The following is a 55056-nucleotide window of genomic DNA, read 5'->3' as shown; positions in this document are numbered from 1 at the left end:
AACGTGTTTGAACGACGTAAGGGCCAGTTTCAACGTCAGGTCTAGGCCCTGCTGATTGAACCGGACAGTCCAGGGTTCCTGGATGGGCTTAAGCCGGAGCCAGTCGCCCCGTTCCGGTGATTGTTTGTCGCGGCGAAAGGTGGCATGGGCCAAACGTTCCCATTCCGCCTCCGACAGCGAGCAATCCCAGATAGCCTGTGGTTCAGGACGGGCCAGCACGTAGGTGCCAAACCGCTCTAACTTCATAAAATCACCCGAATCGATCAATTCATAATCGGGCCAGGCGGGGGGAGTAAGAAGGGTCATAGAAGGGGGTTTGTGGTTTGTGGTCCTTAGTTTGTGGTTGCGCTGCTACCAAGTAAGCCCCCTTCAGGGGTTTAGAGTAGCAGCGCAACCACAAACTAAGGACCACAAACCACAAACTATTTTTTTATCAACAGCACCACATTCTCAACGTGATGCGTATGCGGGAACATGTCGACGGGCTGGATGGCTTCGACGCGGTAGGCTTCGTCGAGCCAGGCAATATCACGGGCTTGCGTGGCGGTGTTACAACTTACGTAGACGATCTTTTCGGGCGCTGCTTTTAGCAATTGACGAACAACGGGCTCATCCATACCAGCGCGGGGTGGGTCGGTGATCACCACATCGGGGCGGCCATGCTGGGCGAAAAATTCATCGGTCAACAGCAACTTCATATCCCCGGCGTGGAAAGAGGCGTTGGTAATCCCGTTTACCTCGGCATTGACATGCGCGTCGGCCACGGCTGCTTCGACATATTCGATGCCGACAACGTACCTGGCTTGCCGGGCCACAAAAAGAGCGATAGTGCCTGTACCGGTGTATAAATCGTAGACCAGTTCGTTGCCTGTCAGACCGGCCATGTCGCGGGCAATACTATACAACGTTTGGGCCTGAATGGCGTTGGTCTGGTAAAACGACTTGGCGTTGATCCGGAAAGTCAATGGCGGCTGATCGGCCGACGATATCATTTGCTCTTCGATGTAGGGCTTCCCGGCGTAGTTGATCACTTCCTGATCGCCGTAGTTATCGTTTTTCTTCCGATTGATAATGTAATTCAGCGACGTGATCTGCGGGAAACGCTCGCGTAGATGATCGAGCAACCCGGCCAGCGTATCGGGATGATCTTCCGCCACCTGCATCGTCACCATCACCTGGCCCGGCTTGCTTTCGCCAGGTACGTTGCCGGCGTGAGGTTCTGCCGTGCGAATGATGAGCGTCCGCAGGTAACCCACATGCGTTTTCAGGTTGTACGCCGCCAGATTATGGGCGAACATGTAATCGGCCACGGCCAGGCGAATGTCGTTGGACGGATCGGGCTGGAGGTAGCAATGATTGATGGGCAGCACTTTATCGAACCGGCCAGGTACGTGAAATCCCAAAGCGCGGAAGTCCATGCGTTCACCCGCGTCGACCTCGGCCTGCGTCAGCCAGCGACCGGCGGCTACGGTAAATTCGAGTTTGTTGCGGTAATACTGAGTGGGATGGGCAGCAACAATTGGTTGAATAGTGGGCAACGGAACTTTGGCAATGCGCGTAAGGTGATCGACGACCTGTTGCTGCTTGAAGCGTAGCTGCTCGGTGTACTGGATGTGCTGCCACTTGCACCCGCCACAAACCCCGAAATGCTCGCAGAACGGCTGGGTACGTACCTGAGAGGGCGTGACGATGCGTTCGACAACGGCCTCGCGGTATTGCTTTTTCTGGTTGACAACTTTTACATCAACGATATCACCGGGCGCGGGCATTGGGTAACCGGGGCGACCTTCGACAAAGATGACACCTTCGTCGGTTTTGATGATGCATTTTCCCTCGGCAGCTACGTCGGCTACCAACAGGTTGGCGATAAGCTGGGGTTGTTTGTGTTTATGACGGCGCATTTAAACGTGGTCCAACGTGTAAAGTTCAAGGTTCAACGTTTGTCAGGCTATTGATAGTCAATTAACTAGCAAAAAACGTTGAACTTTAGGTAGTAAACGTTGACCCCTTTTTTCTGTAAAAACTGCTAAATTAAGCATCCGTAATCGGACCATGTGTACCCTGTCCTAATTTGTATGACTCAACAGTACCGTACAGCGTATCATTTCCTGCTTTTCGTTGGCCTCTTTTGGTTGTTGCCGGGGCTGGCAAAGGCAACCCATATCGTGGGGGGCGAGATCGAATTGCAATACCTCGGCGCGGGCAAAGCCTTCACGCACCGAATTAACTTAAACCTGTACTTCGACCAGTTGACGGGCAATCCGGGGGCTGAAGATGTGACGGTTGTGCTTGGCGTTTTTCGCAAACGCGACAATGCATTTTTATCGGGTATTGAATTGCCGCAAACGGGCTCATCGCTTATCGCATCAACGCTTCCCAATTGCACACAAGCCACCCAGAGTACCCGCCTGATTCGCTACGGCCTCGACGTAACGCTAAATCCTCAGGCGTTCAATGATCCGGGGGGCTACTACATTTCCTGGGAACGTTGTTGTCGCAACGCAGGCATCGTCAATATCAATGTCCCTGGTGATGCCGCCGATGCCTTCTACCTGGAATTTCCAGCCATATCCGCTACCACACCGGCACTCTACAATTCGTCGCCCGTGTTTACGGTCCCCAAAGGCGATTATATCTGCCTGAACCGGCCGTTTACGTTCGATTTCTCCGCTAAAGACCCCGACGGCGACAGCCTCGTTTACTCATTGGTAACACCCTACAACGGGTACAGCGACCGGAACAATCCTAACCCCGGCGTGGGCTCGCAATTAACGGCACCTAAGTTCTTTGCCGGACCGTACCCAACAGTTACCTGGAGTGCAGGCTACTCCGCTACCAATGCTATTCCGGGTACTGTACCGTTGCAGGTAAATGCCCGAACGGGTATTTTGACCGTGACGGCCAGCCGGGCAGGATTATATGTTTTTTCGGTTGAGGTGGTCGAATATAGAAAGGGAATAGCTATCGGGCGGGTCCGGCGCGATTACCAGTTGAAGGCCATCGACTGCCCCATCAACGACCCGCCCGTGTTGCTGATGAAGACGCAGGGTGCCACTGGTTTTTATAAAGAAGGTACGTTGCTTACCCTGAACGATACCGACAACGCCTGTCTGACGCTGTTTGTGACAGACCCCAACGCCAATCAGACAATCTCGATTGCCAACGGAAGCGGCTCGCTTGCGGGGCTGGCTATTACGCCGGGCGTGCTGGTGTCGAAAACGGGCCGCGACACAACGACGGCTCAATTTTGTTTCGATGCGTGTGCGCTATATAACAACGGCAAAGCTGTGACATTACAGATTAAAGCGACCGACGACGGCTGCCCGCAGGGCCTGAGCACGACGCTGAATATTCAGGTCCTGGTAAACGCTACACCCGCCACCAAACCTGCCGCCAGCACCGACCTGCGTAATGCACAGACGACGGTGACGGTAGGTACGTCATTGACCTTCAACGGGATAGGAAAGGACTCGCAGAATGGTGCGGTAACGATTCAGGCCGTTGGGCGTGGCTTTGAACTGGCCAGTGCGGGCATGACGTTCACCCCAAAATCGGGCACGGCCACCGTCTCCAGCCCGTTTGTCTGGAAACCGACCTGCGCGCAAGCTACCCGGACAGATTACCTCGTCGACTTTATTGCCATCAATAAACGGTGCTCGATCGAACGCCGCGACACCACTACCGTCAGGCTAACGGCGCAGGGGGTAGCCAGTCAGCCGCCGAGCATACGTACCTCTTTACCCAGCCGCGTCATCGAACTGGTGGTAACTCCCTCCGACACGGCTTCGGGCAACGTGCGGTTCACCGTCTTCGGCAATGACCCCGACAAAACCGACACGCTGAAGCTAACCGGCTTTGGACGGGGATTCAATCTGGCCAGCGCGGGCATGACGTTCAGCAACAAAACCGGTCGACCGGAACTACAGTCGGGGTTCGCGTGGCAGGCGACCTGTGCGGCGCTACAGGGGAAAAGTGATGCCACGTTCACGCTCGATTTTGCCAATACCGATGGCAGTTGTCAGCCCAAAAACACGGACACAACCAGTGTGGTTCTCAAACTACGTACGCCCGTCATCAATTATGACGACATGAAGATTCCGAACACGATTACGCCCAACGACGACGGCAAGAACGATTATTTTGCCCTGCTGAACGTACCTGCCGAGACCTGTACAGACCGGTTCGAGCGGGTGACGGTCTACAATCGCTGGGGCAAATCGGTGTTCGATTCAACCGATAAAGCCTTTCGCTGGTATGCGCCCGATTATCCGGCGGGCGTTTACTACTACACGGTCGTCTACGGTAGACAGACCTACAAAGGCATGCTCACCGTAATGCGCTAACTTATTTTTCATGACACCTTTCGACAAGCTGACCTATAAGCTTCACCGCATTTTTGGCCTGATCGGTGGCCTGTTCATTCTCATGCTGACCATCACCGGCAGCATTCTCCTGTTCGACAATGCCATTGACGGCTGGCTCAATCCATCCATAGTCAGCGTAACGCCCGGAACAACCCGTCAGCCGTATGATGGCCTGCTGAAAACGCTACAGGCCAGATACCCAACGGGGAGTATCAGGAATTTGGTTTTATACACAGATACAAAAGACCGGGCGGTGAGGGCTGACGTGCGGGATGGTAAAAAACGGATCTGGGCGTATGTGAATCCGTACACCGGTGCGTTTCTGGGTGATCGTGATTCGGAGGCGGCTTTCGTTAGAAAGGCCCGGCAGCTACATGAGCACCTGCTGGCACCACCCGTTGGCGACTGGATTCTCTTTCTGGTGGGTATCAGCCTGATCGGTTCCGTGGTGACAGGTACGTGGTATTATCGGAAATCGCTGCTGAGTGTATTCGCGGTGGGCATTCGCTGGAATAAACCGAAGCGGTTGCTGTACGGTGATCTGCACAAATACCTGGGCGTGGTGGCGTTGCTTTTCCTGCTGGTCATCAGCGTGTCAGGTACGTTCTTCCACTGGGAGCAGATTGAACGCGCCCTGGGCGAAGGGCCACGCGAGCCCCGCCGCCAGGAAACGACCGTGGCACCCATAAAAACGGTTGATGCCTTACTGGCCGAAAGCCAGAAACAAGTGGCCGGTTTTGTGCCCGAGGTCATCAGTTTCCCCGACGAGCCGGGTAAGCCGCTGGTGATTCGGGGTAATGCCACCGACGCCAATCCGTTACTGGGGAAGTTCACCTCCGCCACCGAATTTGACGGGGAAAGTGGTAAACTGACCAGGATTTTCAGAGCCAGCGACACCGACGCGGAGTACAAAATGGAGCACATCCTGGAAGAATTGCACTTTGGACGCTTCGGTGGCCTGGCCACACGACTCCTTTATTTTGTGCTAGCAATGGCAATGGCCGTGGTGACCCTGACGGGCTTGTTGATCTGGTGGATTAAACGGTGATAACTATTCCGCTAAAGAGTAGATAGTTTTTGGGATTAGTTGCCTTTACTTTCTAAAGCACGACTCCATTTTCATGTATACAACCTCACGTTACCAGCGCCTGACCAGCACGCGCCGCATTGGGCGTCGAATCGGGCAAACGCTCGCCCTGCTGGGCGGCTTGCTGGCCGCCCAATTGCCTGCCAGTTCGGCGCAGGCTCAGTCACTTTCCGATAAACGGGTCCTTGTCTTTTCCCGGACAAAGGGCTATCGTCACCAGTCTATTCCAACGGGGCAACGTACCCTGATGGAACTCGGTAAACAAAACGGATTTGCCGTTGACACAACGGAAGATGCCGGTAAATTCACCGAAGCGAACCTGAAGCGGTATAGCGCCGTGGTTTTTTTAAGCACCACCGGTGATGTGCTTGATGATGCACAGCAGATCAATTTTGAGCGCTACATCCAGGCAGGTGGTGGGTACGTTGGTATCCACGCTGCTACCGACACGGAGTATGACTGGCCGTGGTACAATAAACTGGCCGGGGCGCAGTTTGCGTCGCACCCCGGTAACCCGAACGTTCAGGAGGGCGAAACCTATGCCGTGAATAAAAACCACGCGTCGATGATGGGTTTCCCCGATCGCTGGAAGGTCAAAGATGAATTCTACGACTTTAAGAATGTCAACAAGGATATAAACGTACTCGTCAAAATCGACGAGAAGTCGTATAAAGATGGCAAGATGGGCGATAACCACCCGATGGCGTGGTACCACAACTTCAGCGGCGGCAAGGCGTTTTATACCAACTTTGGCCACCAGAACGAAACGTTTGCCGACCCCGTTTTTCTGAAACACCTGCTGGGTGGGCTTCAATCGGTGATGGCTCCCCAACTGGATTATGCAAAGGCGAGATCACAGACCGCTCCCGAAGAAAACCGGTTCGAGCGCGAAGTGCTGGTCAGCAGCCTCGACGAGCCAACCGAACTGGTGGTGTTGCCCGGTGGAAAAATCCTGTTTGGCGAGCGTAAAGGCATGCTGAAGATGTATAACCCGGCTACGAAAAAAACGAAGGTCGTAGCGCGGATGCCGGTGTACACCAAGTTCGAGTATGGGTTGATGGGGGTGAATGCTGACCCGAACTATGCGGCCAACAAACGCCTGTTCCTGTATTATTCGCCCGATGCCGCCCTGTTTGGTGCCGACACCGCCCAACACCTGTCGCAGTTTACCTACGACGATGTGCGGGATACGCTGGTGATGAACACGGAGAAAGTACTACTTCGGGTGCCCGTGAAGCGAACAGGCTGCTGCCATACCGGCGGCTCTATTGCCTGGGACCGGACGGGTAACCTGTACCTGTCGACTGGCGATGATACCAATCCATTCAACTCAGACGGCTTTTCGCCTTCCGACAACCGGGAAGACCGTCAGGGCTGGGATGCGCTGAGCACGTCATCGAACACCAACGACCTGCGCGGCAAAATCCTACGCATTAAGCCAGATGGTAATGGTGGCTATACGATCCCTGAAGGGAACCTGTTTGGTATGGGCACCGCAAAGGCCCGCCCTGAGATTTACGTAATGGGCAACCGGAACCCGTACCGGATTGCGGTCGATCAGCGCACCGGCTTTTTGTATTGGGGTGAAGTGGGCCCTGATGCGGGTGAGGACAAGGCCAAGCGTGGCCCGCGTGGCCATGATGAAATGAATCAGGCGCGTAAAGCCGGGTTCTTCGGCTGGCCCATGTTTGTGGGTGATAACAAGGCCTACGAGGTCTTCGATTTCAAAGACAACAAATCAATGGGCATGGCATACGATGCCGCCAAACCCATCAACAACTCGCCGCACAACACAGGACTAAACGAATTGCCGCCTGCTCAGAAAGCGTTTATCTATTACCCCTACGCCGATTCGCCGGAGTTTGGCGCGATTGTGGGCAAGGGCGGCCGGAATGCGATGGGTGGTCCTGTTTATTACTACGACGATTACGCCGCCGATTCGAAGGTGAAGTTTCCCCGCGCTTACGATGGTAAGTTCTTTGCTTACGACTGGATGCGCGACTGGATCAACCCCGTTACGATGACGCCCGAAGGTGATTTCGTGAAGATGGAGCGGTTTGCGCCCAGCATGAAATTCTCGCACGTGATCGACATGCAGTTTGCTCAGGATGGCAGCCTCTACACGCTCGAATACGGCCAGAACTGGTTTGCCGCCAACGACGACGCCCGTCTGTCGCGTATTACCTACAATCCCGGCAACCGCAGACCTGTTGCCGTAGTAGCGGCAAACAAGATGGTTGGTGCGGCGCCTCTCGCCGTCACGTTCTCTACCAAAGGGACTATGGATTATGACGGTGACGCCCTGACCTATGCCTGGGACTTCGGTAAAGGCCTGGCCCGCAGCACACAGCCTAACCCAACCGTGACGTTTAGCAAGCCCGGTATCTACACACCAACGCTGACCGTGACTGATGCCGCTGGTAATAAAACCACGCAGACGATCACCCTTAAAGTGGGTAACGATATGCCAAAGGTTGATTTGGCCCTTAAGGGAAACAAAACGTTCTTCTTCCCAAAACAGCCCATTGCTTACCAGGCAGTAGTAGCTGACAAAGAAGACGGCACGCTGGCAAAGGGCATCAACCCAGAGGATGTTACGATGACGATCAATTATATAGAAGGCTTTGACAAAACGCTATTGGCGCAGGGGCACCAGGCCAACCTTGGTTTCAGCGCTGGCAAACGCCTGATCGAGCTGAGCGATTGTAAGTCGTGCCATGCGATCGACAAAAAATCAATTGGACCGGCTTATATCGACATAGCGAAAAAATACAGAAGTGCCACGCGGGTACGGGCACTGGCCCAAAAGATCATCAGCGGTGGCGGTGGCGAATGGGGCGAACAGGCCATGAGCGCCCACCCTCAGCTAAAAGTTGAAGAAGCGGAAGATATGGTTCGCTACATTCAATCGCTGGCCGACACGAAGGTGGCTGAAAAGCACCCGCTTCAGGGTAACTACATGACCCAGGATCACACCAAGGATGGATCGTATATCCTGACGGCCACCTATACCGACCGGGGTAACGGTCAGATCGGCCCCCTGACGCAGGTTAAATCGGTTGCCCTGCGTAGTCCGAAGTTCAAGGCGGTAAATTTTGACGAGAAGAAAGACATCTCGACGGTGAAAATGCCGACCGGCAATGAGGTTGCCATTGCCACGAAAAACGGTAGCTACCTGGCCTATAATGACATTGACCTGACGGGTATCTCGGGCCTGAGCGCTTCGGTGACGGCGCGGGCTGAGCGGTCGGCCGGTGGCAAAGTTGAGGTACGTGCCGATTCGCCAACAGGGCCTTTACTCGGTGACGCCGACGTGGCCGTAGGTACGTCGGGACCAGTGAGTATTCCGTTCAAGAAACCGACGTCGGGTATGCACAAGCTCTACCTGGTGTTTGTGAATCCTGAAAGCGCGAATAAATCGCTGATGTCCGTTGATGACCTCACGGTTCAGCAAAGCGGTATGTAAACGCACCCCAACCCGGACGCGGGACTGCCCTCCCCGTTAGGGAGGGGCTTTTACTCCACCTAATTGGTTGAGGCTTAGCCCCTCCCTAACGGGGAGGGCGGTCCCGCGTCCGGGTTGGGGTGGGGGCTACCCAATAGACAGCACCAGTACACCAAGCGGTGGCACAGAAACCGGGACGATTTGCCCGGCTGTGATCACCGTTTTTGTTAGAAAAATGTCGCGATAGGTATACGTTTTCTTCGGGGTTATTTTCATGGCTTTCCAGGTCTCGGCCGGAATCTGAAGCTGGGTACGTACGGTATCCGTTTTGTTGAAGTTGCAGACGATCAGCAACTTCTGTTTGGCCGAATACCGCAGGTAACTGAACAACTGCTCGGGCCGTCCGTACTGTTGAAGGTCATAAAACGAGCCCGTCCGAATGGCATCACTACTGTTAATGAGTTGGCCCAACTGAACGTAAAACTGCCGTAATTTTTTCTGACTGGCCGTCAACTTGCCACCATCAAACGCCCCGCCGTTGGTCCAGGCCTGAAACTCGGGTACGCCCCAGTAGTCGAAAATAGTCGTTCGGCCGTCGTCGCCCTGAAAGCCCTCGGCCTGGGTCGGATTCACGCCTACTTCCTGCCCGAAATACACCATAGCCGGTCCCGTATGCAGGGTGGCCGACAGGGTCATGGCGGGCACAGCCGTCCAGGGGTCGTTGGCAAACGCTTTAGACGCAATTCGTTGCTCATCGTGATTTTCCAGGAAGCGAAGCATGTGCCTGCCCAACGTACCTGATTCGCCCTGACAAACCCGCGAAATGGCAATCGGGCTGCCTTTCCCTTCCATCAACGCCCGAACCGAATCGTATAGACCGACCTTGTCGTAGAGATAGTCGAATTTGCCCGTGTCGATGTAGTTGGCGTACTGCTGCGGGTTGTAAATCTCGGCAATGAAGATAATCGGCGTGGTAGCTGGCGCGGCAACGACTGGTGTCACAGAAGCTTTCGTTTTTGTAGCCGACGAAGCTACGGGCGTTTTTGCCACAGACGGCGTGGTGACAGTGCTGGGCCGGCTCGCTTTTATCTGTGGAATCACCCAGCCCCAAAATTCTACCGGCACCATTTCGGCCATGTCGCAGCGGAAGCCATCAATGCCTTTTCCGGCCCAGAACAGCAGAATATCGCGCATCTTGAGCCATGTACTCGGCAGTGGTTCGAAGTACGTCTTCCGGTCGTTCTGGTAATCGACGCCGTAATTTAGTTTGATCGTTTCGTACCAGTCGTCGATCCCTGGTTGCGCCTTAAATACATCATTTCCCGTAGCCTTGGCCGGCTTCTCTTCGTAGTCGGGCGCTAGTGTTCCCTCGGGTACCAACGTACCTGCGGGCGGTTGAAAGGCTTCACCCGGTAGGTAGTAGAAATTATTTTGCGAGTCGAACGCCTTCGTTGTGTCGTCGGTTTGTCCCAGATCCTGAACGCCTTCCGGCTTTGCATCCGAGCTGTATTGCCGGGCCAGATGGTTAGGCACAAAGTCGATGATGACCTTCAGACCATTGGCGTGCGATCGCTTGATGAGGGCGTCAAATTCGCTCATTCGCTTGCGGGCATCAACCGCCAGGTCGGGGTCTACATCATAATAATCCTTGATCGCGTAGGGTGACCCCGCCCGGCCTTTTACCACCAGGGGGTTATCAGTAGGAATGCCCAGCGACGAGTAACCCGTCATGGTGGCATGCTCGATCACGCCCGTGTACCAGACATGCGAAACGCCCATCTTTCTGATCTCCTGAAGGGCTTTGTCGGTGATGTCGTTGAACTTGCCGACGCCATTTTCGGCCAGACTACCCCACGGTTTATTGGTTGTTTGCTGGTTGCCGAAGAGGCGGGTAAATACCTGGTAGACAAGCAATTTGTCAGACGAGGCTGGCGGTGGAACTGGCCCACTAACGAGGTGACTAAACTGCTGGGCAGCGGTACTGAGCGGGCTGTAAAGAAAACCGGCGGCGGCTAAGCCAGCCGTAAAACCTCGCCGTGTAAGTTTTGATGAGTTGGACGAAGACTGTGACATAGGAAATGAAACTAGAGATAGGGTGGGCAGTTGTTGACAAGCTCGTTGCGAGCAGGCAATATACTGAACCGATCCAGGATTGCGCTGATTTCTGTGACCCTGCCGCTGAACCGGGCTACGTTTTATAGGTGTTTCGGTTCATTGAAATTGTATAAATATATCTTCATTAACGACTATTTTTAATACATCGTAAGTAGTTAAATTAATCCTTGTTTAGCGTATAGTTTTTCGATAACCGGTTAATAACAAGGGATTTATAATTGTAACCGTTTGCTCAATATGTGAACTAGTTCGCTCTGTCGATCTCCTACATTTATCGTCGCTGTTTGCAACTAAGGGCCCGGTTGACACAGCTTTTCCTAATCGTATAACCACTAGTTCAATAAAGCAATGGCAGAGACACTAGCAAAGACTGTTCCCATGAAAAATGGGCGTTCAGGACGGGTAAGTACAGAGGTAGAGCCTGAAGGCGGCTCGATAGGGAGTGAGGTGTTTGGCCGCAATGAGACGGAGCAGGAATTGGTAGAAACCTACATCAAACCGGCTGAGTTCAGCGCCATCACATCCAACGGTCGGCAGGAAGCGGCAGAAGAAACGCTCCTGGAAGAGCCGGGGAGCGAAACGGGGCAGGAAGAGAGGCTGCGTGAGGCCTTTTTCGCCAGCTATGATGTCGATGAAACCGCAACAGAGGTAATCATTGGCACCGACGACCGTGTACGTATTGCAAACACTACGATCTATCCATACCGGGCTATCTGCGCCCTGCGCATCACGGCCGCCGACGGTACGCGCTGGATCGGCACAGGCTGGCTGGTTGGGCCGCGTACTGTGATTACGGCAGGGCACTGTGTCTTTCTGCATGGTAATGGCGGCTGGGCCCGGTCGATCGAGGTGATTCCGGGCCTCAACGATGCAGCCCGTCCCTACGGGCCAGCCATGGGTACGGCGCTTCGGAGCGTGAAAGGCTGGACCGAAGGAAAGAAAAGGGAGTATGATTACGGGGCAATTATCTTACCTCCCAATAGTCGGTTGGGCGATATAGTTGGCTACTTCGGGTATGCCGTTCGGGATAACAACTTCCTGATGGGTTCGGTGCTGAATCTGTCGGGCTATCCGGGTGATAAAGGCGGGGCTCAGCAGTGGTTTATGGCGCGTACGCCCAAGAGTTTATCAGATCGGGTAATCACGTATGATATCGACACGATGGGCGGACAGAGCGGTGCGCCGGTTTGGGTCAAAGTTGGCGAGCAACGCTATTGTGTGGGTATTCACACTAACGGCCATATCAGCGGCAACTCTGCTACCCGTATTGTTCAGGACGTTTTCAACAACATCAAAAACTGGAAAGCCGAAGGGGCCTGATGCCCCGACAGCCCCTAAACCCCCTACTTCGATGAGCATCACGGTCACAAACCAGCAGGGACAACCACTTGAAGGCGTCGTAATCATGGTCGTTGATGGCCCGGTGAGCGTGCCTGACATTGCGTCTATGACCGATGCACGCGGAAAAGGATCGCTGGGGCATCTGACAATGCCAGGCCAGTACACCCTGCTGCTGAATTACAACCAGAAGCAGGTACGCGAAACGGTTCAGATTCGCCCCGGGCAGTCTGAATCCGTTACGGTAAAAGTTTGGTAGTTTACTGTCAACAGAAAGCCCGGTCGAGCAATCGACCGGGCTTTCTTTGTTGGTTAAAATGGTGTTTCCTGACCCGGATCGGCGTTCCCGAAATTAGACAGGTCATTGGCGCGGCTGCGCAACGTACCTGGCGTAGGTGGGAGCGGGGGCATGGTGCCCGGAGGCGGAATAGCCCCCGACGAACCCGAGCCATTGCCCGAGCCATCGAAACTGCTCATACCGGTAACCCCTTCTGGGAATCCACCGGGTACGGGGTTAAAGTACCCATCCAGATCACAGAATTTGGTGAACCGGTTGATGAACCGAAGTTGAATCGTATCCAACGACCCAGAGCGGTTTTTGGCGACAATCACCTCGCCGACACCCAGTGTCGAGTTACCAGCTTCGTCCTGCGTAATGTTGTAATATTCAGGACGATACAGGAACATAACCATATCGGCATCCTGCTCGATCGACCCCGATTCCCGCAGATCGGACAGTTGTGGTTTTTTATCGCCACCCCGCGTTTCAACGGCCCGGCTCAACTGCGAGAGGGCAATTACAGGTACGTTCAGTTCTTTGGCCAGATTTTTCAACGCCCGCGAAATCGAGGCAATCTCCTGTTCGCGGTTAGCGCCTTTGCTGTTGTCGCCGGTCATCAATTGCAGGTAGTCGATCACCACGATCTGAATATCGTGCTGCGCTTTCAACCGGCGGCATTTTGCCCGAAGCTCCAGAATAGAGAGGGCGGGCGTATCGTCGATGTAGATTGGTGCTTCGGTCAGGCGCTGAATTTTGTGGTGAAGCTGCTGCCACTCGTGCGGTGCCAACTGTCCTTTCCGAATCTTCTCCGAATCGATCTCTGCTTCGGCCGAAATCAGACGATTGACCAACTGCACCGACGACATTTCGAGCGAGAAAATAGCCACCGGTTTGCCATGATCCACCGCCGCATTTCGCAACGCCGACACGATAAATGCCGTATTGTGCGTCACGGTCATATCCTCGAGCAAAAACAGGTGATTGCCGTCGATCGTGAATCCGTAATAGTCGTCTACGATATCTTTCTCAACCGTAATACCGGTCACACGCCAGTCGGCTCGTGCCTGTAACGTGCGGGCTTTCTTCCGTTCTATACGTACCGGAATTGAATCCAGGTTGCCAAACAGCCTCAACCGATATACGGTCGAGGTGTAACCCTGCGACGTAATAACCGCCTGTTTTTCGTTCAACGAGCACCGGAAACCAAGCGAATCGCAGAGGAATTTTAGCTGCTTGGCCAGTTCCTTGTTCTTCTGTGTTATCTCGTAGCAATTAAACTCACGCTGGTAATGGCCGTCACTATCAATCAGGCCTGCCAATAATTTTAGCCGGTTCTCGGTCGAATTGATCAGGTACGTTCTCGGAATGTGTTTGTTTTCAATAACAGTGAGTTTACACGACTCGCCCTGAACACTGAATGCTGTTGGTTGTGCGCCTGAGTGCGTTCCGCCCCGTTGTCCGGCAGTAATAGCATAGTTCGGGGCCTTCCCTGCCTGCTCATACGTCACTAAAGACAGATTTAGCGAGTCGGCATAACCCTGCATATACTCAACCACTTCTGAATCGGTGTTTGTGATTCGAGAACTGTAACTGTGACCCGGTCTGTCGTCACGGTCGCCAAGCCATAAACCTACGAAATACGGATCGAGGAGAACGGCCTGCTCAGGAAATTCAACGGCTACTTTGTATCCCTTATAATTCGATTTGAATTTGTTTGACTTAGTCAGATAATCGCGAACGGAGATAGTCAAAATCTCTCCTTTCGTGTGTTCACCTTCGTTCCGCGACCGTTTCAGCGAAAGAATATGACTTTCGTTAACTCGATAGTCGATGCCTTTATTTTGACGAATCCAGTACATCTGTTCCCTGCCTCGTGCAATAGACAGCACTCGGCGGGGAGTCGAGTCATCGCCCATCAACAAATCACCTTCCCGAACGTCTTCTACTTTCCGCAGTGAACCGTCGAACATGACCACGTTGGTGCCTTTGCCCAGACACTTGCCCATCGCTGGCCTGGCAGCGATAATGACCAGTTCGGTGGGTTGCCAGCCCGAGGTTAGCCGGTCGAGTGCCGTGAAGCCGGAAGGGACACCGGTGAGGCCCTCCTGGTTCTTTTTGGTCTCCATCTCCTTCAGGGCTTCACCCACGATGGAGCGCATGTCGGAAACGGTTTTACGGATGTTCGACTCGGTCAGTTGAAACAGGTCGCGCTCCGTTCGGTCGAGGAGGGTAAAGACATCGGTGGTGTCTTCATAGGCATCGCGCTGAATCTCCGACGACATCGTGATTAGGCCACGTTTGAGGGCCTGCTCAGTGATGATCCGGGCGTGGTATTCAATGTTGGCTGCTGAGTTTACCCGCAGCGTCAGCTCTGAAATGTAGCCACCGCCGCCCACCAGTTCAATCTCGCCGGTTTTACGCAATTGCTGCGTAACCGTCAGCAGGTCAATAGGTTCTGAGTTAGAGAAGAGGGTCAGGATAGCCTTGTAAACCCGCTGGTGTGCTTCTTTATAAAACGTCTCGGGTTTGAGCAGATCAACCACGGCCGACAGCGCATCCTTCTCGATCATGAGTGCGCCTAAGACCGCTTCTTCCAGATCCACTGCCTGCGGGGGCAACTTACCGAGGCCCGTGTCGAGGAAACGGTTGATGCCTGCCTGCTGCCGGTTGCCCGGTGCATTGGCGGTGTTCTTTCGAAAGTTGTTGTTTGGGCGGGGTGCTCCGCTGTTGGTGTCCATAGTCAAGCAAAAATAGGCGGAAAGCACCACTAAAGGCAAGAAATATTAAATGCCTGAAAGGTAGAATAGGGTACTTCAGGCGGTTAACTGACTGATCACAAACCCGATGATCACGGACCAAAAAAATCCATTGTCACCAAATTAGGCGTTAGCTTTAGTCTGGGTTTTTTTACCGGGAAGCCGACGATACTGGCGTTAGTTGGGCACCTTACTGAGAGTGAGCAAGATAGAGACAGCCATGCGATTATTCGGCCTTTTTCTTGTACGCTTATTATACGGTAGTGGGTAGCATTAATGAGCCAATTTTTCAGGAAACTTGTTGTGTGGGTAAGGTGATTCGGTATATTCAGCCGATCAACGTATATTCAGCTAACCATTTAATCCTCCTTACCAGTTTGGTCGAAAAAATCATCACTCTCGACGGCGACGTTTCCCTCATTGATTTTCTGGGCGTCGAAAATACCAATATCAAGGAAGTGGCTGCGGCCTTTCCGATGAGTAAAATCATTTCGCGGGGCAACGAAATCCGCATCAAAGGCACTACGCCCGAAATCTCCCGTATCACTGATATTCTGGAATCGCTGATGCAGCACTACCAGCGCTATGGCAAACTGACGCACGAAAATGTGCAAACGTACCTGAGCGGTGGCAACGAATCGGATCAGAACAGCGTACCAGTGTCTGACGATGAAGTGCTGGTTTATGGTACCAAAGGCATTGTGGTGCGGGCGAAAACGGCCAATCAGAAGAAACTGGTCGAAGCAGCCGAAAAAAGTGACCTTGTCTTTGCCATTGGCCCCGCCGGAACGGGTAAAACTTATACCGCCGTAGCCATCGCCGTAAGGGCACTGAAAAACAAGGAAGTACGCAAGATCATCATCACGCGTCCGGCCGTGGAAGCGGGCGAAAACCTCGGTTTTTTGCCCGGTGACCTGAAAGAAAAAATTGATCCGTATCTGCGCCCGATCTATGACGCTCTCGATGACATGATTCCGGCCGAGAAACTAAAATATTACCTGGAAAACCGGACGATCGAGATCGCTCCGCTTGCCTACATGCGTGGCCGAACGCTGAACAACGCGTTTATTCTGCTCGATGAAGCGCAGAACACAACGGCCATGCAGATGAAGATGTTTCTGACCCGGATGGGGCCTTCCTCGAAAGCCATTATCACCGGCGACCGCTCGCAGGTCGACTTGCCGAAGCATCAGAAATCAGGCTTGTCGGAGTCGATCGGTATTTTGCGCGATATTCCGGGTATTGCCTTTGTTGAACTCGACGGACGCGACGTGGTGCGTCACCGGCTCGTGAAAGCCATTATCAGTGCGTATGAAAAAGCAGGACAATAGACTAGCCGTTTACCGTTTACTACCCCACCCCAACCCCTCCCCGTTAGGGAGGGGCTTAAACTTCAACAGGCCCCTCCCCATTAGGGAGGGGTTGGGGTGGGGTAGTATACTAAAAACTGGTTTAATCGGCCTTGGCATCTGGCTGTCTATATCCACCGGGTTTGCTCAGTCGGGCGCGTCTACGCTGGGTACGTTGTCAGACGATGACAGCGTGAAACACCGCTGTGCAAACCCACTCATTGAAGCGCAGCTACAGCGACAGTCACCCAAGCGGCTTCAGCAACTGAATTCGCTCAACGAGCAGGTACGTACCTACACCACGTTCAACCCCAATGCACGGGGCGCAACGGCAACGGTCTACCGGATTCCGGTGGTCGTACATGTGGTGCATAACCAGGCTAACGGAACCATCGGTGGGGCCAACAACCCCAACATTACCGATGCCCAGATTCTATCGCAGATTCAGGTCCTGAACGAAGATTACCGCAAAGTAGCCAATACGCCGGGTGGCAGTTCCACCAACCCGATTGCCGTTGATACCAATATCGAGTTTTACCTGGCTCAGAAAGACCCTGACGGACAGGCGAGTAACGGTATCACTCGTACTTACTATGCCGCTAAAAGTTCGTTCGATCTATTCAATGATCTGTACCTGTTATCGAGCATCGTCTACTGGCCGTCCACTCGCTACCTGAACATCTGGGTGGTGGCGATATCGAACAAAAACTACCTGGGTTATGGACAGTTTCCTACAGCGGCAGATACGTTGCAGGGACTTGGCGACACCGATGAGCGCATCGACGGGGTAGTGATTGACCACCACTATTTCGGGCGCAGGACCGGTACCGTAACCAGTAGCCTGTACTGTTGTGGCCGAACAACTACGCATGAAGTCGGGCATTGGCTGGGCCTGATTCACCCCAACGGCGATACGCGCTGCGGCGACGATTACGTAGCCGACACCCCTACAGTCGAAGCACTGAACGAAACGGATAAGTGCACCGATATTTTTTCGACCTGCAAGCCGGGTGTAACCACGCGTAACCTGATTGAAGATTACATGGATTACACGCCCGATGCCTGTATGAACGTATTTACCGGCGGGCAACGTGATCGAATGATGGCCGTATTGCAATTGAGTCCCCGGCGCGTACAGCTTATTCAGTCCAACACCGCACTACCTGAAACTGAGCGACTAACGGTGTCGGTTTCGCCTAACCCAAGCAGTACGCAAAGTACGGTGACTGTGCAGTTTAAGGGGTCGCAGGCATTCAGTACGGAGCTAATCAATGTGAGCGGACGAACCATTCAGACCGAGTCGTATCCGGCAACGCTGAGCCGACAAATCACCTTGCCGGTTAGCGATTTACAGGCCGGAGTCTATATCTTTCGGGTCAAGACGCAGAGCGAGACGGTCAGCCAGCGGGTGCTGATTCAGTAAGTCGTTCTGTGCTTCACCGATATGATCACTGTATCCACAATTCAATCGAAAGCCGATCTGGAAACTGTATTCGCCATTCGCCGGGAGGTGTTTGTTGAGGAACAGAACGTACCTGCCGAGGATGAATACGACGAATTTGAAGACACCAGTCATCACTTTCTGGCCTTGCTCGACGGGCAACCGGTAGGCACGGCCCGCTGGCGACGAACCAGCAAAGGCATCAAACTCGAACGGTTTGCCGTTCGGGCAGCAGCACGGGGAAAAGGGGCTGGCAAGGCCCTTGTCCAGGCCGTGTTGAACGATGTATTTGCCCAGCAACCCGAACCAATCGAAAGCATTTATCTGCACGCACAGGTGTCGGCCATGCCCCTCTACGCCGATTTTGGTTTTGTGCCCGTTGGGCAGAAGTTCGATGAATGCGGCATTCAGCATTACAAGATGGTGCTGCCCGGCAAACGGATGCCGAGCGAACAAATGGCCGGGCCGCAATTGACAACGCCGCCGTCTGACGACCCGCAGTAGCTATGCGGGGGTATCCTTTTTTCAGGTACGTTGGCGGCATGCTGGCCGGTATTGTTCTGGCCGAAGCGTGGCCAGTATCAATCTGGTGGCCGTTGGTCATTGGTCTGGGCGCTGCCCTCGCCTTTGGGGTCATCCTCTACACCAATGAACATCGACTCATTAAACCGTTGAGTCTGGTTCAGGGATTGGCTGTATTGAGTCTGTTCGGCGTTGTTGGCTGGCTATCTGTTTACCTGAACACACCCACCCACAGGGCCAGTCACCTCGCCAACGCCAGCACGTTGCCTGAAGCGTACGAGGCAGTAGTGACTAACCTGCCGGAGTCCCGCGCCAAAACGTACAAAGTGGAACTGGAACTCCGGCAAGCCCGGTTTGGAGCCAACCAGCGTGCCTTTCAACCCGTAACCGGCCGCGTGCTGGTGTACCTGGATAAAGGCGATTCGCTGCATCCGACGCCGGTGCCGCAGTATGGCGATGTGTGGTTGGTGGCCGGACCGCCGCGCCTCGTTGATGCGCCGATGAATCCCGGCGAATTTGATTTCAAGCGGTTTCTGGCACATCGGAGCATTTTCCATCAGCAGTACCTACGTACCTGGCAGCGGACAGTAATCGGCAATGAGCCGCCCAACCGGCTCGTGGCACTGGCTTACCAGACAAATCGCTGGGCCGATAGCCTGCTGACGGCCCGTGTAGGGTCAAGGGCGGAGTACGGCATCGTGAACGCCATGATCCTTGGCGTTCGGGATGACCTCGATCCGGCGCAGTACCAAACCTATGCGGCGGCGGGGGCGGTCCACATCCTGTCGGTGTCAGGTTTGCATGTTGGTATTTTGTTTCTGGTCTTGAACTGGCTGCTGAAACTGTTACCCCGTAGCAAGCGAAATAGCTGGTGGGTGGTGGGCGTCAAACTTGCTGTACTCTGGTTCTTCGCCCTGATGACGGGCTTTTCTGCACCCGTATTGCGGTCGGCCCTGATGTTTTCGTTTCTGCTGATGGCGGGGCTACTCAATCGCACGCAAAGTCTGTTGAATACCCTGGCGGCATCGGCCCTGCTTATTTTATGTTACGATCCATTTGCGGCATTTTCGGCGGGTTTCCAGCTTTCGTACCTGGCGGTGGCGGGCATTGGCGCGTGGGTGCCGTACCTGAATCAACTGGTGCGGCCAACAACCTGGATCGGTATCAAACTGTGGGAACTGACGGTCGTGGCCGTAGCGGCTCAACTGCTCACCTTTCCGCTTGGCATCTACTACTTCCATTCATTTCCCACGTATTTTCTGCTGGCCAATCCCATCGTCATGCTGTTGTCGGCCGTTTTGGTGCCGTTGTCGATCGCTACGCTGGCCTTGGGCTGGGTACCCTGGGTAGGCGACTGGCTGGGATGGTTATTGCAACAGGTGGCCTGGCTGATGAATAAGAGCGTGGAACTGGTCGGTCAACTACCGGGCGCGATGCTGGCCGACATGGGGCTGTCGTTGCCTGGCCTTCTACTGGTCTACGGCCTCATCTGGACGGGTTGCTTAACACTGTTAACACGCAACCGAACGTACCTGAGCCTGACGGCTGCGCTGTCGCTCTGTTTTGCCGCGCTGGTCATCTACGAACAGCAGCAACAGGATGAACAACAACGCCTTACCGTGCATTTCTTGCCCAGGAAAACGGCTGTAAGCCTTACAAGCAGCCATCGGGCCACTATCCTGACCGACGATGACTGGCAGGCTAGTTCCCGGAATTATGAGTTCTACCTCAAAAATACGTTTAGCCAGTGGGGCATAGACAGCCTCACGGTCGGTAGTCTGCGTGCGGACACGCTGGGTGCCCCGTTGGCGTATCGACATTTCCCGGATATGGCCTTGGCGGTATGGCGAAACCGAAGCATTCTGTTTATTAATCGACTGTCGGCTTATCGACAATGGCGGTTACCAGCCGTTGTCGATTACGTGGTGCTGCGCCGAACGGCCGTGCGCGATTGGGCGTCGTTATCGCAACGGGTGGTGGCCCGGCACGTTATCCTCGATGACTCAAATCAAGCCGAAGCCACTGATAGTTTGCTGGCTCAACCGGCCCCGGCGGGTGTTGCGATTCACTCCATTCGCCGCGATGGGGTGTTTATAGCCGAGTGGTAAGATCGGCCGATTTGACCAGTCGAAGCCGCCAGATTGAAATAATACCGATGCCGACGGGTACGCCAATATTTACAAACCAGAGCGTCAGGGTGGCGGCGAGTAGGGGTGGGGCGGGCAAACCAAACGGGGCGAACACCCACAGAGCCGCCGCTTCACGAATGCCCAGATCACTGAGCCAGTTAAAAGCGGGCGCAATTGTTTTCACCAGAAAAATGACCCCAACTGCGGCGGCCAGTGATGACGGAACCAGCGTAATACCATACAGCCGAAACGCAGCATATAGCTGCAGTGAGAACGTCAGGTGACGCAGCAGGGCAAAGCCGAATACCGCCGCCATTTCCCGATGGGTATACTGGCCAATCACCTGCCAGTAGGCAACGTACCTGCCCAGCAACGGCCATTCAGCCGACCACCCGACGAACCGATGCCGGTAAAAATTCAGTACAATTCCTGACAAACTGAGCCCGGCCAGCAGATAAAGTAGTGCCGTTGCGGCCGGTGTGGCCCGCACAGGTACGTTGTTCAGGTACGTTGCCCAGGCGAACGTACCCACTACTATCGCCACATAGAACTGCATGCCGCCCGCGACCAGTGCGGCCCCCACCGCTCCCGCTCGATGCCCCGCCCGAATAGACAGCACCCGGCCGGCCGTATCGCCCAACGGTCCGGGCAGGGCCATACCCAGCGACAGGCCCGCCAACACGCCGTTGAGCGCCTCGCTGAACCGCAACGGAGCAAAGCGTTTGGCCAGTAGTTGCCATTTCAGCGCCTCGAACGACCAGTTCAGCGGCGTGAGCATAACCAGCAAGACAACCCAACCCGACGCCCAGTTGGTGGTCAGGAGTGGCTGACGCAGATCGGACCAGCGAATGGTTTGCTGACGCAATGTGTAGAGTATGAAGCCGATGAGGCAGCAAAAAGTGGCTGCTTTGACCCAGAGCGTGATTTTTTTGGATACATCGGGCATGGAAACCGTTCTGAAAGCGTTACTTTGCACATATGGCCGCACAAACTCCCGTTAGCGAAAAAATCATCCTTGGCGTTGACCCCGGCACTGTAATCGCCGGTTACGGCGTCATTATGGTGCGGGCGGGCGTGATGCGAATGCTGCAGTATGGAGTGATTAACCTCTCCAAATATACAACCCACCAGCTCAAGCTTCAGAAACTGCACGAAACCATGCACCGGCTCATCGAGGAACACAAACCCGATGAGATGGCCATCGAAGATCCATTCTTCGGCAAAAACGTGCAGGTAATGCTTAAACTGGGCCGGGCGCAGGGCGTGGTCATGGCGGCAGCCTTATCGCGAGGTATTCCAATTGTTGAATACGCGCCACGCCGGGTGAAGCAGTCGGTGACGGGCAATGGCAACGCCTCGAAAGAGCAGGTGTCGCACATGGTGTCGAACCTGTTGGAGGTTGATCTGAACCCCGAATTCTTCGATGCCACCGATGCCCTGGCTATCGCCATCTGCCATCATTTTCACGAAAATGCCCTGCCTGTCCGGTCAACAAAAAAGACGAAGAAAGGAGCCTGGGGCGCGTTTGTAAGCGAAAACGAAAGCCGAATTATGTAAGTGTCAGCCGTCGAAAGTTGCCCTACCTGATCGGGTTCTCCAGCTAGTGAAGTCATTGCCTGTAAGGTGATGACTTTTTTTATGCAGGTGAATCGAACAGTGGATCAAGTTAAAAATGTCACTTTTCCCGAGAAGCGACAGGATAGGTGTCGCCAAAATTGCCTTTACCTAGTCAGCGAGCCTATAAATAGGCTCAGGTTTACCAGGTATACAGCTTCTCTACCAAGTTGTCTTTATCTATGCGACTACTCAACACACCTTTTTTCATCTTTCTTATTGTACACCTGCTTGCCGCTCGAACCAGTAGTTTAGCACAGACAGGTAATCCGGGCCGCTTAAACTGGAACTCAATTGCCGACAGCAGCAGTATGGCGCTGGACGTGCAGTTTTTCAACAAGGCTGGCCGGTACTTTAACGCCGATAACAGCGGCAAAACCGATTTCAATTACTGGCCACAAGCCCATGCCCTGGACCTGCTTGTCGATTCGTATACCCGTACGAACGATGCCCGCTATCTGACCTACATGAATGATTGGTTTTTGGGCGTTCCGGTAAAGAATGGCAACTCATTTCTGAATACATATTACGACGACATGCTCTGGAATGCGCTGGCGATGCTCAGGGCGTATGACGCGACGAAGGATAAAAAATGGCTCGACGCCACCCAACTGCTGTGGGACGATATTAAGCTGGGTTGGAGCAACGTTCAGGGCGGCGGGATTGCCTGGCAAAAAAAGCAACTCGCTTACAAGAACACGCCCGCAAACGCCCCGGCCGTAATTCTGGCGGCCCGTCTCTACCAGCGGTTCGAGCGGAAATCAGACCTGGACTGGGCGAAAAAGATCTACGATTGGCAATTAAAAACGCTGGTAGATCCCGTGACGGGATTCGTTTACGACGGCATCAACCGACAGAACGACGGGAAGATCGACTTGAACTGGAAGTTTACCTACAATCAGGGACTGATGATCGGGGCCGGGCTGGAGATGTTTCGCGCAACCCGCGTTGAGACGTACCTGAACGAAGCAATAAAAACGGCTAACTTCACCCTTGCCGACGCCAATCTGTCGCCTGCTGGCTTGCTAAAAGTAGAAGGAAATGGCGACGGCGGCTTGTTTAAGGCTGTTTTTGTCCGTTATCTTGCCCTGCTGGCAACGGAGCCAGCTACACCGGCCATTGAACGAAACAGGTACGTCCGCTTCCTGACCAGTAATGCCGAAACACTCTGGCGGAGTGGTACCCGGAAACCGGCCATTGTCTTTGGCCCCAACTGGGCTAAACCGCCCACCGATGACAAAGCCGAACTGACTACCCAACTCAGCGGCGCGATTCTGCTCGAAGCCATGACCCGATTAAACTGATGTACCCTAAACCTGCTCACTTGCAACAGCCCAAAGTAACCCTAAGTATATAACACATGAACCGACGAACATTCATTCACACTACGTCACTTACGGCCGCCGCCCTAACCGCCAACGCTTCTTCATGGGCCGGTTCGACCGCCGATTTTCCCACCGTGCGCGTGCCCGTCGGTCAGCGTAATTTCCGGTCCGACGCCGTTGAGAAAACGATCGCTTCCGTGAGAAACGGGATCAAAAATCCAGAGATGGCGTGGTTATTTGAGAACTGTTTTCCTAATACGCTCGATACCACCGTTGACCACGCCACGGTTGATGGCAAGCCGGATACGTATGTTATCACCGGTGATATCGACGCCATGTGGCTGCGCGATTCAACGGCGCAGGTATGGCCCTATCTGCCGTTGATGGCGCAGGATAAACCGCTTCAGCAACTTGTGGCGGGCGTTATTGCCCGGCAGGCGCGGTGTATTCGCTTCGACCCGTATGCCAACGCGTTCTACAAAGAGCAAACAAAAACGGGGGAATGGAAAGATGACGCAACGGATATGAAACCCGGCCTCCACGAGCGAAAATGGGAAATCGACAGCCTGTGTTATCCCATTCGGCTCGCTTATTTCTATTGGAAACGGACTGGCGATTCGTCACCTTTCGACGCTAACTGGCAGGAAGCCATGCGGCTGGTAGTGCAGACGTTCCGTGAACAGCAGCGAAAAACGGGTAAAGGCCCTTATAAATTCGAGCGGCGTACTACCTGGGCTACCGACGGGGTGCCACTGGGTGGCTACGGATATCCCGCCAGACCCAACGGCCTGATTTGCTCAATGTTCCGCCCCAGCGACGATGCGACCATTTACCCGTACCTGATCCCGTCGAATTTCTTCGCCGTAACGTCCCTACGGCAGATGGCCGAGCTGCTGACGGGCCTGAAAGCCAACGCCACGTTGGCCACCGAAGCCCGGAATATGGCCAATGAAGTAGAGGCCGCGCTGAAGCAACAGGCCGTGACTACACACCCCCGCTTTGGCAAGGTCTATGCCTATGAAGTCAACGGGTACGGCTCGTATAATTTGATGGACGATGCCAACGTACCCAGCCTGTTGGCCATGCCCTATCTGGGTGCGATGCCTGCCACCGACCCGATCTATCAGAATACGCGAAAAATGCTGCTGAGCGACGAGAACCCGTTTTTTTTCAAAGGCAAAGCGGGCGAAGGCATTGGTGGTCCCCATGCCGGGATAGATATGATCTGGCCATTGAGCATCATTATTCGGGGCCTGACGAGCACCAGTGACGCTGAGATCAGACAGTGCCTGCGGATGCTACAGACTAGCCACGGAGGGACGGGCTTTATGCACGAATCGTTTCATAAAGACGACGCCGGCAAGTTTAGCCGCAAGTGGTTTGCCTGGGCCAATACCATCTTCGGTGAGTTTGTGCTCAAGACCTTCAACGAACGGCGCGGGTTGCTTTCGTCGTAAACTGGCTTACGGTAACCCCCGTTATGAAAACACTGACAACCTACGAACAGGCGGCTCAACTGGAACTGGCCCGTTGGTCAGAAAAAATGCGGCGAAAGCCATCGTTGACCAACCGGCTGGCGAAATCGTGGCAGACGCGAATCAACCGGCTGATTCCAGATAAAGTACATGCCGTGATAACCGGTGCCATCAAGCACATGACACGCGCTGTGCTGTTGGGGTCGGAATATACCGCTCCGACGCCAGTAGGCCAGTTGCCGCTCGACGAACGGGAGGCGGCCGTTCATAACCGGATAGCCTGGTATAAGCGGGTTGGGGCCGCCGAAGGCGGCTTGACGGGCGCGGCGGGGCTGCTGGTGGGCTTAACCGATTTTCCGCTGCTGCTGAGCCTGAAGATGAAAATGCTCTACGACATTGCCGCGCTTTACGGCTACGACGTGTCGGACTACCGGGAGCGGTTGTACATTCTACATATTTTTCAGCTTGCTTTTTCCAGCCAGAGCAGGCGGCAAACGCTGTTTACGCAGATGGAAAACTGGGACACCTACGCCCAAACACTGCCCAACGACATTAACCAGTTCGACTGGCTCACCTTCCAGCAGGAGTACCGCGACTACATTGATCTGGCCAAAATGCTCCAACTGGTGCCCGGTATTGGTGCCGTGGTAGGCGTGGTGGCCAACTGGCGTCTGGTCGATGAACTAGGCAAGGCCGCCGTTATGGCCTATCGCCTGAGGCAGATTGAATGAACAATTATCAATGGCTCCGCGGTGTAACGTACCTGAGCGGAGCCATTGATAATTGTCAAGCTTCCACCGTTTTGAAGTCGAAGTAGGTTTTGTAGATGGCCGTGCCAATGTCGTTGGTGCGGGTCTGGAAATTATCGAGGAACTCGTGCAGACCGGTCTGGAAAACGTCGTCTACTACAGTAAATTCCATGTCGCTGCGTAGTTTACTGATCGCCCGTTCGGCCCCGTTCGTAAAGCCCTGAGTAACGGGCGTTCCCGATATTTCGTAGAGCGATAATTCGGCCTGACGGATGCAGTGCGCCGCCGCGCGCGGAAAGAGTTTGTCGAGCAGTAAAAACTCGACAATGTTGGTAGGCGTCAGGCTGCGGTACTGCTGGCGGAACATGTTATAGGCCGATACCGATTTAAGCACAGCCGCCCAGATCACCAGGTCGAGCGTGGTACTGGCAGCACCGTCGGCGGGCAAGAGCGTAAAATATTTTACGTCCAGAAAGCGGGTTGTCTTGTCGGCGCGTTCGGTAAATCGGCCTACGCGCGCAAAATGCCAGGCTTCGTTGCGCGTAATGGTGGCGTCGATAATGCCGTAGAAGAGCTGTGCGCCGTAGCTGATCTCGGTGAAAAAGTCCTGCGTTTGGCCCAGCGTCCAGTCGGCGTGATTGCCCGTGCCCTGTACCATGTGGTACAGTTCATTCAGTTTCTCCCACATTTCCCGCGAAATTGTTTCGCGCACGGTTCGGGCATTTTCGCGGGCAAAATTCAGGCTCGATACGATCGAACTGGGGTTTCGCTTGTCGAACGTCATGTACTCGATCACGTTCTCGCGGGTGGCCTCCTTGTAGTGTTCGTAGAAGCCGAAGTTATTGGCGGTGGCAATCAGCAGCGGTTCCCATTGAGGCACGACATTAGGCGGCAGATCGAGCGCAAGGTTGAAGTTCACGCTCATGAAACGAGCATAATTTTCGGCCCGTTCGATGTAACGATTCATCCAGTAAATGGAATTGGCAACGCGGCTGAGCATGGTGTCTACGGGGGGATTAAACTAGAGATTTCTCAAAAATAACCCCGCCAACCGCCGAAACAAGCGGGTCGCCGCATTTCTTACGTCAATCAGCCCAACAGACCAATCAGTTGGTCGACCTTAATTTGCATGTAATTGTCGATGACCTTGTCGGCCTTTTCGGTTGCTTCAGGTTCATGGCTGGTCGTTAGTGCAACAACCTTCATCCTGGCCTTTTGGGCGGCTTCAACCCCTTTCGCCGAGTCTTCAAAAACAAGACAGCGAGCTGGTTCAGCACCGAGCCGATCGGCGGCGACCTGAAAAACCGACGGGTCTGGCTTACCCGATTTTACGTCGGCATCGGTTATTACCTGTTGGAAAAATTGCCGGATGCCCAACTTATCGAATACAAAATCGACGTTCATCATCGGCGCCGAGGTAGCCAGTGCCATCGGAATATCGGCGTCACGAACGGCCATCAGAAACTCGGTCAGGCCCTTTACCGGCTCGATACTTGGCGCATAAAGCTGCTGATATAATGTTTCTTTCTCTTTGGTGAGTTCGTCGATTCGGTCGTCGGATAGTTTTTCGCCTTTCTCGCCAAAAAAATACGTCATGATATCGGGGTTCATGCGCCCCGAAATATGGTCTTTGAAGCCTTCGTCGGTGAGGGTGATGTTATACCGCGCGAAAAATTCGGTGTATGCTCGCTTATGGGTTGGATTGCTATCGATTAGCGTTCCGTCCATGTCAAAAATCAGGTAAAGTTTATTCGTTGCGTCTGCCATGCTGATAGTCGGTTGCTAATAAGACTTCACCTGCTCCGTATTGTTCGCTTAATTGACGGTAGGGATGATTCAATGAACAGAATAGCATTGAACAGAGCAGTATAAAGTTTAAAACCGGTTCCTTTGAGCTTAAACTTCGCTACGATGTCATTATGAAAAAACGCTGTTTTACCTTCTTTTTTGTCAGTGCCGTGCTATCATTTCTTCAATCGGCTGTTTACGCACAGGGTCCTTCGTCGAAGTACTACGAAGTACGGGTTTATCACCCAACTCCCGGTAAGTATGAGGCAATTGTTGACCGGTTTCGCCAGTATACGACCAAAATCTTCGAGAAACATGGTATGGAAAATATCGGTTACTGGACACCCACCGATACCAGCCGCAAAGAACTGATTTACATACTTGCGTATCCAAGCAAAGCCGCCCGCGACACTGCCTGGAAACACTTCGGAGTCGACCCGGCCTGGAAAGCGGTGGTGGCTAAAACGGAAGCCAACGGCAAACTTGTTGAGAAAGTAGACTCGTATTTCATGACTGAGTCTGATCTGTCGCCGGTGATTAAACCGACGAAAAAATCGCCGATGCGCACCTTCGAACTACGTACCTACACGGCCCAGCCCGGCAAGCTGCCAAACCTGCTGACCCGTTTTCGCGACCATACCAAAAAACTGTTTACCAAACACCATATGGAACACATTGCCTATTGGGTAACGGCCGAAAAAGATGGATCGCAGTCTAAACTTGTCTACATCCTGGCCCACCCCAGCGAGGAGGAAGGAAAAGCAAACTTTGACCTGTTTAGAAAAGATCCGAGCTGGGAAAAGGTGAAAGCCGACTCAGAAAAAGAAGGACCACTAACGGTAAAAGTTGAGTCGGTCTATATGAAACCCACCGATTACTCGCCTTTGCAGTAGAGTAGACGTACCTGAAAAAGCCAGTCTGTAGAGGCTGGCTTTTTTGTTTTATAGACTACCCGATTTACTCACCGGTTTCTGAATTAGCTGCATCGACTGGCTTGGATTGAGGCGACCCTTTCTGGCGCAGAAAGATGGACAGGACCACCACCGACAGCACTGACAAAAATTCACTCTGCCAGTTTTGTAATGACTGAAACCAAAACTCGCTGGTTCCCAGAAACTGCCAGAAGGTGAGCACATCGCTTTTTCCTTTCAGTGCCTGTTCGGTATTGTACTGCTTAACGCCGCCCAGCGCATGCAGAAAAAAAGAAAGGCCAAAAAGCAGGAAAAACGCAATACTCAGCGAATTCTGATAGAGAACGAGTATCCACCCGCCCCGGCGAACTGGCCAGGGCGCTCCCGGGCGTGCAGGCGATGGTGGCCGATCTACTTCGTCCGGTTCGTCGAGGCTTTTCGATTCAGAAGAACCTTTCTGGAAGAGCGAAACCGTCAGCAGCACATACAGTCCCATCTGTAAAAATTCACTCTCCCAGTTCTCGAAAACGGCCTCAATGCAATGGCCACTGGTCAGGTAGGTACTAAACGGAATGGAGGCGCGCCCATAGTCGTTCAGGTCATCATTGAATTCGTGCCAGCCAACCACAAGCTGCCCGGCCAGGGTTAGTGCCGTGATAATGACCAGCACCACCGAGAGGCCATTCTCGTGCAGGATTTTTTTCATGATACAGTGTTTCTGGAGGGACTTGTAGTATCGAATGCATGAAGGAATGCACAACTTTTACACTGTCTCGACATAACTATTCTGACCCAGTTTTGTGCTGACTACACGTAAATAGTAAGCATAATTATACAAACTGGTGCGGTTGATGAAGAATAGTGGTTTATGAAGATGCTAAATGTATAGACATAGCCATTTGAGTAACCGCCATTTATAGGATTAAGTAAGTTAACCAGTGAACAAATGGCACTTAACCTGCGTCATATCCACATAAAAATGGGCAACGAAAAGTTCAGGATGGTGACCTGGAACCAGTAGCAACTTAGTGACAAAAAGCAAAGACATTGTTGAAGATTGGATTATAGCATGTGTCATTTTTATGTGCCTGATAAAGACAATCACGAATCAACTAACTCGATAAAACTAATCGACCTGGCTTTTGTTGCTGCTATATTGCCACCCGGTGAATAAAACGAAATCTGCTTTGTTTATGGAATAAAATGGTCATTGCTGCTCTGATTTTCTCATGGTTCGGCTGTGGTTTAAGACCCGGACGAAAGGGGCGTTTAGATAAATTTTAAAAAAATGTTGTTGAAGCAGTATGAAAGAAGTTAAGGACTGCTATTTATTTTTAATCTATTTTGGACGTACCTGCCATTCGTTCGTATGTTTGCGCAGAACTTACTAATCCTCATATTATGCAGACAGGCGAAATACGCTTTTTCAATCCTTCGGAAAACACAGATGTAGCTCCGAAAAAACGGTCGAAAAAACCAGTCACACTGACTGGCTATATTTCAGCAACCGGTAAGCTTGTACTACCAAACAAAACGGTAGAGCAGTTGGCGCTGAATCCTGCTGAAATGACATTCAAAGTTGGGGCTCAGGCAGGTAAGCGTACCGCTAAATTGCTGTATCTGGTGCCTGCGTCAGCTTCTGACTCAACCGCTTTCGAAATAGTAAAGGCCGCTAAAAGTTATAGCATCTCGTTGCCCATTATTCTACAAAAGAATGGGATCGATTATGTCACTCAGAAATATACGTTCACGATCAGCCCTTTTGAATTTGAGGGTGGCGTAACGGGTTATATGCTGAAGCTCAACAAGCCTGCCGAGAAAACTGGAAAAGTAGGAAGGCCTAAAGCTTAACCGCTCACGTTGCCTATCTATTGACTTGGGGGCAATTTGAGTGAGCTTTCCAGTGCCCAAATGTATAAAAATCGCCACTCTGCAATTATCAACTAATTGCAGAGTGGCGATTTTTGCGTCAGACAAATTCAGGCCATACGCATACGCTTCCAGAGTTGATAAGTTTTCTAATTAAACAGGACGATTTGCTGATTATTTGATAATGTAAGGGTATGCCTGTACAAGGTGCAGTTAATACGTCTGCTGCGTTGATACAATTTATAGGCTTATCAGGTCTCATTTTATCAACCTTGTTATTGTTTAAGGATAACTGTTTTGTAAAGGAGGGACACTAACTTTTTAAGCACTCAGTAGTTAGTTTGACAACTTGGTACACATGCCCCCTAAATGAATTTACTGTCGGTCTCAGTCTTGTCGCATTAATATATAAGTAACTCATTGTGAGTGCTGATTAAGGTCAAGGTATTCATTTTCCTATTCACGTTAAGTTGTATTTGATGGTTAAGTCAATGCATCGGTAGGGCGTTGAACTCTGGCCCGTGGGGTTATTTTTGTGCCATAATAGCCTTTTCATTTATGAAGAAACAAGTGTTGTCAAAGAAACCTACGCTGAAAACTGATGCCACGCTGGCCACAATAGCTGGCCAGACCCGCGTGCGAATTGAACGGGTTTCCCCGGAAACAAACGCGGGCTACGACCGCCCCGGCCGCTACCCGATTAAAGCCATCGCTGGCGATACAATTCCGGTTGAAGCCGATATTATCACCGACGGGCATGATATGCTGGGCGCACGATTACTTTTTCGGCATGGAAGCGAAAAAAATTGGCAGGAAGTTCCCATGAAACTGCTGGTCAATGACCGGTGGGCCAGCGCGTTTACAGTCGAAAAACTGGGCCGTTATCACTATACCATTGAAGCGTGGGTCGATCATATTGCGTCGTGGCAACATGAAATCGAGTTGAAGGTAGCCGATGGGCAACGCATCAGCAGCGAACTACTGGCCGGTGCTGTACTGGTCGACGGCATGGCTCATCGGGCAGGCGGCGGACCCAATGCCAATGCGGCCGATGCAGCGGCCCTGCTGCGTACGGCCACTCTGTTTCGGGAAGGATCAGATCTAAGCAATGACGTAGCCTATCAGGAAGCGGTGCATCTGGCCGAAAGCGACCAGTTTCTGGATTGGGCGCAACGTTACCCGGAACGCCAGCATCCGGCCCGCTACCAGTTTGAGCTTAGCGTGGAGGTAGACCGGGCAGCGGCTGGATTCAGCACCTGGTACTGCCTGTTTCCCCGTTCGGCAAGCCGTGACCTGGGCCCTGGCAACGTACCTGTACACGGCACGTTTCGGGATGTAGAAAAACTGCTCCCCCGCATCGCCGGCATGGGCTTCGACGTGCTCTACCTGCCACCCATTCACCCGATTGGAACGGCGCACCGGAAGGGGAAAAACAACTCTGTAACGTGCCTCCCCGGCGAGCCGGGTGTCCCTTATGGCATTGGTTCGGCTGAAGGTGGCCACGACGCCATTCATGCTGAACTGGGCACGGTCGATGACTTCAGGCACCTCATTGCCGAGGCCAAAACCTACGGCATGGAGATCGCGATGGACCTGGCCATTCAATGCTCGCCTGATCATCCGTGGGCAACCCAACACCCCGAATGGTTCAAAAAACGGCCCGACGGCACCATTCAATACGCCGAAAACCCACCCAAAAAGTACCAGGATATTTACCCGGTTTATTTCGAAACGGACGACTGGCAGAATCTATGGCTTGAACTGAAACGCGTGCTGCTGGTCTGGGCCGACTGGGGCGTACGTATTGTGCGGGTCGATAATCCGCATACCAAACCGTTCGAGTTTTGGGAATGGGTGATTGCCGAAGTGAAAAAGCATCATCCCGACATGCTGTTTCTGTCGGAGGCATTTACGAAACCCAAAGTAATGCAGCAACTGGCCAAAGTTGGTTTTGCCCACTCGTATACCTACTATACATGGCGTACCAACAAAGCTGAATTGCAGCAGTATATGACCGAGCTGACGGCGGGTGAGATGCAGTACTATTTTCGACCCAACTTCTGGCCTACAACCCACGACATCAATCCGGGAATTTTACAGTCGGGCCACGAGCCGCAGTTTTTGATCCGGTATTTTTTGGCCGCTACGCTGTCGGCAAACTACGGCATTTACGGGCCTTCCTTTGAGCTGATGGAACACGTACCTGTGCCAAATAAAGAAGAGTTTTTGAACTCAGAAAAATACGAGATCCGGCATTGGGATTGGGAGCGCACCAACAAACTAACGTACCTGATCAGCCTTACGAACCGCATTCGTCGGGAAAACAAAGCCCTTCAGCAGACCAATAACCTGACTATCTGCCGAATTGATGATGAGTTTCTGATGGCATATCTAAAGGTAACCGATGCCAATCGGCTGCTGATCGTTGTCAACACAGATGCCTACAACCGGCGGGCGGGCATGGTGCAGGTGCCTATCTGGCAGCTTGGTATCGCCGCTGACCAGCCATACACGGTACACGACCTGCTAACCGATAACCACTATACCTGGCAGGGCGAATGGAACTTCGTTGAGCTTGATCCCTACATCATGCCCATGCATCTCTTCCGAATCGACTGAAGTTCGCGGTACATAAAAAAAGCAGCCTCATCAGGCTGCTTTTTTTATTGAATCAGGTGTCGAAGAAATTCCTGAAGCAATGAGACAATGTCGGCGAGGCGATTGGCGAACCAGTTGGCGATGCTGAAATCACCAACGTTCGGAATGCTGAGCGTTGGTCGCTGAAATGTGGTTGGCAGCATATAGCGAAGCGCAACCACGGCGGTAATACACAACGCATTCAAGGCTAACGTGAAGGTTAGCCGGAGCGATGAGTTATCCCCTAAAAAGCGCGGCAGGCGGCTCATTAGCTGTGTGTGTGGTTGGTTGGCACAAAAATAACCAACAGACGTACACAAACGCTATTCAGCCAGCTAAATATTGAACTGCCAAGTCCCAGCAAGTCAGCTATTTGGCGATGATTTTGAGGAGCGTTCCTTTTTGCACCTGATCATCGGCTTTCAGACTGTTTACAACGCCCAACTCTTCGATCCGGCTGGCGGGCATACTCATGGCCAGCATTACGTCGCGGAACGTTCCGGCTCGTGGGGCGGGCCGAACGTAGACCCGGTCAGTCTTTCGATTCAGCTTGTCTGCGTCGGTCAGGCTGCGAAATCCTTCGGAAACGGACCGGAACGTGGGGAATGATTTCTCAAAGTCGGCCGCCGATGACAGGCCGTGCAGGGCATAAATGGCATTGTTATACTGAATCAGGTACGTGCCGATTTGCAGCGTATTGGCCGCTGTTTGCTGTTGCTGAGCCTGGCCCTGTTGCTGCTGAGGCACTTGCTGCGACACAACAACCAACGCCGGATTGCCATTTACGGTTCGTTTAGCGCTTTCCAGCACCTTCAGGCTCAGGTCTTTAACCATTGTCTGCGCGGCTTCGTCGAGCGAATTCCCTTTCGCCAGCATCATAATCATCGACGATTTGCCGTCTTTCGGTCCCATCTGAAACTGAGAAGGAGCGTTCTGCGACTGCCAGCCTGTGGGTACCGGAAACTGAAACCGCAGATCGGGGTGATAAAACATGTTGTTCTCCACAAATCCCTGTTTCGGGTCCTCGCCAAAGGGAATGCCATCGATCAGCCGCAGGTACGCGTCCCGGTTGATCTGGTAATTGCCGGGATTTTTGGTCTGGTACTCTTTCGCCATTTCGTGCACTTTCGTGTAGCGGTTACCCGGATCAGGGTGTGTCGACAGCATATTGGGCACGCTCTGTCCCGAATTGTCCTGGATGCGTTTGATGGTCGCGAAGAAATCGGCCATCTGATTGGCATCGTAACCGATCTTGCTTGAATAACCCACGCCAATCTGGTCCGACTCCGACTCGTGAGCCCGGCTGTAGCTGAGTTGCAGCAACTGCGCTCCCTGCATGGCTGACTCAAGCAGGCTACCCGATTTATCGACCAGAATAGCCCCCAATATGGCGCCCCCGGTGGTCAGGATTTGGCTGGTTTGCTGGCGGGCCGCATGTTTGGCCGTAATATGGCCAATCTCGTGCCCAAGCACCCCGGCAAACTCAGCTTCGTTGTTGAAGTGGGCCAGAATGCCGCGTGTAAAATAGACGTACCCACCCGGAACAGCGAAGGCGTTGACAACCGGCGAGTCGACAATGAAGAACTGATAAGGAAGCTCAGGCCGGTGCGAGATCGCCGCCATTGCTTTTCCTTTCTCATTCATAAACGCCTGTAGCTTAGTGTTCTCGTACAAACCCATCGACGCCACAATCGACGGATGTGACTCTTTGCCAATGGCAATTTCCTGTTCAGTAGACATCAGACTCAACTCCCGCTTGCCCGAAACCGGGTTGCGGGCGCAGTTGGTCAGGGTCAACGTCAGCGCAAGGGTGAGTAAGCGTAACGTAGTAGGTACGTAGTTCATAGAATGGTGATTAAAGGATAAGGCCCAGGCCCAGGCCGCCAAGAATAAGCGCGTAGGGCGGTAACTTGGTGAACTCCAACAGGAGAATCGTGCCCATTACAACGGCCACAAACGGCCAGTGCGGGGCCATCGGCTCGAACAGGATAATAGCAGAAGCAGCGGTAAGGCCAGTGCTGGCCGCATTGATACCCTCCAGCGAAGCCCGCACCGGACGATGTCGTTTGAGCTGGTCCCAAAAACGGTAGACAAAAAAGATAAGGAACGTACCTGGCAGAAAAATCCCGACTGTGGAAACCAGGCTACCTAACAACTGCCCATGCAGGCCTTCTGTTCGCATGGCCAGCGTACCGATGTAAGAGGCAAAGGCGAAAACAGGCCCCGGCATGGCCTGAACCAGACCAAGACCCGACAGAAATTCTTCGCGGCTGACGTACTGTTTGAAAGCCACAAATTCATTGTACAGGATCGGCGTAAGCACCTGTCCGCCCCCAAAAACAAGGCTACCATTCCGGTAAAAATTCTCGAACAACCGGACCGGAAGCGATTGCGTTACGGCACCCAGCACGGCGGCCCCGACCAACACACCCAGCCACAACCCAAAATTGGCCCATTGGATCTGCATGGGCTGGTACGTCATTTTTTCATGCTTCCGGTAGGTGAGCGAGGTGGTGAGGCCTCCCACCACAATAACGATGGGCGTCAGAAAGGGCGAACGGAACGCGTAGGCCGCCAGAGCCGCCAGAATGGCGAGCACCAAACCCGTCTGATTATGAATCACTTTCCGGCCAATCCGGTAACCGGCCACCACCAGAAACCCCACGGCCATCGGCTGAATGTAGCGCGTAAATGCCAGCGATCCGTTGTGGCGCTGGATGTAATACACCCCGATGGCGGCGGCAGTCATGGCCAGTACGGCGGGCAGACACCAGATGAGCAGGGTCAGGTAAGCCAGGTTAGGGCCACCAATTTTATAGCCCAGTGCCGTGATCGTTTGTGTCGAGGTGGGGCCGGGAAGCAACTGGCAAAGGGCCGTTAACTCCATGAGTTCGGCCTCCGAAATGTAGCGCCTCCGGCCCACCAGTAAATCCAGGAACATGGTCAGGTGTACCTGTGGGCCCCCAAACGAGGTGACAGCCAGAATGAGCACATCTTTCAGGAAGATGATATACCGAATTTTCCGGACGGGGGCTAAGGTGGGCGGTCGTTTCAAGGGTAGGAATAGCAGTCAGTGGCAACCAACTGGTTACTTTTTAAGCCCCAATTCCATGAGACGCTCGTTGAGGAACTCACCGGCGGTCATATCCGAATAAAGCTTCGGATTCTGTGTATCTACGCAACTGTCGAGACAGGTCAGGTTCATTTCGGCGCGTGGATGCATGAAGAACGGGATCGAATAACGCGACGTACCCATCTTTTCGCGGGGTGGATTCACAACCTGGTGAATCGTCGATTTCAGGCGGTGGTTGGTCAGCCGATCGAGCATGTCGCCTACGTTCACGATGATCTGGTTGGGCAGTGCCGTAATGGCGATCCACTTTCCATCGCGGCGAAGTACCTGGAGCCCGTCGGCCGAGGCACCCATCAACAGGGTGATCAGGTTAATGTCGCCGTGGGCGGCAGCCCGTACAGCGCCGTCGGGTGTGGTGTTGGGGTCGAGCGGGAAGTAGTGCAGCGCGCGCAGGATGCTGTCGCCATTCCGAACTTTGGCTTCAAAATAATCTTCCGGCAGGTTGAGATACAGCGCGATAGCCCGCAGGAGTGTTTTGCCGGTTTGCTCCAGAATGCGGTACGTCTCTACACTGTACTGGCTAAACTCCGGGTATTCGTCTGGAAGCACGTTGGCGGGCATCGAGCCTTCGGGTTCCGGTTGACCGATATGGTAAAACTCTTTCAGGTCCGCCACTTTGAAGCCTTTAGCCGTTTCGCGTCCTTTGCCAATATAGCCCCGCTGGCCGTTCAGTTCCAGACGCTCGTATTTCCGTTTCACCTCATCGGGAGCCGAGAAAAACGATTGCGCCGCCGCATACAGATTTTTGGTAAGCTCATCGGTGAGGCCGTGGTTCTGAATGGCGACAAAGCCAATATTGGTAAACGCGTTACCCAGATCCTGCACAAATTGATGGCGACGATCGGGATCGCCGGCAGTGAAATCAGCCAGGTCGAGCGAAGGTATTTCGTTGTACTCTGATAAGTCAGTCATAACTAGTGACAAAGTTTTGCCCGCAAAATTACAAAAAACAGGCGCTAAAGTAAGTGTTCTTCCTGCTCGTGCGCCAAGGGAAGCCAAGCCATTAACGCATTTTTTAAAACAGCCCTCAGCCCGTGTGCGTTACGCAACTAATTGTCTGTGACCTCGCTGAAATGGTCAGTTAAACGTGCGTGCTTACGAATGTATTCTACTTCTTCCGTAACCCCTTCTTTGCCCAACGGTCCATCAGAGGGCCTTTTACAGATTGCCCTTGATCAATCGGCTAGTGGCATCGTCGTATATGAAGCCATTCGGGAAGAGGAACGAAAGACGATTCAATCGTTTAAAATAATACTGGTAAATAAACGGGCCGAGCAGGTGATCGGCCTTTCACGCCACGAGTTGATCGGTCAGTCGGTCGATAAACTGTTTCCCAGTTCATACAGTACCGATTTATGGGAAAATGTGGGGCGGGTTATCGAAACGGGCATTCCTCATCGGCAGGATTTTTTCTACCATGTTCGCCGGACCAATATCGCTTCCTGGTACGACCTGGTGACCGAACCGGTTGGGGATGGCAAACGCGCAGTTGTCTCATTCACTGATATTTCTGAATTGCGTTTAGCTCGGGAAACGATGCTAAGTGATTCTATTCTCTTCAAAGCCCTGTCGTCGACTGTACCTGAAGTAGGGGTTATCGTGACCAATTATTTTAAAAAAGTGATGATCGCCAGTGGTACACTACCCGGTCTGCTGTCGAGCAACGATCCAGAAGAGCTAATAGGTAGCCCACTGGAAAACTGCGTGTTGCCCGAGTTTAGAGATGACTGGCGTAACTATTTGGGCACCGCACTAACGGGCGAGTCGCACTTTTTTTCGGATCATTGGGGCGGGTGGCGCAGTGAGGTATATGTTGGTCCGGTGCGCAATCAGCAGGGAAACGTGGTCATGATTCTGATCGTCTTCAGAAACGTAACGGAGCAATATCGACAGCAACAGGCGCTCATTCAGAGCAATGCGGCTCTCCGGCAATCGAATCAGAGCCTGGAGCAGTTTGCCTACGTGGCCAGTCATGATTTGCAGGAACCTCTGCGCAAAATCCGGGCTTTTGGTGATCTGCTGAAGGCCAACTATAGCAAAGCGATTGGTAACGATGGCCAGGGTATGATTGATCGGATGCAGGCCGCTTCCGACCGGATGAGTACGCTCATTCAGTCACTGCTGTCGTATGCCCGGTTGAGTTCGGAACAAAAACCGCAGGAGGTAGTGCACCTTGAAGATCTCTTCAATGAGCTTATTCTTGATCTCGGCGTGCTGATTCAGGAACGAAAAGGAGTGGTTCGGTTGAAGCCGCCGATCCCCATCATTCCTGGCGATGAACAGCAGTTGAGGCAGTTGTTCCAGAATTTACTGACCAATGCGCTCAAATTTGTTCCCGCCGACCGCACGCCCCTTATTACCATTTCGGCGCGGGTTGTTGAGGGGCCACACGTACCCAATCTGGCAACGTCGGCCGAATCGCTCTATGCCGAAATAGTGGTTAAGGATAATGGCATCGGCATAGAACAGGCCAATTATGATAAAATATTCGGCCTGTTCAACCGGCTTCATGGCCGACAGCAGTTTGAGGGATCTGGTATTGGCCTGGCCACGACAAAAAAGGTAGTCGATAACCATAAAGGCACTATTACCCTGGAAAGTGAGGTGGGAAAAGGCACCGAGTTCCGGGTGTACCTGCCCGTAAACTCCGTCGCAACGGAGTCGTAGACGGGTTTAATTGGCTTCATTCAGTACGTTGCTGACGCGTGGCCCTTCGACAGGCTCAGGGCCACGCGTTAGCAACTTGCTCCACAAAGTTTACGGCGACAACGTACCTAGGCGAATGCTTTCGCTGCTTTATCCCAATCGTACAGGTTCCAGGCGGCAGCAACGTAATCTGCGCGCTTGTTCTGGTATTTCAGGTAGTAGGCATGCTCCCACACATCGAGGCCGATCAGGGGCGTACCTGGCTTCTCGGCTAGCTTCATCAGTGGGTTATCCTGGTTGGGCGTCGACACAATATCAACGCCGCTGCCATCTTTGATAAGCCACACCCAACCCGAACCGAACCGGCCGGTGGCTGCTTTCGCCCACTCCTCCTTGAACTTGTCGAACGAGCCGTATTTCTTATTGATTGCGTCGGCCAGGGCGCCTTTGGGCTGACCACCACCTTTGGGCGACAGGGTGTTCCAGAAAAAGGTGTGATTCCAGTGCCCTCCACCATTATTCCGAATGGCCGCCGGGGTTTTAGCATCGATACTTTTCACTAACTGGTCGATGTTCATGCCTGCCATCTCGGTGCCTGCAACTGCTTTGTTCAGGTTATCGACATACGCTTTATGGTGCCTGTCGTGGTGAATCTCCATTGTCATCTTGTCGATATGTGGCTCAAGAGCGGCCGCATCATAGGGGAGAGGAGCGAGTGTGAATGGCCCGGCCTGTTGCCCTGCCAGCACATGAGATTGAGCAAACGTGAGCCCGGCGGCGGCACCAAAGGCCAGCTTTAAAAATTCAGAACGATTCATGTCAACAGGAGTTGTTTTAAGTACAAAAAAGGCGGTAGAGGCCTGTGATAAGCATCTGCCGCCTTGTAATGGGCAAGTAACAATGTTTTCAACGGACAGCCAAACCTGGCCCAATACCCTTAGCGCACGGGAACACCCGGGCGGCTAAGTCCGGCCGAACCGGGGCGGGGTGCCGAGCCGGGCGTTGGTACTCGCCGCCGCGAAACGATGCGGTCGCCATCGCGAAGTTGGTTCTCTTCAACGGTTTTATAGGGATCGACAAAGCGGTATGGCCTGTACCAGGCCCGCCGGATGTAGAAGTACCATTCGTAGAATTCGCCCCTGGGGTTGGCAATCTGAATCATTCGATTCGGATTCTTGCGATTGTCTTCGTCGATGGTCAGCTTGAAGCCATCACCCACCAGCATCACGTCGGGAATTTTCGAGCGCATGTCGTATGGGTTGGGCTCGTTGTAGTTGACGTCCAGCACAAACGTGACCACCTTCGTGCTGTTTCTGTCGCGTTCGGTCAGATTCGGGAGGCGAATCAGCGGATTGTATTTCCAGATCTTATAAATCTTGGGCGGAATCCGTTCGTACAGTTCGTAGGCCCAACTGATAAAATACGGTAACGGAAACGCCAGCATGCTGCTGATGAGTGGCCGTACATTGCCTCTGAATTCCTGCGTATTCAACGACTCAAACAACTTGGTTGAATACGTCAGGAAGAAAAGCGTCAGGCTGCCTACCAATCCAATATACAACGTCATGATGGTGCCCGTCATGTAATCGTCGTATTTGATCCAGTTGAACATGGACCGAAGGATGGTGACGTGGATCATGCCCAGCAGGAACACAATGGCCAGGGTGATGGCGTAGATCCACAGGCCAACGTCGCTGGTGGCGGGCAGAAACTCGTTGATCACGATCGCGTGCGCCAGGAAGCCCACCAGGGCGAATACCAGCATGGCCGCCAGCGTATATAGAATCGTTGACCTGACACTGGGTTTGCGAATAAAGCGACCCTTTGCCTGGTTGACAGTACCTGTAACCAGCGTGCGGGCTTCATTGCCAAGGTTAGGTGTATACATGGAAGACAGGAGGTAGTTTACTTTTCCGATGGAGATACAAGCTTCAGTGCTAATAACGGCATTCCTATCCAAATTATACTATCTATCTTACAAAACGGACTACTTACTTTACGCCGATAATGGCCAGCATTCGTCCGGTCAGGCCCCGCTCGAGCCGGTGCGAAAAGTAATCGCCGTTGTTCAGTACAGTAGAGTACGGCGACACGTCGATCTGCGCGTCGGTCAGCCCGAAAGCCCGCAACTGATCGGCGTTGGCTTGTTTCAGGTCTACCAGCACATTGCCCGTAACCGGATCGGTCGTGGTTCGGTTCTCGGCAAACTGGCTGGCTACTTCTGCACCCACTTCAAACGAACAGGCGTCGATACACGTACCTACGTAGGCCAGGCAATCGGTGGCCTGCGTGCCGTACTGCGTCCGCATTTCGTGCAGTGCCTTTGTTACGATGCCGCCCACCGTTCCCCGCCAGCCTGCGTGGATAGCCGCGACGGCCCGATGTCGGGTGTCAAAAATCAGCACTGGTGTGCAATCGGCTACGGTTACGCCCACTGCCAGGCCAGGTACGTTGGTAATCAGCGCGTCGAAGCCAGTCGTTCGCCCGGCCTCGGTCACGACCTGCACAGCCGTACCGTGAACCTGATATGAACTGGCAAGCTGTTGCTCGGTCAAGTGCCAATGGGCGAGCCAGCGCCGCCGGTTTTCGGCCACGTGTGCCGGGTCATCATCCGTGTTGATGCCCAGGTTCAGCGACGTGTAGGGGGCCGGGCTACAACCTCCGTGACGCGTACTTTCGGCGGCAATCAGCGCCGGGAAAGAAGCAAACAGGGGAGGGGTCCGAAAGGAAGCGTGTTGCATAAGGTAAAAATAAATACCAGACGCTGAATGTTGGATAACAGAACCGAATCAAGCTAGTGTATGTATGCCCCGTAGTTGACATCTACCAGCCGACATCCGGCGCCCAGCCTCTATTTTTACCCTATGATTGAGCGAATTCGCAAGTGGTTAAATCAGCCTTTAGCTGAAGATTTCAGTTGGCGCACGCAGGGTTGGTTGTCCGTGCAGGCCGGTTTGTACGTATTTCTGTTTTTGGTAGTATTCAATGGTGGCTCGGGAAACTGGTTGTCACGCCTACCCATAAACGCGCTGTTGGCGGTGGGCTGTTCCGTGTCGTCGTTGCTGGCCAACACGGTTGCTGCCCGGCTATTTCCCGTCTGGTATGATGAAGACCGCTGGACGGTTGGCCGTCATGCCCTGCACGTATTGTTCGTTTTGTTTGTGGTATTGGTTGGCAATGAATTTATATTGGCTGCCTGCCAACTACCCGGACCACCGTTTCTGACTATGTACCTGATGGTCACGCTGATTGGCTTTGTGCCTGTCTTTGTTGGGGTGATGCTGGCCGAACGTCGCCGCCTGACCCGTAACCTGGCTCAGGCGCAGCAACTCAACGCCCAACTCGATCAACTTCATCAGCCGAACGTACCTGAGACTCAGTCTGAACCGGAGTTGCCGACAGGGATTTTGCTCACGGGCGAAACCGGTAAAGAGCGACTGAGCCTGTTGCCGAATCAACTAATCTACGTTGAATCGGTGGGGAATTACGTGGAGGTACACTGGCTGAATTTCATGTTTCCGCAAAAGACGGTGCTCCGCAGTACGCTGAAAGAGGTGGAAGCCGCCACGACGCACGATCCGCAACTTTTTCGTTGTCATCGTGCCTTTCTGATCAACCTTCGGGCGGTGAGCCACACCACCGGAAATAGCCGGGGCTACCAGCTAACGATGAGCGGTTCAAACCGGGAAATTCCTGTTTCCCGCAGTTACCTGGCCGCTTTCAACGCCCGTATGGCGCAACTGACATAACATGGTCATTCGTTTTATTGGTTATCAGCGTTGCCTGGGTACGTTCCTAAGAAGGGCAATAACCAATAACCAATCACTCCTGCGCCAGCAGGTAAAGCACGGCCATGCGTACGGCCACGCCATTTTCTACCTGATCGAGGATGATGCTGTGGGGCGAATCGGCGGCGTCGGAGGTGAGTTCAACGCCCCGGTTTATCGGGCCGGGGTGCATCAGTACGATCGGCCGGTCAAGCTCATCAAGCATCTGGCGGCTGATACCAAAATAAAGGCTGTACTCGCGCAGACTGGGGAAATACTTGATCTGTTGCCGTTCGAGCTGAATGCGAAGCACGTTGGCCACGTCGCACCACTGCAACGCCTCGCGCACGTCGTGACTGACACGTACGCCCAGCGCTGCCATGTGTTTGGGAATCAGCGTAGTTGGTCCGCAAACCATCACATCCGCCCCCTGTTTTTGCAGGCAGAAAATATTGGAGAGCGCCACACGCGAGTGAGTGATATCGCCGATAATGGCGATGCGTTTTCCCGCCAGATCACCGCCGAGTTTTTCGCGCATCGAAAACGAGTCGAGCAGGGCCTGGGTTGGGTGTTCGTGTGTACCATCGCCCGCGTTCACAACATTGGCCGGGATGCGCGACGACAGGTAATGCGGCGAACCGGGACTGCTATGCCGCATCACAATCATATCGACCTTCATGGCCAGGATGTTGTTGACCGTGTCGAGCAGCGTTTCCCCTTTCTTTACCGAGCTGCCCGACGCCGAGAAATTAACGACATCGGCCGAAAGGCGTTTCTCAGCCAGTTCAAACGAGAGGCGGGTACGGGTCGAATTTTCGAAAAAGACGTTGGCAATCGTGATGTCCCGCAGGGAGGGGACTTTCTTGATTGGCCGGTTAATGACGTCTTTAAATTGGGTAGCTGTCTCCAGAATCAGTTGGATGTCGTTCGGAGTCAGGTCTTTAATGCCAAGCAGGTGGCGCGTACTAAGTTGCGGCATGGGGCGCGGCGGGGGCGACGATTTGGCAAATGTACTTCGTAAACGGCTAAATGGGTAATTGATCTGATTGGGAACATGGGATGACGGTTTGTTGCCGCGGGTTTTCGCTGCCCGTTGCGTTTCTCCGAACCAGCCTGACGTACCTAGCGGGCGCATGACAGCGTATTAGTTTTGCTCCGTCTGTAAGAAATCGCTTCCTGTTCGGTGAGGCGACATGACAACCGCATTGGGTTAATGTAACCTCGAACGTACTCGACGTAACCGAGTTAAAACGGCTTTGCAAAGCCGTTGGGGGAGGAGGAAAAGGGCCAAAAGAAAGAGCCAAGCAGGTTTCTGCGTGGCTCGGTCAATAAATCAGTAAGTTGCTTTTCAGCATTTGCAGAGAGAGAGGATTTAGCACCCCCCATGTGCAAGTATGGTTAATTATTTGGTTTAGAGACCGTTCCACTCAAATACATTACGAGTGAAATTCCGACGTAACCTCATCTGTAACCGCAACGTGTGCAAAAAGAGGGATACCCCTTTTTTAAGCTACCTGTGGCCAGAGTGCGAAGAGCTCCCCAGTGGCAGGATGATTGCGAATTTCAGACCGGTCTGGAGTTACGTCGTTAGACTTTCCCGGCATTGCCTCCAGCATCCGTTGCAGGAAAGCAATTTGTTGATTCTTGGCCCGAAGCTCTTCTTCAAAGATTCGACGCATCTCATCGAAGCCTGCTTGCACTCGGCCGAGTACGGCTTCTCCGAACGCACCACCGTCGACCGACTTGTTCGTCGTCACTGGTTCCGCTTTCCGAAACATCTCGCCCTGGCCCTTCATCAGCCAATCCGGCGAGACCTCCGGGTAGACCTCTAGAATGCCTTCCAAGACATCATAGCTCGGTTTCCCTTTACCATCAACGATGTAGTTGATAGTCGTCGATGCTTTGTTGATCGACTTTGCAAACGCATTGTGAGACATCTTCATTGCAGTAATGAGTTGCCCAATGCGTTGATTAATGGTTGTCTCCATGTTATCTGCTGTTATTCCGATTTAGACATTACTGAGGTCTTTCCACTTTTCAATAGCTTCTCCCTTGCCCAACCTACTTTCTACAATTGTTAGAGATTGGTCTGCAACAGTAGCGAGTTTTACGTAGGGAGCTTTATCCTTCTGTTTGTTCCCGTTCTCACTAATTGAACATCCTAAGAGCAATAAAGAAGCACTTTTAGAGAATAAAGTAGCCCGCAGTGCGATTATAGGCTATTTAAGTTTTAAAAATTTAACTAGTTGATTTTCAGAAGCATAAAATAGTGTATCCATAAATATGCATAGTAATTATAGAAAACTATTGCACAGTTATTCATAACTCTCTAATATTGCCCCCGTTGTTACAGACAAATATAGATACGCTATAGAATAATGATAGCGATTTAGCAAAATTCTGTGCAACCGGTACATTATGAGCTTGAGAACAAATCCAATTGCCCGGCTGCTTGAACTGCTCCCCGCGAAGGTGGCCGATGAGAAACGGGCAGCAATCCTGAATGAGCTTCAGCCGCTCGGATTCGAGTCGCACTGGCGGCAAACGTGCCTGCGCGAACACATCACCACTGGCAAAATCTTCGCCCATCCCGCCTGGGTGATTTGTAAGCACCTCGAAGTGCCGATGGAGTTCCTGTGGGATGCCGATCTGGCAGTGAAGGTGTCGCGTGATCTGGTCGAGAAGCATACGGCCATGCAACTCGAAAGTATATGACATGGGTATCCCTCTATGGCTGGTTTTTGCCGGCACTAACGACACTTCTGGTGGTGATTTGCCTGATACTGGGTGGCCTGGTTACGTACCTGACCTGCCGCAATATCAACCACGCTACGCAGACTGATGACTCTAACGCTTAACTAGTTCACCCTAAAACTATCTCCTAAATGAACATGCCTGATGCCCGTAAGATCGCTGAAACGATCGGCTATATCGACTCCTATCAGGAGCGTAGCAACACGCTGATCTCGGAAATGACCAATATCAGCTATCCCAATAACCTCCGTGTTGAGATAATGCTCCTGGGTTCGATGGATGCAGCCCTGCCTGAACTGGAAAAGGTAACGTTCTGGGGTAACGGCGATGGCTTTGAAAACCGGATTATGCAGGCCATGATTGCCGCTGGAGCGGTTGAAGCGCAGCGGATTATAACAGAGTTACTCCTGGAGATCGAACGTGCATGAGCCATCGCCCCACATTCGACGCGCAGTTGCCACCCCTTCAGTGGGTTGGTGGCCACCAGGTACAGGATTTGCTTAACCTGGTCAATTACGCAACCCTCTCGCTCCGTGACCGCTGGAGCCTGATCGACCGCATCGATCAGAAGCAGGACCAGTACCAGAAATGGTTGACCAAAATGCCCACTCAGGGCACTGAGTACGAGACGGTAAAGAATACGCTCGTGCAACTCAAAGCCAAGCGCCTGGAAATTTATCTGACAATTAAGCCTGCATTTGCGGGCAAGATTCATCGCGCCAGTCAACATCCCACCCACTCATGAAACGGACATTTCATCCCGATCTCCGTGAATTGTTGACTAGCTATGAGCTACGCATGAGCCTGTCGGTTACGGCCAACCGGGTGGTTCGGTGGCGTAAAAGGGCGCAACAGTTCCGTCGCTGGCCTCGACTCCTGCGCCTGGCCGCTGGTGGATCATTCACGCAGTTGTTGATCGATCTGGTTGCCGACGTAGCCGAAAGCGATTATCTGGAAGAAGTAATGGCCTGGGAAAACCCACTGTCGGGTGAGATGTAACCCGTCCTGTAGGGTGGTGGGGTACGCAGGTACGTTTGTGATTGAGATTTTGTGGGGTAGCTCAGATGGTTAGAGCGGTGATGTCGTGCTGGCTCAGCAGGCATATAGGTCGCTGGTTCGAATCCAGCCCCCACAGCGATACTGGAAAGTCCAGGATCAGGGTTTAGGATAATAAGTTTAGGATTAGTCAGGACAGGTCGCCTGACGGGTAAGGGTTTTTATGCCTTTTCAGATTCAGGTGACCTTGTTTTTTCTGCCTAAACAGACCTGCCCAGCGGGGTAAAAGCCGCAACGTATATACATAGCCGTTCGGCACTCGAACGCTTCCAGCGGTACCACTGGCGGCATTTGGAACGGCTCCTCAAAAAAATGGCCTTCTGGGCTTCAGGGGAGAGGTATGCCTTATTGTTTCAATTTTTCCACCTGCGCTTTCTATAGATATCTATAGAATTCTATCGAATACTCCGGTAAACCGATAGAGCGGTAGAGCGATAGAGTCTCGTATACTACTGTATTTACTATAGAAAGCGCGAAATGAAAATTTCGTCATGCAACGCGAAAAGTCCCGAACATCTGCCCTAAAACCCTCTGATTATCAATCCCTTTTCAAATTTCGTCTTGAATTCCACCCGGCTACCGAAGAATACAGCCGGAAAAACGGTAAGCCCTGGATCTGGTACAGTTACGATAAGCCCGACGAGCGCGACCTGTTCCCGCCAGCACTGGCTGGCCGCATCCGTGAACAATGGCAGATGGTGCTGCAACGTACCTTTCGCTACCCAGATCTGTACGACCTGCTGAAAGATTGCTACCCGGTACAGAAGGTCGACGCGGCCGGTGAAGAGGCCTGCGATGCGATGACCACCGTCTGGATGCCGCTGGCCAAAGTGCACCACGCTGATGCCCTGAGCCTCAAATATGACACAGTACTTAGCGATATTCTGACGCTGGTAGGTTGGAATAACTTTCAGTTCAATCACTCGAATAAACTACGGATGCAACCGGGCTTCAGTCCACGCCTGGTCACCAACCGCGACTTTTACGGCATCCAGGCATTCGAACAAAACGCGCAGATAGCTTTCTGGTTCTCAACCCGCAAGCTTCGCCTGGTAACGGTATACGATAACCGCTGCTACCACGCCGACAACAAGATCGGCACCATCGGCCCCGATGAATACCCCGAACCCAAGGGCGTTCTGGCCCCACCTCCCCGCCTAAAAACGCATACACCCGGTGCCAGTGCTAAGCCGAACGATGGCCGCACCTGGGAAACGGTATCCGTCAGTTCCATGCTGAAAAACCTGGCTGGGCCGCACACGGCTGTGCCGGATTCAGCCACCCTCGTAACCACTTAGTAATCACTCAAAAACCGTAATTAAGCCCACCGATGACCTACACATTCGAGACCTGGGTAAGCTACCCAGCCCGCGCTGTAAATGCAGAAGATGGCCTGCGCATTGAGTTCAGCGTTCCAGTCCACAGCGACCTTCAGACCGCGATGAAAAACCCCGACAAGCGGGAGATCTTATGCAAATACCGTGTTCGGAAAGGCTTTCTATGGGGTCAATTAGGCCGAAACGCGAGAGTAAAGATCGAAGCTACGCTCGTTGACGGAGCCAGAGGTGGCCAGCACCTGCACTGCTCAACAGTCGAAATCCTGGAAGGCAAGCCCAGGACAACCAAAGCTGACCCAATTGCTCGGCGTATGGAGAAGAAGCTGGCCAAACAGGCCGGTATTTCCCTGGCCGACCTACGACCGCAGAAACCCGCGAAGGCTACCGCTTCAGCACCTCCGGCGGTCGCTCTTTCAACCCCGCAACTCAGTCTTTTTTAGTACGTATACCATCGTTTCACCGGGCGGCGAACCGCTCAATCTATTGTTTCACATGCTTACATCTCCTGCTCCAGGTACGTTGGCTACGATGCCCGCATCAGCCGTATCAAACCGATATCGGACCATCAAACTCTATCAAGTCACGGCCAGGATGCGCCTAACTGCCCGGCGCGAAGGCCGCACCGCTGATGCCGACAGCCTCACCAATCTATTGGCCTACCTGCGGCCTCAGATCGGACGGGCATGAACACACTGGCTTTGCGGATCACACCTGGTGAGTTTCGGGAATTGGTGATGTTCATTCGTTTCAATACGCACCATCATACCTCGGTGCCACTGCATCGACGCCCGTTGGGCCTGGCGGTGCTGCACATGTACCTGACCAGCCTGACACCCGCCCGACTCTATACCTGGCAAGTGCGCGATCGCCGAAAACAATATGCACTGAAGATGCCATTAGCCGTTGTCCTGGCGCTGCACACCGAAATGCAGAACGCTATGCTCACCGGAGCGCAGCAACTGCTGCTGGGTACGTTAGATCAGGCTATGGTGAACTACCAGAACCAGTATGATCAACCACTGACAATCGCCGACAGTCAGTTCGTCAGCAGCGACCAACCTTTCTAATTCATTTTTCCACTTTATAGCTACAGCAACCATGTTACAGGGATTGATTATTGGCCGGTTAGGCCGCGACGCAGAAGTAAAAGAAGGCAAAGAAAGCAAGCAGTTTGTGAGCTTCGCTGTGGCCGTGGACAAGTCCTATAAAGATGCGTCTGGGCAGAAGATCGAGCGAACCGAATGGGTCGACTGCGTTGCCGATCGGACTGGTGTGACACCATACCTGGTGAAAGGCCAGCAGGTGGTTATCCAGGGTGATATCAAAGCCGAAAACTACGTCTCAAACAAAGATCAGAAGGTGTACGCCAAGCTCAAAATTCGGGCTTACAGCATTCAACTGGTAGGCAGCAAGCCAGAAAGCAGTAGTGCTGGCCAGCCCGCTGCGGCTCCGCCAGTAACGGCACCGGTACCGTCAACAGCGGCAGCGCTGGGCGGCTTTGCTCCCAATTCAGATGACGATCTACCATTCTGATGGAGAACCTACTAACTACCCCAACAAGCCAGTTAATTCTGGCCGAGCGGAAAGCCCAGATAGCGAAGTGGGCGGTCCCGCGTCCGGGCAAACAGCACCTGGAGCCAACTGATTGGCTGCTGATCCTGAATGAGGAGATGGGTGAACTAGCTAAGGCCATGTGGGAAAAGAAGAACATCGACCACATGATTGAAGAAGCGGTGCAGGTAGCAGCAGTTGCTGTTCAAATTGCCGAGTGGGTCAGTGAGCGGGTTGGCTGGGAGAACAGCAGCGAAGAAGTGCTGCTAAAGTCAGTCGAATTTAAGAAACCATTTACTAACTGGCCAGCACGAAGGCTTTATGTGAAAATGATCAGCGAGGTAGGAAGCCTGGCATTCCATATTGACCATAACCATCACCAATTCTTATCTAGATGGTCAGAGATCATACGAATACTGATCAACAACGGCTACCTGCTGATTAATGAACTCAGTGCATTGAAAGTAGATGGCTATGAACGACTTGACGCTTCGGCTGAATGACCACCACGAAACCAGTGCTCCTGAGCGGGCACTGGTTTACGAAATCCGCAACCAGGTACGTACCCATAATGCCCGACTCGACGGAATGGAGCCTGACCTGGCCAGCCTGTTTCGCGGCATTGAAGCCTACCTGATCACGCTCCGGACCGGTACGCCGGAGCGGCAATATCTACAAGCCAAGCGCATCAGCTGGCGGCGAGCCAATGATAGGCTGGAGCTCATCGATTACCGCACCAATAACCGACTCATCCTAACCGTATCACAACTTGACACTCTTTGAATTTAACGAAACCCGAATCTTGCAGTTTACCCAGCGCACTGGACAGACGAAAGCCCAGGCGATGGCCCAGATCATGAAGGCCTACGGGGAAGAGTGCAATCAACAGGCTGTCAATGATCTGATCGATCCAGTGGTCGATGAGGCATTGCGATCGCATAACCGGCCTAAGCCATGAGCAAGCAATTTAACCTATTTGGTGAGGAGGTTTCAGAAGCACCACAGCCTGGTAAACCGCTCCGGATACAGGATAAACTACGCCTGGCAAGAGCAGAGGGTAAGACACTGATCAGGCTGGAAGGCTGGTCAGGATCGCCGACCTGGATCATTAAAACGATAACAGAAAACGGCGCTGGGGGCTGGAAACACCTCGAAAAGCACACGGATGCTGAGGTAGCCAAAAGCCGATACAACGAACTTTTAAATTCTGGTAAGTATGCCGAAGGCTAAAGAAGTAACGCTCGATGACGAGATCAAAGAGCAGGAACGCGAATTGGGGATGCGGGAGCGCTACTACCCCGACTGGACAAAAGGCCCAAAACCCCGATTAAGTCCCGAACTGGCCGAGCACCGACTGGCCTGCTCAAGGGCTACACTAAAACGCCTGATCGCCCAGCGCGACGCAATCATCGCCGCAAAGGGTATACAACAGACTCTTGCCTTATAACCAACACCATCGTGAACGATACTACAGCGACAAAGCCGATTCGGCGAATCAAACGGAAGAATGGCTCATTTGCCATCACCAGCATCACAAAATCGGGCAACGCCAGCCGGATCAGTGAACACGGCTCAGCTTCAGAGTGCATCAAGGCGTATAAGGAGTTGCTGGCCACCGGCCTTTATCACGAAGCAGAATGACTACTAACAAACCATAATAATCTCCCTATCCATGGCCCATAAACTTAAAATTAGACTTTGTTGTGAAGACCAGGCAATGGTTGAAAAAGCCGTTGACGTGCTAACGACCCTTTTTCCTGATCTGCGTTTTTCGGCCGCCAGATTAGGAAATAATCCTAAGTATGCCGATTCGCCGAAGTATTTCAGCTATGGCGAACCCCGTACCAAAAATGGACAGCCAGTGCCAGTTGATCTGGAGGCTGCTTTACCAGCAGGGAAAAAGGCGATAAAGAAATCCCCTGTAACCCGGCGATTAACATGAATCCATATCCCTTGCAGTGGCCATATGGCTGGCCAAAGACGGTGCTGCATGAAGCCTGGTCGACGTCGAAGCTGGAGACACTGGCCAGCGAGCGCGATACCCTGCTGAAGGAGCTGGAGCGGTTGGGAGCAACGAAGGTGGTGATCACGAGCAACGGGCAGGTTGGCGCCAGTGGCCAGCTGCTGGCAAAGCAGGCCAAACTCCGGGAGCCAGGCGTAACGGTCTTTTTTCGATTAGGTACTTTCGATTACGCCATTGCATCAGATCGGTACGATTCACTGGCAGGGAATCTTCGGGCGCTTGGCTCAACGGTGAACTGCCTGCGCACGATCAGCCGCCATCATTCACCTTATCTATTGCGGCATTTATTAAGCCCACTCTGTTGGAGAGCCTGTTCAGCACGTCCGGAGCCAGGCGCACACTCGTCGGCCGACAACACCAGAAGTGCCGGGAGTGGCCAGCGAAAGAAGGGCCAGCAAAAACCGCCACCGAAGCAGGAGCAAGCCCGTCGACCACCGCCAACCCCGAAAGCCACTCCCTGGCGGGTTATGCTGGGTGATCTAGGCAAGGTGCTAACCTGGGAGACGGTCAAAAAGAACTACCGCAAACTGGCCATGGAGCTGCATCCAGATAAAGGTGGTACCACCACTGGCTTTCAGGATCTGCAACGTGCCTACGAAGAAGCCAAACAGTTTTTCAACCAATCATGATCGACACCGATACCGAACGCCACTTCGAGGCATCACTTACCACCAGTACGACCTTGAAAATAACAACATCTGAAACCATGCCTACCTTAAGAATAAGCTACCCCATCATTCGCTTTCACACAATAAATGTGGCGTTGAGCGACAAGGAAATGGTCGACGTGCAAAATATGAGCCTGGAAGAGCAAGCCGAGTTCATCGAGACTCAACATCAACGTTTAGACATCGATGAAATGATAATGAGTCGTCGCGATATAGCTAGCGCCCTGGATATGAACTACGCCACAATTAAGCAGGTATAACCACAGGAATCTGAAACATGGCACACGAATGTTTTTCTTGCGGTGGCGAATGCTACTGTAATGGCGATATAGACGATTGTATTGTATCACTCACACCAGCCAAATGCGAATCATGTGGATGCGAAGAAGGCACCGACGACTATTCAGATGATGACGACTGGGACGATGACGATGGAGACGATACGTATGATCCTGCCGAAGATTTCGCCTACCTAACCGACGAAGAGTTGGAAGAATAACAGAAACCCACCTAACGATTATACTAAGGTTTAATCTCGAACTTATGGATACTTCGCTCGAAACGTTTCACCGACAATTTCCCGGAAAACCCTTACCCACATTTGCTGGTGCTCAGGTAGACTATTTACGTGATATAAAGTCCACCCACAATGAACCCGCAGAAGGGGTGGTTGTGGAACTTGACAAAGTTGTTGGTCTGTTTGACACCCATGTAAACTATTTTAAAAAAGGCTATTCAAACCACATCCTCCCTTTAACTTGGTTGCAATTGCTGGATGACTTACGCCGAGGCTTCAAGTATTCAAGCGATGACATAGAGAAGATTGACGATGACCTCCTGAATTCCAGGAATGTATCGCCTGGGAGTGGTGATGCTATTTCGCTTCGGTATCTGGTCTCTGAGGATAAGTATTTTATCGCTTCCGGCGTCCACCGAATCACCTATTTGAAGTTTAGAGGAGATCGTTCTTCATTCTTTTGCGAGAAGCGACACATAGTATTCGGTGAGCGTTGCTGAACATTGCACTCCTCCAGTAACCTGCTCTACTTGACCCAACAACCGCAAGGGCTGATGCGCCGACAGACGTTTTCACCCTTGCCGAGTTGGGTGGAGTACAGACCCTAGTCGGTTTCAGCTTATTCAGCTTAATTTGCACAATGGCAAACGACGATCTATACATTCATTACTCCGAGGTAGATGGTGCATTATGGGAATCACATCGAGCGGATTACGACAATCATAAATACAAACTCTTATCAGACGATTCCCTGCCTTATGATGTAAGTGGCATCTTTTGCCGGGGCGTGGAAGAGAAACACCCACAGGTTGGAAGTATCATTAACAATCCAGATCGTCGGCCACCCTATCCCAAGTTTGTAACAATCCAGCAAGAGCTGGAGACGTTTCTGTTTTGGCATCAGCGCATTGCTAAGTAGGTTTGAACAACTAGCCCGGCCTAAACGTCGGGCTTTTTATTTGGCCATTGCACTGTTCCAGTGACCTGCTCCACTTTGCCTGGAACTTACGCAAACACTACCGCAGGAACTTGCACGTCGGCGAGGGTAGTGCGTTGTTTGTCCTACCCAACCGAAACGGGGCTAACACGCAGATTACTAGATGGAAACGCAGGATATTTTATCAAACGCAACCCTTAACAAAACCGAAAAAATCCGCCAATTACTGGCCCTCGGTTTAACCCGCCGACAAGTAGCCGACCTAACCGGAGGCAACTACGGATTTGTGCAGAACGTGTTTGCCCGCTACTGGCCCAGCCAGGTACGTAGCCGCCAGCAACAGGCCATCGCCGACGCCTTCAGCTTCATTCCTTTCAACCGCCGATTCGGTATTGAAATTGAAGCCTACAACGTTAACAAGAACACGCTGGCCACTGCGCTCCGGGCCGCAGGCATCGAGGTTGAAGTGGAAGGCTACAACCACAACACCCGGCCACACTGGAAGATAGTAACCGACGCCAGTCTGAACGGAGCCAACAGCTTCGAACTGGTAAGCCCGATTTTGGAAGGTCAGGCGGGGTTAGTCGAACTGGAAACCGTATGCCGGGTTATGAAGCAAAAACGCGCTTACATCAACCGCAGCTGCGGCCTGCACGTACATTTCGATGCCGCCAACATCGGGCTACCACAAACCAAGAACCTGCTCGTTAATTACGCCCGCTACGAAAGCGTTATCGACAGCTTTATGCCAGCCTCGCGCCGGGGCACCACCAACGGCTACTGCCAAAGCCTAACGGCCCTGACCAGCCGGATCGACGCGGCCACCACCATGAACGCCCTGACCAGCACGGTTATGCCAAGCCGGTATTTTAAGGTAAACCTGCAAAGCTACCTGCGCTACAAAACCATCGAATTTCGCCAGCACAGCGGCACCGTTGAATTTGAGAAGATCAGCAACTGGGTGCTATTTTTACACAACCTCGTTGAGTACAGCCGCACCAGCCGGGTTGGAACGGCCAGCATGGAAAGCCTGCAAACGATTCAACAACCTGAAATTTTCACCTATTACCATAACCGCCAGAGCGAATTAGCCGCATGACCTTTAAAACCCCAGAAGGGGACGTTCTGACCGGAACGTCCCCCACCGACATAGTAACGGCCCTGCGCGACGGTGGCCGCTTCACAAGCCAGCAAACGTTAGCCGAGTATATGGAAGACTTTGCCGAGCGCTTCGAGGTCTGGAACGGCCCAGCGCCGCTTCGAACCGATACGCCCGACAACTTCGTGGCCGATCTAATCACTGAAGGCTACCTGATCAATTCGGCCGACAACGTACCTGACTGACCTCATTAAACTGCGTAATTGATAATCCCGCTGGCCCTGCCAGTGGGATTTTTTATTCTAGCGGCAGGGGATTGTCTCTAGAATAAGCTATGTTAACTTTCCCTACTGTGCCATCGTTATCAAGAATAG

General features: G+C 52.8%; 60 protein-coding genes and 1 tRNA gene (2 of these 61 only partly in view). 43 read left to right on the top strand and 18 right to left on the bottom strand.

Annotated features, from left to right (window positions below):
- Positions 1 to 306 carry the 5' portion of a class I SAM-dependent methyltransferase gene (locus ACFE8Q_RS12980; protein ID WP_375445819.1) on the bottom strand. Its footprint begins 606 nt before the window's first position, so only the first 306 of its 912 coding nucleotides appear in the window; its start codon is at positions 304 to 306; the stop codon falls past the left edge of the window.
- A 116-nt stretch (positions 307 to 422) separates the two neighbouring features.
- On the bottom strand, positions 423 to 1901 hold the full coding sequence (gene rlmD, locus ACFE8Q_RS12975; protein ID WP_375445818.1) for a 23S rRNA (uracil(1939)-C(5))-methyltransferase RlmD: 1479 nt from the start codon (positions 1899 to 1901) through the stop codon (positions 423 to 425).
- Positions 1902 to 2075: 174 nt separating this feature from the next.
- On the opposite strand from rlmD, the gene ACFE8Q_RS12970 reads away from it, so the two are divergent.
- The 3 genes from ACFE8Q_RS12970 to ACFE8Q_RS12960 all read left to right on the top strand — a co-directional run bounded on the left by ACFE8Q_RS12970 (position 2076) and on the right by ACFE8Q_RS12960 (position 8917).
- Positions 2076 to 4343 carry a gliding motility-associated C-terminal domain-containing protein gene (locus tag ACFE8Q_RS12970; RefSeq protein ID WP_375445817.1) on the top strand — a complete coding sequence of 756 codons (2268 nt, stop codon included), beginning with the start codon at positions 2076 to 2078 and terminating at the stop codon, positions 4341 to 4343.
- A 10-nt stretch (positions 4344 to 4353) separates the two neighbouring features.
- Positions 4354 to 5412, top strand: a complete 1059-nt coding sequence (locus ACFE8Q_RS12965) for a PepSY-associated TM helix domain-containing protein (RefSeq protein WP_375445816.1) — start codon at positions 4354 to 4356, stop codon at positions 5410 to 5412.
- 73 nt (positions 5413 to 5485) lie between these two features.
- A complete protein-coding gene (locus ACFE8Q_RS12960) occupies positions 5486 to 8917 on the top strand; it encodes a ThuA domain-containing protein (RefSeq protein ID WP_375445815.1) in 3432 nt (1143 codons plus the stop codon).
- 126 nt (positions 8918 to 9043) lie between these two features.
- On the opposite strand, the gene ACFE8Q_RS12955 is transcribed toward ACFE8Q_RS12960, so the two are convergent.
- Positions 9044 to 10969, bottom strand: coding sequence for an alpha-amylase family glycosyl hydrolase (locus ACFE8Q_RS12955; protein WP_375445814.1), 1926 nt, complete (start codon positions 10967 to 10969; stop codon positions 9044 to 9046).
- Positions 10970 to 11359: 390 nt separating this feature from the next.
- Between ACFE8Q_RS12955 and ACFE8Q_RS12950 the strand changes: the two genes are divergently transcribed.
- Entirely contained in the window at positions 11360 to 12331 is a 972-nt protein-coding gene (locus ACFE8Q_RS12950) for a trypsin-like serine peptidase (RefSeq protein WP_375445813.1), read from the top strand.
- A 31-nt stretch (positions 12332 to 12362) separates the two neighbouring features.
- Complete coding sequence (locus ACFE8Q_RS12945) at positions 12363 to 12608, top strand: carboxypeptidase-like regulatory domain-containing protein (RefSeq protein WP_375445812.1); 246 nt, start codon at positions 12363 to 12365, stop codon at positions 12606 to 12608.
- A 53-nt stretch (positions 12609 to 12661) separates the two neighbouring features.
- On the opposite strand, the gene dnaB is transcribed toward ACFE8Q_RS12945, so the two are convergent.
- Positions 12662 to 15367, bottom strand: coding sequence for a replicative DNA helicase (gene dnaB / locus ACFE8Q_RS12940; protein WP_375445811.1), 2706 nt, complete (start codon positions 15365 to 15367; stop codon positions 12662 to 12664).
- A 395-nt stretch (positions 15368 to 15762) separates the two neighbouring features.
- Here dnaB and ACFE8Q_RS12935 point away from each other — a divergent pair, with 395 nt between their 5' ends.
- Genes ACFE8Q_RS12935 through ACFE8Q_RS12920 form a run of 4 tightly spaced genes read left to right on the top strand, consistent with a single transcriptional unit; the run spans position 15763 to position 20805 of the window.
- Complete coding sequence (locus tag ACFE8Q_RS12935) at positions 15763 to 16716, top strand: PhoH family protein (protein ID WP_370727408.1); 954 nt, start codon at positions 15763 to 15765, stop codon at positions 16714 to 16716.
- Complete coding sequence (locus tag ACFE8Q_RS12930; RefSeq protein ID WP_375445810.1) at positions 16697 to 18157, top strand: M43 family zinc metalloprotease; 1461 nt, start codon at positions 16697 to 16699, stop codon at positions 18155 to 18157. The genes ACFE8Q_RS12935 and ACFE8Q_RS12930 overlap by 20 nt, the downstream gene beginning before the upstream one ends.
- 21 nt (positions 18158 to 18178) lie before the next feature.
- The gene (locus ACFE8Q_RS12925) at positions 18179 to 18679 is read left to right on the top strand and encodes a GNAT family N-acetyltransferase (RefSeq protein ID WP_375445809.1); all 501 of its coding nucleotides are present in this window, start codon (positions 18179 to 18181) and stop codon (positions 18677 to 18679) included.
- 2 nt (positions 18680 to 18681) lie between these two features.
- A complete protein-coding gene (locus ACFE8Q_RS12920; RefSeq protein WP_375445808.1) occupies positions 18682 to 20805 on the top strand; it encodes a ComEC/Rec2 family competence protein in 2124 nt (707 codons plus the stop codon).
- On the opposite strand, the gene ACFE8Q_RS12915 is transcribed toward ACFE8Q_RS12920, so the two are convergent.
- A complete protein-coding gene (locus ACFE8Q_RS12915) occupies positions 20789 to 21772 on the bottom strand; it encodes a lysylphosphatidylglycerol synthase domain-containing protein (RefSeq protein ID WP_375445807.1) in 984 nt (327 codons plus the stop codon). The genes ACFE8Q_RS12920 and ACFE8Q_RS12915 overlap by 17 nt on opposite strands.
- A 32-nt stretch (positions 21773 to 21804) precedes the next feature.
- On the opposite strand from ACFE8Q_RS12915, the gene ruvC reads away from it, so the two are divergent.
- The 4 genes from ruvC to ACFE8Q_RS12895 all read left to right on the top strand — a co-directional run bounded on the left by ruvC (position 21805) and on the right by ACFE8Q_RS12895 (position 25971).
- Entirely contained in the window at positions 21805 to 22383 is a 579-nt protein-coding gene (gene ruvC, locus ACFE8Q_RS12910; protein WP_375445806.1) for a crossover junction endodeoxyribonuclease RuvC, read from the top strand.
- A gap of 239 nt (positions 22384 to 22622) precedes the next feature.
- Positions 22623 to 23744, top strand: coding sequence for a glycoside hydrolase family 76 protein (locus tag ACFE8Q_RS12905; RefSeq protein WP_375445805.1), 1122 nt, complete (start codon positions 22623 to 22625; stop codon positions 23742 to 23744).
- Between the two features lie 56 nt (positions 23745 to 23800).
- On the top strand, positions 23801 to 25222 hold the full coding sequence (locus tag ACFE8Q_RS12900) for a glycoside hydrolase family 125 protein (protein ID WP_375445804.1): 1422 nt from the start codon (positions 23801 to 23803) through the stop codon (positions 25220 to 25222).
- A 32-nt stretch (positions 25223 to 25254) separates the two neighbouring features.
- On the top strand, positions 25255 to 25971 hold the full coding sequence (locus ACFE8Q_RS12895) for an EcsC family protein (RefSeq protein WP_375445964.1): 717 nt from the start codon (positions 25255 to 25257) through the stop codon (positions 25969 to 25971).
- Positions 25972 to 26026: 55 nt separating this feature from the next.
- Here the strand turns inward: ACFE8Q_RS12895 and ACFE8Q_RS12890 are convergent, their stop codons facing one another.
- Both ACFE8Q_RS12890 and ACFE8Q_RS12885 read right to left on the bottom strand, forming a co-directional pair.
- Positions 26027 to 26989: an alpha-E domain-containing protein gene (locus ACFE8Q_RS12890; RefSeq protein WP_375445803.1), complete on the bottom strand. Its 963-nt coding sequence runs from the start codon at positions 26987 to 26989 to the stop codon at positions 26027 to 26029.
- An 89-nt stretch (positions 26990 to 27078) separates the two neighbouring features.
- On the bottom strand, positions 27079 to 27756 hold the full coding sequence (locus tag ACFE8Q_RS12885; protein ID WP_375445802.1) for an HAD family hydrolase: 678 nt from the start codon (positions 27754 to 27756) through the stop codon (positions 27079 to 27081).
- A 152-nt stretch (positions 27757 to 27908) separates the two neighbouring features.
- Between ACFE8Q_RS12885 and ACFE8Q_RS12880 the strand changes: the two genes are divergently transcribed.
- Positions 27909 to 28670 (top strand): NIPSNAP family protein, encoded by a 762-nt coding sequence (locus ACFE8Q_RS12880; RefSeq protein ID WP_375445801.1) that lies wholly within the window; start codon positions 27909 to 27911, stop codon positions 28668 to 28670.
- 64 nt (positions 28671 to 28734) lie between these two features.
- On the opposite strand, the gene ACFE8Q_RS12875 is transcribed toward ACFE8Q_RS12880, so the two are convergent.
- Positions 28735 to 29394 (bottom strand): DUF6766 family protein, encoded by a 660-nt coding sequence (locus ACFE8Q_RS12875; protein ID WP_375445800.1) that lies wholly within the window; start codon positions 29392 to 29394, stop codon positions 28735 to 28737.
- A gap of 638 nt (positions 29395 to 30032) precedes the next feature.
- On the opposite strand from ACFE8Q_RS12875, the gene ACFE8Q_RS12870 reads away from it, so the two are divergent.
- Together ACFE8Q_RS12870 and ACFE8Q_RS12865 are read left to right on the top strand one after the other, a co-directional pair.
- Positions 30033 to 30539, top strand: a complete 507-nt coding sequence (locus ACFE8Q_RS12870) for a hypothetical protein (protein WP_375445799.1) — start codon at positions 30033 to 30035, stop codon at positions 30537 to 30539.
- A 576-nt stretch (positions 30540 to 31115) separates the two neighbouring features.
- Positions 31116 to 33176 (top strand): alpha-1,4-glucan--maltose-1-phosphate maltosyltransferase, encoded by a 2061-nt coding sequence (locus ACFE8Q_RS12865; RefSeq protein ID WP_375445798.1) that lies wholly within the window; start codon positions 31116 to 31118, stop codon positions 33174 to 33176.
- Positions 33177 to 33220: 44 nt separating this feature from the next.
- On the opposite strand, the gene ACFE8Q_RS12860 is transcribed toward ACFE8Q_RS12865, so the two are convergent.
- The 4 genes from ACFE8Q_RS12860 to ACFE8Q_RS12845 all read right to left on the bottom strand — a co-directional run bounded on the left by ACFE8Q_RS12860 (position 33221) and on the right by ACFE8Q_RS12845 (position 37239).
- Positions 33221 to 33463, bottom strand: a complete 243-nt coding sequence (locus ACFE8Q_RS12860; RefSeq protein ID WP_375445797.1) for a hypothetical protein — start codon at positions 33461 to 33463, stop codon at positions 33221 to 33223.
- A gap of 100 nt (positions 33464 to 33563) precedes the next feature.
- Positions 33564 to 35039, bottom strand: coding sequence for a M48 family metalloprotease (locus tag ACFE8Q_RS12855; protein ID WP_375445796.1), 1476 nt, complete (start codon positions 35037 to 35039; stop codon positions 33564 to 33566).
- 10 nt (positions 35040 to 35049) lie between these two features.
- The gene (gene chrA / locus ACFE8Q_RS12850; RefSeq protein ID WP_375445795.1) at positions 35050 to 36249 is read right to left on the bottom strand and encodes a chromate efflux transporter; all 1200 of its coding nucleotides are present in this window, start codon (positions 36247 to 36249) and stop codon (positions 35050 to 35052) included.
- Between the two features lie 33 nt (positions 36250 to 36282).
- Complete coding sequence (locus ACFE8Q_RS12845) at positions 36283 to 37239, bottom strand: isopenicillin N synthase family dioxygenase (RefSeq protein WP_375445794.1); 957 nt, start codon at positions 37237 to 37239, stop codon at positions 36283 to 36285.
- A 189-nt stretch (positions 37240 to 37428) separates the two neighbouring features.
- On the opposite strand from ACFE8Q_RS12845, the gene ACFE8Q_RS12840 reads away from it, so the two are divergent.
- Positions 37429 to 38994, top strand: a complete 1566-nt coding sequence (locus ACFE8Q_RS12840; protein ID WP_375445793.1) for an ATP-binding protein — start codon at positions 37429 to 37431, stop codon at positions 38992 to 38994.
- Between the two features lie 107 nt (positions 38995 to 39101).
- Here ACFE8Q_RS12840 and ACFE8Q_RS12835 read toward each other — a convergent pair whose 3' ends face one another.
- From ACFE8Q_RS12835 to pgeF, 3 genes are all read right to left on the bottom strand, one after another.
- Positions 39102 to 39791, bottom strand: a complete 690-nt coding sequence (locus ACFE8Q_RS12835) for a superoxide dismutase (RefSeq protein WP_375445792.1) — start codon at positions 39789 to 39791, stop codon at positions 39102 to 39104.
- 119 nt (positions 39792 to 39910) lie between these two features.
- On the bottom strand, positions 39911 to 40861 hold the full coding sequence (locus ACFE8Q_RS12830) for a TssN family type VI secretion system protein (protein ID WP_375445791.1): 951 nt from the start codon (positions 40859 to 40861) through the stop codon (positions 39911 to 39913).
- Positions 40862 to 40964: 103 nt separating this feature from the next.
- Positions 40965 to 41714: a peptidoglycan editing factor PgeF gene (gene pgeF / locus ACFE8Q_RS12825; RefSeq protein WP_375445790.1), complete on the bottom strand. Its 750-nt coding sequence runs from the start codon at positions 41712 to 41714 to the stop codon at positions 40965 to 40967.
- A gap of 123 nt (positions 41715 to 41837) precedes the next feature.
- Here pgeF and ACFE8Q_RS12820 point away from each other — a divergent pair, with 123 nt between their 5' ends.
- Positions 41838 to 42722, top strand: coding sequence for a LytTR family DNA-binding domain-containing protein (locus ACFE8Q_RS12820; RefSeq protein WP_375445789.1), 885 nt, complete (start codon positions 41838 to 41840; stop codon positions 42720 to 42722).
- A gap of 73 nt (positions 42723 to 42795) precedes the next feature.
- Here the strand turns inward: ACFE8Q_RS12820 and ACFE8Q_RS12815 are convergent, their stop codons facing one another.
- On the bottom strand, positions 42796 to 43719 hold the full coding sequence (locus ACFE8Q_RS12815; protein WP_375445963.1) for an aspartate carbamoyltransferase catalytic subunit: 924 nt from the start codon (positions 43717 to 43719) through the stop codon (positions 42796 to 42798).
- Positions 43720 to 44245: 526 nt separating this feature from the next.
- The gene (locus tag ACFE8Q_RS12810) at positions 44246 to 44728 is read right to left on the bottom strand and encodes a helix-turn-helix domain-containing protein (RefSeq protein WP_375445788.1); all 483 of its coding nucleotides are present in this window, start codon (positions 44726 to 44728) and stop codon (positions 44246 to 44248) included.
- A 430-nt stretch (positions 44729 to 45158) separates the two neighbouring features.
- Between ACFE8Q_RS12810 and ACFE8Q_RS12805 the strand changes: the two genes are divergently transcribed.
- The 25 genes from ACFE8Q_RS12805 (at position 45159) to ACFE8Q_RS12685 (ending at position 54927) form a co-directional block, all read left to right on the top strand.
- Positions 45159 to 45455, top strand: coding sequence for a hypothetical protein (locus tag ACFE8Q_RS12805; RefSeq protein WP_375445787.1), 297 nt, complete (start codon positions 45159 to 45161; stop codon positions 45453 to 45455).
- Positions 45452 to 45598, top strand: a complete 147-nt coding sequence (locus tag ACFE8Q_RS12800; RefSeq protein WP_375445786.1) for a hypothetical protein — start codon at positions 45452 to 45454, stop codon at positions 45596 to 45598. Before ACFE8Q_RS12805 ends, ACFE8Q_RS12800 begins: the two co-directional genes overlap by 4 nt.
- 27 nt (positions 45599 to 45625) lie before the next feature.
- On the top strand, positions 45626 to 45922 hold the full coding sequence (locus tag ACFE8Q_RS12795) for a hypothetical protein (protein ID WP_375445785.1): 297 nt from the start codon (positions 45626 to 45628) through the stop codon (positions 45920 to 45922).
- Positions 45919 to 46239, top strand: coding sequence for a hypothetical protein (locus tag ACFE8Q_RS12790; protein ID WP_375445784.1), 321 nt, complete (start codon positions 45919 to 45921; stop codon positions 46237 to 46239). Before ACFE8Q_RS12795 ends, ACFE8Q_RS12790 begins: the two co-directional genes overlap by 4 nt.
- Positions 46236 to 46493 carry a hypothetical protein gene (locus tag ACFE8Q_RS12785; RefSeq protein ID WP_375445783.1) on the top strand — a complete coding sequence of 86 codons (258 nt, stop codon included), beginning with the start codon at positions 46236 to 46238 and terminating at the stop codon, positions 46491 to 46493. The genes ACFE8Q_RS12790 and ACFE8Q_RS12785 overlap by 4 nt, the downstream gene beginning before the upstream one ends.
- A 50-nt stretch (positions 46494 to 46543) precedes the next feature.
- Positions 46544 to 46629: transfer RNA gene (locus tag ACFE8Q_RS12780), tRNA-Ala, on the top strand.
- A 412-nt stretch (positions 46630 to 47041) separates the two neighbouring features.
- Positions 47042 to 47848, top strand: coding sequence for a hypothetical protein (locus ACFE8Q_RS12775; protein ID WP_375445782.1), 807 nt, complete (start codon positions 47042 to 47044; stop codon positions 47846 to 47848).
- 32 nt (positions 47849 to 47880) lie between these two features.
- Positions 47881 to 48327, top strand: a complete 447-nt coding sequence (locus tag ACFE8Q_RS12770; protein ID WP_375445781.1) for a hypothetical protein — start codon at positions 47881 to 47883, stop codon at positions 48325 to 48327.
- A 52-nt stretch (positions 48328 to 48379) separates the two neighbouring features.
- The gene (locus ACFE8Q_RS12765; RefSeq protein WP_375445780.1) at positions 48380 to 48574 is read left to right on the top strand and encodes a hypothetical protein; all 195 of its coding nucleotides are present in this window, start codon (positions 48380 to 48382) and stop codon (positions 48572 to 48574) included.
- On the top strand, positions 48571 to 48954 hold the full coding sequence (locus tag ACFE8Q_RS12760) for a hypothetical protein (RefSeq protein ID WP_375445779.1): 384 nt from the start codon (positions 48571 to 48573) through the stop codon (positions 48952 to 48954). The genes ACFE8Q_RS12765 and ACFE8Q_RS12760 overlap by 4 nt, the downstream gene beginning before the upstream one ends.
- 31 nt (positions 48955 to 48985) lie before the next feature.
- On the top strand, positions 48986 to 49420 hold the full coding sequence (locus tag ACFE8Q_RS12755) for a single-stranded DNA-binding protein (RefSeq protein WP_375445778.1): 435 nt from the start codon (positions 48986 to 48988) through the stop codon (positions 49418 to 49420).
- Positions 49420 to 49941 (top strand): hypothetical protein, encoded by a 522-nt coding sequence (locus tag ACFE8Q_RS12750; RefSeq protein ID WP_375445777.1) that lies wholly within the window; start codon positions 49420 to 49422, stop codon positions 49939 to 49941. The genes ACFE8Q_RS12755 and ACFE8Q_RS12750 overlap by 1 nt, the downstream gene beginning before the upstream one ends.
- Positions 49913 to 50221 carry a hypothetical protein gene (locus ACFE8Q_RS12745; RefSeq protein WP_375445776.1) on the top strand — a complete coding sequence of 103 codons (309 nt, stop codon included), beginning with the start codon at positions 49913 to 49915 and terminating at the stop codon, positions 50219 to 50221. The genes ACFE8Q_RS12750 and ACFE8Q_RS12745 overlap by 29 nt, the downstream gene beginning before the upstream one ends.
- The gene (locus ACFE8Q_RS12740; RefSeq protein ID WP_375445775.1) at positions 50208 to 50396 is read left to right on the top strand and encodes a hypothetical protein; all 189 of its coding nucleotides are present in this window, start codon (positions 50208 to 50210) and stop codon (positions 50394 to 50396) included. The genes ACFE8Q_RS12745 and ACFE8Q_RS12740 overlap by 14 nt, the downstream gene beginning before the upstream one ends.
- A complete protein-coding gene (locus ACFE8Q_RS12735; RefSeq protein ID WP_375445774.1) occupies positions 50393 to 50668 on the top strand; it encodes a hypothetical protein in 276 nt (91 codons plus the stop codon). Before ACFE8Q_RS12740 ends, ACFE8Q_RS12735 begins: the two co-directional genes overlap by 4 nt.
- A complete protein-coding gene (locus ACFE8Q_RS12730; protein WP_375445773.1) occupies positions 50655 to 50885 on the top strand; it encodes a hypothetical protein in 231 nt (76 codons plus the stop codon). Before ACFE8Q_RS12735 ends, ACFE8Q_RS12730 begins: the two co-directional genes overlap by 14 nt.
- Before the next feature lie 11 nt (positions 50886 to 50896).
- On the top strand, positions 50897 to 51079 hold the full coding sequence (locus ACFE8Q_RS12725) for a hypothetical protein (protein ID WP_375445772.1): 183 nt from the start codon (positions 50897 to 50899) through the stop codon (positions 51077 to 51079).
- 31 nt (positions 51080 to 51110) lie between these two features.
- On the top strand, positions 51111 to 51380 hold the full coding sequence (locus tag ACFE8Q_RS12720) for a hypothetical protein (protein WP_375445771.1): 270 nt from the start codon (positions 51111 to 51113) through the stop codon (positions 51378 to 51380).
- Entirely contained in the window at positions 51377 to 52090 is a 714-nt protein-coding gene (locus ACFE8Q_RS12715; RefSeq protein WP_375445770.1) for a DnaJ domain-containing protein, read from the top strand. The genes ACFE8Q_RS12720 and ACFE8Q_RS12715 overlap by 4 nt, the downstream gene beginning before the upstream one ends.
- Complete coding sequence (locus ACFE8Q_RS12710; protein ID WP_375445769.1) at positions 52087 to 52389, top strand: hypothetical protein; 303 nt, start codon at positions 52087 to 52089, stop codon at positions 52387 to 52389. Before ACFE8Q_RS12715 ends, ACFE8Q_RS12710 begins: the two co-directional genes overlap by 4 nt.
- A gap of 17 nt (positions 52390 to 52406) precedes the next feature.
- Complete coding sequence (locus ACFE8Q_RS12705; RefSeq protein ID WP_375445768.1) at positions 52407 to 52628, top strand: hypothetical protein; 222 nt, start codon at positions 52407 to 52409, stop codon at positions 52626 to 52628.
- 44 nt (positions 52629 to 52672) lie between these two features.
- Positions 52673 to 53146, top strand: coding sequence for a hypothetical protein (locus ACFE8Q_RS12700; protein WP_375445767.1), 474 nt, complete (start codon positions 52673 to 52675; stop codon positions 53144 to 53146).
- A gap of 140 nt (positions 53147 to 53286) precedes the next feature.
- Positions 53287 to 53565 (top strand): hypothetical protein, encoded by a 279-nt coding sequence (locus ACFE8Q_RS12695; RefSeq protein WP_375445766.1) that lies wholly within the window; start codon positions 53287 to 53289, stop codon positions 53563 to 53565.
- A gap of 181 nt (positions 53566 to 53746) precedes the next feature.
- Complete coding sequence (locus ACFE8Q_RS12690) at positions 53747 to 54682, top strand: amidoligase family protein (RefSeq protein ID WP_375445765.1); 936 nt, start codon at positions 53747 to 53749, stop codon at positions 54680 to 54682.
- A complete protein-coding gene (locus ACFE8Q_RS12685; protein WP_375445764.1) occupies positions 54679 to 54927 on the top strand; it encodes a hypothetical protein in 249 nt (82 codons plus the stop codon). Before ACFE8Q_RS12690 ends, ACFE8Q_RS12685 begins: the two co-directional genes overlap by 4 nt.
- Before the next feature lie 52 nt (positions 54928 to 54979).
- Here the strand turns inward: ACFE8Q_RS12685 and ACFE8Q_RS12680 are convergent, their stop codons facing one another.
- On the bottom strand, positions 54980 to 55056 hold the end of the coding sequence (locus ACFE8Q_RS12680; RefSeq protein WP_375445763.1) for a helix-turn-helix domain-containing protein. Its footprint extends 922 nt past the window's final position; the window shows 77 of its 999 coding nt (coding positions 923-999); its start codon lies beyond the right edge, outside the window — the gene reads right to left on this strand; its stop codon occupies positions 54980 to 54982.

Source organism: uncultured Fibrella sp. (assembly GCF_964250085.1).
Classification (GTDB): Bacteria; Bacteroidota; Bacteroidia; order Cytophagales; family Spirosomataceae; genus Fibrella.
Note: the sequence above shows the minus strand (reverse complement) of the source record. Positions and strands in the feature narration are given on the sequence as shown.

What these genes read in the sequence shown, in the direction of transcription:
- ACFE8Q_RS12915 (WP_375445807.1), bottom strand. Translation starts at nt 21,772, where the DNA reads ATGCCCGATGTATCCAAAAAAATCACGCTCTGGGTCAAAGCAGCCACT.
- ACFE8Q_RS12810 (WP_375445788.1), bottom strand. Translation starts at nt 44,728, where the DNA reads ATGGAGACAACCATTAATCAACGCATTGGGCAACTCATTACTGCAATG.
- ACFE8Q_RS12905 (WP_375445805.1), top strand. Translation starts at nt 22,623, where the DNA reads ATGCGACTACTCAACACACCTTTTTTCATCTTTCTTATTGTACACCTG.
- ACFE8Q_RS12805 (WP_375445787.1), top strand. Translation starts at nt 45,159, where the DNA reads ATGAGCTTGAGAACAAATCCAATTGCCCGGCTGCTTGAACTGCTCCCC.
- ruvC (WP_375445806.1), top strand. Translation starts at nt 21,805, where the DNA reads ATGGCCGCACAAACTCCCGTTAGCGAAAAAATCATCCTTGGCGTTGAC.
- ACFE8Q_RS12760 (WP_375445779.1), top strand. Translation starts at nt 48,571, where the DNA reads ATGAACACACTGGCTTTGCGGATCACACCTGGTGAGTTTCGGGAATTG.
- ACFE8Q_RS12730 (WP_375445773.1), top strand. Translation starts at nt 50,655, where the DNA reads ATGCCGAAGGCTAAAGAAGTAACGCTCGATGACGAGATCAAAGAGCAG.
- ACFE8Q_RS12925 (WP_375445809.1), top strand. Translation starts at nt 18,179, where the DNA reads ATGATCACTGTATCCACAATTCAATCGAAAGCCGATCTGGAAACTGTA.
- rlmD (WP_375445818.1), bottom strand. Translation starts at nt 1,901, where the DNA reads ATGCGCCGTCATAAACACAAACAACCCCAGCTTATCGCCAACCTGTTG.
- ACFE8Q_RS12970 (WP_375445817.1), top strand. Translation starts at nt 2,076, where the DNA reads ATGACTCAACAGTACCGTACAGCGTATCATTTCCTGCTTTTCGTTGGC.
- ACFE8Q_RS12955 (WP_375445814.1), bottom strand. Translation starts at nt 10,969, where the DNA reads ATGTCACAGTCTTCGTCCAACTCATCAAAACTTACACGGCGAGGTTTT.
- ACFE8Q_RS12720 (WP_375445771.1), top strand. Translation starts at nt 51,111, where the DNA reads ATGGCCCATAAACTTAAAATTAGACTTTGTTGTGAAGACCAGGCAATG.
- ACFE8Q_RS12690 (WP_375445765.1), top strand. Translation starts at nt 53,747, where the DNA reads ATGGAAACGCAGGATATTTTATCAAACGCAACCCTTAACAAAACCGAA.
- ACFE8Q_RS12820 (WP_375445789.1), top strand. Translation starts at nt 41,838, where the DNA reads ATGATTGAGCGAATTCGCAAGTGGTTAAATCAGCCTTTAGCTGAAGAT.
- ACFE8Q_RS12855 (WP_375445796.1), bottom strand. Translation starts at nt 35,039, where the DNA reads ATGAACTACGTACCTACTACGTTACGCTTACTCACCCTTGCGCTGACG.
- ACFE8Q_RS12950 (WP_375445813.1), top strand. Translation starts at nt 11,360, where the DNA reads ATGGCAGAGACACTAGCAAAGACTGTTCCCATGAAAAATGGGCGTTCA.
- ACFE8Q_RS12800 (WP_375445786.1), top strand. Translation starts at nt 45,452, where the DNA reads ATGACATGGGTATCCCTCTATGGCTGGTTTTTGCCGGCACTAACGACA.
- ACFE8Q_RS12965 (WP_375445816.1), top strand. Translation starts at nt 4,354, where the DNA reads ATGACACCTTTCGACAAGCTGACCTATAAGCTTCACCGCATTTTTGGC.
- ACFE8Q_RS12845 (WP_375445794.1), bottom strand. Translation starts at nt 37,239, where the DNA reads ATGACTGACTTATCAGAGTACAACGAAATACCTTCGCTCGACCTGGCT.
- ACFE8Q_RS12945 (WP_375445812.1), top strand. Translation starts at nt 12,363, where the DNA reads ATGAGCATCACGGTCACAAACCAGCAGGGACAACCACTTGAAGGCGTC.
- ACFE8Q_RS12930 (WP_375445810.1), top strand. Translation starts at nt 16,697, where the DNA reads ATGAAAAAGCAGGACAATAGACTAGCCGTTTACCGTTTACTACCCCAC.
- ACFE8Q_RS12865 (WP_375445798.1), top strand. Translation starts at nt 31,116, where the DNA reads ATGAAGAAACAAGTGTTGTCAAAGAAACCTACGCTGAAAACTGATGCC.
- ACFE8Q_RS12815 (WP_375445963.1), bottom strand. Translation starts at nt 43,719, where the DNA reads ATGCCGCAACTTAGTACGCGCCACCTGCTTGGCATTAAAGACCTGACT.
- ACFE8Q_RS12775 (WP_375445782.1), top strand. Translation starts at nt 47,042, where the DNA reads ATGCAACGCGAAAAGTCCCGAACATCTGCCCTAAAACCCTCTGATTAT.
- ACFE8Q_RS12960 (WP_375445815.1), top strand. Translation starts at nt 5,486, where the DNA reads ATGTATACAACCTCACGTTACCAGCGCCTGACCAGCACGCGCCGCATT.
- dnaB (WP_375445811.1), bottom strand. Translation starts at nt 15,367, where the DNA reads ATGGACACCAACAGCGGAGCACCCCGCCCAAACAACAACTTTCGAAAG.
- ACFE8Q_RS12685 (WP_375445764.1), top strand. Translation starts at nt 54,679, where the DNA reads ATGACCTTTAAAACCCCAGAAGGGGACGTTCTGACCGGAACGTCCCCC.
- ACFE8Q_RS12695 (WP_375445766.1), top strand. Translation starts at nt 53,287, where the DNA reads ATGGCAAACGACGATCTATACATTCATTACTCCGAGGTAGATGGTGCA.
- ACFE8Q_RS12840 (WP_375445793.1), top strand. Translation starts at nt 37,429, where the DNA reads ATGTATTCTACTTCTTCCGTAACCCCTTCTTTGCCCAACGGTCCATCA.
- ACFE8Q_RS12830 (WP_375445791.1), bottom strand. Translation starts at nt 40,861, where the DNA reads ATGTATACACCTAACCTTGGCAATGAAGCCCGCACGCTGGTTACAGGT.
- ACFE8Q_RS12705 (WP_375445768.1), top strand. Translation starts at nt 52,407, where the DNA reads ATGGCACACGAATGTTTTTCTTGCGGTGGCGAATGCTACTGTAATGGC.
- ACFE8Q_RS12710 (WP_375445769.1), top strand. Translation starts at nt 52,087, where the DNA reads ATGATCGACACCGATACCGAACGCCACTTCGAGGCATCACTTACCACC.
- ACFE8Q_RS12795 (WP_375445785.1), top strand. Translation starts at nt 45,626, where the DNA reads ATGAACATGCCTGATGCCCGTAAGATCGCTGAAACGATCGGCTATATC.
- ACFE8Q_RS12920 (WP_375445808.1), top strand. Translation starts at nt 18,682, where the DNA reads ATGCGGGGGTATCCTTTTTTCAGGTACGTTGGCGGCATGCTGGCCGGT.
- ACFE8Q_RS12735 (WP_375445774.1), top strand. Translation starts at nt 50,393, where the DNA reads ATGAGCAAGCAATTTAACCTATTTGGTGAGGAGGTTTCAGAAGCACCA.
- ACFE8Q_RS12890 (WP_375445803.1), bottom strand. Translation starts at nt 26,989, where the DNA reads ATGCTCAGCCGCGTTGCCAATTCCATTTACTGGATGAATCGTTACATC.
- ACFE8Q_RS12700 (WP_375445767.1), top strand. Translation starts at nt 52,673, where the DNA reads ATGGATACTTCGCTCGAAACGTTTCACCGACAATTTCCCGGAAAACCC.
- ACFE8Q_RS12770 (WP_375445781.1), top strand. Translation starts at nt 47,881, where the DNA reads ATGACCTACACATTCGAGACCTGGGTAAGCTACCCAGCCCGCGCTGTA.
- ACFE8Q_RS12875 (WP_375445800.1), bottom strand. Translation starts at nt 29,394, where the DNA reads ATGAAAAAAATCCTGCACGAGAATGGCCTCTCGGTGGTGCTGGTCATT.
- ACFE8Q_RS12860 (WP_375445797.1), bottom strand. Translation starts at nt 33,463, where the DNA reads ATGAGCCGCCTGCCGCGCTTTTTAGGGGATAACTCATCGCTCCGGCTA.
- ACFE8Q_RS12745 (WP_375445776.1), top strand. Translation starts at nt 49,913, where the DNA reads ATGAACGACTTGACGCTTCGGCTGAATGACCACCACGAAACCAGTGCT.
- ACFE8Q_RS12755 (WP_375445778.1), top strand. Translation starts at nt 48,986, where the DNA reads ATGTTACAGGGATTGATTATTGGCCGGTTAGGCCGCGACGCAGAAGTA.
- ACFE8Q_RS12880 (WP_375445801.1), top strand. Translation starts at nt 27,909, where the DNA reads ATGAAAAAACGCTGTTTTACCTTCTTTTTTGTCAGTGCCGTGCTATCA.
- ACFE8Q_RS12715 (WP_375445770.1), top strand. Translation starts at nt 51,377, where the DNA reads ATGAATCCATATCCCTTGCAGTGGCCATATGGCTGGCCAAAGACGGTG.
- ACFE8Q_RS12765 (WP_375445780.1), top strand. Translation starts at nt 48,380, where the DNA reads ATGCTTACATCTCCTGCTCCAGGTACGTTGGCTACGATGCCCGCATCA.
- ACFE8Q_RS12900 (WP_375445804.1), top strand. Translation starts at nt 23,801, where the DNA reads ATGAACCGACGAACATTCATTCACACTACGTCACTTACGGCCGCCGCC.
- ACFE8Q_RS12750 (WP_375445777.1), top strand. Translation starts at nt 49,420, where the DNA reads ATGGAGAACCTACTAACTACCCCAACAAGCCAGTTAATTCTGGCCGAG.
- pgeF (WP_375445790.1), bottom strand. Translation starts at nt 41,714, where the DNA reads ATGCAACACGCTTCCTTTCGGACCCCTCCCCTGTTTGCTTCTTTCCCG.
- ACFE8Q_RS12835 (WP_375445792.1), bottom strand. Translation starts at nt 39,791, where the DNA reads ATGAATCGTTCTGAATTTTTAAAGCTGGCCTTTGGTGCCGCCGCCGGG.
- ACFE8Q_RS12790 (WP_375445784.1), top strand. Translation starts at nt 45,919, where the DNA reads ATGAGCCATCGCCCCACATTCGACGCGCAGTTGCCACCCCTTCAGTGG.
- ACFE8Q_RS12785 (WP_375445783.1), top strand. Translation starts at nt 46,236, where the DNA reads ATGAAACGGACATTTCATCCCGATCTCCGTGAATTGTTGACTAGCTAT.
- ACFE8Q_RS12885 (WP_375445802.1), bottom strand. Translation starts at nt 27,756, where the DNA reads ATGGCAGACGCAACGAATAAACTTTACCTGATTTTTGACATGGACGGA.